General features: G+C 39.7%; 55 protein-coding genes, 1 other RNA gene and 1 pseudogene (2 of these 57 cut by a window edge). 38 read left to right on the top strand and 19 right to left on the bottom strand.

The genetic code is table 11. The features are described 5' to 3' along the window. On the bottom strand, positions 1–1,126 hold the 5' portion of the coding sequence (gene argE / locus L2737_RS17215; RefSeq protein ID WP_248956564.1) for an acetylornithine deacetylase. The gene continues 26 nt to the left of window position 1, outside the view; the window shows 1,126 of its 1,152 coding nt (coding positions 1–1,126); the start codon lies at positions 1,124–1,126; the stop codon falls past the left edge of the window. Between the two features lie 261 nt (positions 1,127–1,387). On the opposite strand from argE, the gene argC reads away from it, so the two are divergent. From argC to argH, 5 genes are all read left to right on the top strand, one after another. Further along, a complete protein-coding gene (gene argC, locus L2737_RS17210; RefSeq protein WP_248956556.1) occupies positions 1,388–2,368 on the top strand; it encodes an N-acetyl-gamma-glutamyl-phosphate reductase in 981 nt (326 codons plus the stop codon). Positions 2,369–2,382: 14 nt separating this feature from the next. Then, positions 2,383–3,165 carry an acetylglutamate kinase gene (gene argB, locus L2737_RS17205; RefSeq protein WP_229370933.1) on the top strand — a complete coding sequence of 261 codons (783 nt, stop codon included), beginning with the start codon at positions 2,383–2,385 and terminating at the stop codon, positions 3,163–3,165. Between the two features lie 13 nt (positions 3,166–3,178). Next, positions 3,179–4,084, top strand: a complete 906-nt coding sequence (locus L2737_RS17200) for an ornithine carbamoyltransferase (RefSeq protein ID WP_248956555.1) — start codon at positions 3,179–3,181, stop codon at positions 4,082–4,084. A 67-nt stretch (positions 4,085–4,151) separates the two neighbouring features. Beyond that, on the top strand, positions 4,152–5,372 hold the full coding sequence (locus tag L2737_RS17195; protein WP_229370928.1) for an argininosuccinate synthase: 1,221 nt from the start codon (positions 4,152–4,154) through the stop codon (positions 5,370–5,372). Positions 5,373–5,467: 95 nt separating this feature from the next. Further along, positions 5,468–6,835: an argininosuccinate lyase gene (gene argH, locus L2737_RS17190; RefSeq protein WP_102527705.1), complete on the top strand. Its 1,368-nt coding sequence runs from the start codon at positions 5,468–5,470 to the stop codon at positions 6,833–6,835. A 104-nt stretch (positions 6,836–6,939) separates the two neighbouring features. Here argH and L2737_RS17185 read toward each other — a convergent pair whose 3' ends face one another. Beyond that, positions 6,940–9,531 (bottom strand): penicillin-binding protein 1A, encoded by a 2,592-nt coding sequence (locus L2737_RS17185; RefSeq protein ID WP_248956554.1) that lies wholly within the window; start codon positions 9,529–9,531, stop codon positions 6,940–6,942. Between the two features lie 188 nt (positions 9,532–9,719). Between L2737_RS17185 and L2737_RS17180 the strand changes: the two genes are divergently transcribed. From L2737_RS17180 to L2737_RS17140, 9 genes are all read left to right on the top strand, one after another. Further along, positions 9,720–10,799, top strand: coding sequence for a pilus assembly protein PilM (locus L2737_RS17180; RefSeq protein ID WP_102527703.1), 1,080 nt, complete (start codon positions 9,720–9,722; stop codon positions 10,797–10,799). Then, positions 10,787–11,365 carry a PilN domain-containing protein gene (locus L2737_RS17175; protein ID WP_102527702.1) on the top strand — a complete coding sequence of 193 codons (579 nt, stop codon included), beginning with the start codon at positions 10,787–10,789 and terminating at the stop codon, positions 11,363–11,365. The genes L2737_RS17180 and L2737_RS17175 overlap by 13 nt, the downstream gene beginning before the upstream one ends. After that, on the top strand, positions 11,362–11,979 hold the full coding sequence (locus tag L2737_RS17170) for a type IV pilus inner membrane component PilO (RefSeq protein ID WP_102527701.1): 618 nt from the start codon (positions 11,362–11,364) through the stop codon (positions 11,977–11,979). Before L2737_RS17175 ends, L2737_RS17170 begins: the two co-directional genes overlap by 4 nt. After that, positions 11,979–12,494 carry a pilus assembly protein PilP gene (locus L2737_RS17165; protein ID WP_248956553.1) on the top strand — a complete coding sequence of 172 codons (516 nt, stop codon included), beginning with the start codon at positions 11,979–11,981 and terminating at the stop codon, positions 12,492–12,494. Before L2737_RS17170 ends, L2737_RS17165 begins: the two co-directional genes overlap by 1 nt. Before the next feature lie 21 nt (positions 12,495–12,515). After that, on the top strand, positions 12,516–14,564 hold the full coding sequence (locus L2737_RS17160) for a type IV pilus secretin PilQ (RefSeq protein ID WP_248956552.1): 2,049 nt from the start codon (positions 12,516–12,518) through the stop codon (positions 14,562–14,564). A gap of 298 nt (positions 14,565–14,862) precedes the next feature. Next, on the top strand, positions 14,863–15,378 hold the full coding sequence (aroK, locus tag L2737_RS17155) for a shikimate kinase AroK (protein ID WP_102527698.1): 516 nt from the start codon (positions 14,863–14,865) through the stop codon (positions 15,376–15,378). Between the two features lie 8 nt (positions 15,379–15,386). Next, positions 15,387–16,463 (top strand): 3-dehydroquinate synthase, encoded by a 1,077-nt coding sequence (gene aroB / locus L2737_RS17150; protein ID WP_102527697.1) that lies wholly within the window; start codon positions 15,387–15,389, stop codon positions 16,461–16,463. A gap of 45 nt (positions 16,464–16,508) precedes the next feature. Further along, the gene (locus L2737_RS17145; protein ID WP_248956551.1) at positions 16,509–17,981 is read left to right on the top strand and encodes an AAA family ATPase; all 1,473 of its coding nucleotides are present in this window, start codon (positions 16,509–16,511) and stop codon (positions 17,979–17,981) included. A 98-nt stretch (positions 17,982–18,079) separates the two neighbouring features. Further along, entirely contained in the window at positions 18,080–18,919 is an 840-nt protein-coding gene (locus L2737_RS17140) for a Dam family site-specific DNA-(adenine-N6)-methyltransferase (protein WP_248956550.1), read from the top strand. Positions 18,920–18,997: 78 nt separating this feature from the next. Here the strand turns inward: L2737_RS17140 and L2737_RS17135 are convergent, their stop codons facing one another. After that, the gene (locus L2737_RS17135; RefSeq protein ID WP_102527694.1) at positions 18,998–19,180 is read right to left on the bottom strand and encodes a DUF2970 domain-containing protein; all 183 of its coding nucleotides are present in this window, start codon (positions 19,178–19,180) and stop codon (positions 18,998–19,000) included. After that, the gene (locus L2737_RS17130) at positions 19,180–19,548 is read right to left on the bottom strand and encodes a hypothetical protein (RefSeq protein ID WP_248956549.1); all 369 of its coding nucleotides are present in this window, start codon (positions 19,546–19,548) and stop codon (positions 19,180–19,182) included. Before L2737_RS17130 ends, L2737_RS17135 begins: the two co-directional genes overlap by 1 nt. 308 nt (positions 19,549–19,856) lie before the next feature. Between L2737_RS17130 and rpe the strand changes: the two genes are divergently transcribed. Genes rpe through trpS form a run of 3 tightly spaced genes read left to right on the top strand, consistent with a single transcriptional unit; the run spans position 19,857 to position 22,298 of the window. Then, positions 19,857–20,531, top strand: a complete 675-nt coding sequence (gene rpe / locus L2737_RS17125) for a ribulose-phosphate 3-epimerase (RefSeq protein WP_102527692.1) — start codon at positions 19,857–19,859, stop codon at positions 20,529–20,531. A 2-nt stretch (positions 20,532–20,533) separates the two neighbouring features. Continuing rightward, positions 20,534–21,262 (top strand): phosphoglycolate phosphatase, encoded by a 729-nt coding sequence (locus tag L2737_RS17120; RefSeq protein ID WP_248956548.1) that lies wholly within the window; start codon positions 20,534–20,536, stop codon positions 21,260–21,262. 34 nt (positions 21,263–21,296) lie between these two features. Continuing rightward, positions 21,297–22,298 (top strand): tryptophan--tRNA ligase, encoded by a 1,002-nt coding sequence (gene trpS, locus L2737_RS17115; protein WP_248956547.1) that lies wholly within the window; start codon positions 21,297–21,299, stop codon positions 22,296–22,298. A 283-nt stretch (positions 22,299–22,581) separates the two neighbouring features. On the opposite strand, the gene L2737_RS17110 is transcribed toward trpS, so the two are convergent. From L2737_RS17110 to L2737_RS17095, 4 genes are all read right to left on the bottom strand, one after another. Continuing rightward, positions 22,582–23,154 (bottom strand): BON domain-containing protein, encoded by a 573-nt coding sequence (locus L2737_RS17110; RefSeq protein ID WP_102527689.1) that lies wholly within the window; start codon positions 23,152–23,154, stop codon positions 22,582–22,584. Further along, positions 23,151–23,744: a phosphoheptose isomerase gene (locus L2737_RS17105; protein ID WP_248956546.1), complete on the bottom strand. Its 594-nt coding sequence runs from the start codon at positions 23,742–23,744 to the stop codon at positions 23,151–23,153. Before L2737_RS17105 ends, L2737_RS17110 begins: the two co-directional genes overlap by 4 nt. Before the next feature lie 79 nt (positions 23,745–23,823). Beyond that, complete coding sequence (locus L2737_RS17100; protein ID WP_102527687.1) at positions 23,824–24,159, bottom strand: YraN family protein; 336 nt, start codon at positions 24,157–24,159, stop codon at positions 23,824–23,826. 38 nt (positions 24,160–24,197) lie between these two features. Continuing rightward, positions 24,198–26,021, bottom strand: a complete 1,824-nt coding sequence (locus L2737_RS17095; RefSeq protein ID WP_248956545.1) for a penicillin-binding protein activator — start codon at positions 26,019–26,021, stop codon at positions 24,198–24,200. 89 nt (positions 26,022–26,110) lie between these two features. Between L2737_RS17095 and rsmI the strand changes: the two genes are divergently transcribed. The 7 genes and pseudogenes from rsmI to L2737_RS17065 all read left to right on the top strand — a co-directional run bounded on the left by rsmI (position 26,111) and on the right by L2737_RS17065 (position 31,983). After that, positions 26,111–26,953, top strand: a complete 843-nt coding sequence (gene rsmI, locus L2737_RS17090; RefSeq protein WP_102527685.1) for a 16S rRNA (cytidine(1402)-2'-O)-methyltransferase — start codon at positions 26,111–26,113, stop codon at positions 26,951–26,953. A 74-nt stretch (positions 26,954–27,027) separates the two neighbouring features. Beyond that, an RNA gene (gene rnpB, locus L2737_RS17085) (RNase P RNA component class A) lies at positions 27,028–27,371 on the top strand. A 38-nt stretch (positions 27,372–27,409) separates the two neighbouring features. Further along, positions 27,410–27,613: pseudogene (locus L2737_RS22535) on the top strand (DUF6538 domain-containing protein); the annotation flags it as partial. Positions 27,614–27,640: 27 nt separating this feature from the next. Next, complete coding sequence (locus L2737_RS17080; protein WP_248956544.1) at positions 27,641–28,858, top strand: tyrosine-type recombinase/integrase; 1,218 nt, start codon at positions 27,641–27,643, stop codon at positions 28,856–28,858. A 322-nt stretch (positions 28,859–29,180) separates the two neighbouring features. Further along, on the top strand, positions 29,181–29,657 hold the full coding sequence (locus L2737_RS17075; protein WP_248956543.1) for a DUF6932 family protein: 477 nt from the start codon (positions 29,181–29,183) through the stop codon (positions 29,655–29,657). Then, the gene (locus L2737_RS17070; RefSeq protein WP_248956542.1) at positions 29,654–30,901 is read left to right on the top strand and encodes an ImmA/IrrE family metallo-endopeptidase; all 1,248 of its coding nucleotides are present in this window, start codon (positions 29,654–29,656) and stop codon (positions 30,899–30,901) included. Before L2737_RS17075 ends, L2737_RS17070 begins: the two co-directional genes overlap by 4 nt. Continuing rightward, the gene (locus tag L2737_RS17065) at positions 30,901–31,983 is read left to right on the top strand and encodes a beta family protein (RefSeq protein ID WP_248956541.1); all 1,083 of its coding nucleotides are present in this window, start codon (positions 30,901–30,903) and stop codon (positions 31,981–31,983) included. The genes L2737_RS17070 and L2737_RS17065 overlap by 1 nt, the downstream gene beginning before the upstream one ends. Here the strand turns inward: L2737_RS17065 and L2737_RS17060 are convergent. Both L2737_RS17060 and L2737_RS17055 read right to left on the bottom strand, forming a co-directional pair. Next, positions 31,928–32,533, bottom strand: coding sequence for a sce7726 family protein (locus tag L2737_RS17060; protein ID WP_248956540.1), 606 nt, complete (start codon positions 32,531–32,533; stop codon positions 31,928–31,930). The genes L2737_RS17065 and L2737_RS17060 overlap by 56 nt on opposite strands. A gap of 159 nt (positions 32,534–32,692) precedes the next feature. Further along, entirely contained in the window at positions 32,693–33,253 is a 561-nt protein-coding gene (locus L2737_RS17055) for a recombinase family protein (RefSeq protein ID WP_248956539.1), read from the bottom strand. A gap of 351 nt (positions 33,254–33,604) precedes the next feature. Here L2737_RS17055 and L2737_RS17050 point away from each other — a divergent pair, with 351 nt between their 5' ends. The 5 genes from L2737_RS17050 to L2737_RS17030 are packed head-to-tail and all read left to right on the top strand — an operon-like array spanning position 33,605 to position 35,970. Then, complete coding sequence (locus L2737_RS17050; protein ID WP_248956538.1) at positions 33,605–33,898, top strand: hypothetical protein; 294 nt, start codon at positions 33,605–33,607, stop codon at positions 33,896–33,898. A gap of 2 nt (positions 33,899–33,900) precedes the next feature. Next, positions 33,901–34,236 carry a hypothetical protein gene (locus L2737_RS17045; RefSeq protein WP_248956537.1) on the top strand — a complete coding sequence of 112 codons (336 nt, stop codon included), beginning with the start codon at positions 33,901–33,903 and terminating at the stop codon, positions 34,234–34,236. A gap of 1 nt (position 34,237) precedes the next feature. Continuing rightward, positions 34,238–34,408 carry a hypothetical protein gene (locus L2737_RS17040; RefSeq protein WP_248956536.1) on the top strand — a complete coding sequence of 57 codons (171 nt, stop codon included), beginning with the start codon at positions 34,238–34,240 and terminating at the stop codon, positions 34,406–34,408. After that, on the top strand, positions 34,398–34,916 hold the full coding sequence (locus tag L2737_RS17035; protein WP_248956535.1) for a helix-turn-helix domain-containing protein: 519 nt from the start codon (positions 34,398–34,400) through the stop codon (positions 34,914–34,916). The genes L2737_RS17040 and L2737_RS17035 overlap by 11 nt, the downstream gene beginning before the upstream one ends. Further along, complete coding sequence (locus L2737_RS17030; protein WP_248956534.1) at positions 34,885–35,970, top strand: hypothetical protein; 1,086 nt, start codon at positions 34,885–34,887, stop codon at positions 35,968–35,970. Before L2737_RS17035 ends, L2737_RS17030 begins: the two co-directional genes overlap by 32 nt. Positions 35,971–36,069: 99 nt before the next feature. Here the strand turns inward: L2737_RS17030 and L2737_RS17025 are convergent, their stop codons facing one another. Then, on the bottom strand, positions 36,070–36,402 hold the full coding sequence (locus L2737_RS17025) for a hypothetical protein (protein ID WP_248956533.1): 333 nt from the start codon (positions 36,400–36,402) through the stop codon (positions 36,070–36,072). Positions 36,403–36,913: 511 nt separating this feature from the next. On the opposite strand from L2737_RS17025, the gene L2737_RS22530 reads away from it, so the two are divergent. From L2737_RS22530 to L2737_RS17005, 5 genes are all read left to right on the top strand, one after another. Beyond that, entirely contained in the window at positions 36,914–37,411 is a 498-nt protein-coding gene (locus tag L2737_RS22530) for a DUF6538 domain-containing protein (RefSeq protein ID WP_428848399.1), read from the top strand. Positions 37,412–37,723: 312 nt separating this feature from the next. After that, on the top strand, positions 37,724–38,179 hold the full coding sequence (locus tag L2737_RS17020) for a hypothetical protein (RefSeq protein ID WP_248956532.1): 456 nt from the start codon (positions 37,724–37,726) through the stop codon (positions 38,177–38,179). A 43-nt stretch (positions 38,180–38,222) separates the two neighbouring features. Continuing rightward, a complete protein-coding gene (locus L2737_RS17015; RefSeq protein ID WP_248956531.1) occupies positions 38,223–38,891 on the top strand; it encodes a metallophosphoesterase family protein in 669 nt (222 codons plus the stop codon). A gap of 2 nt (positions 38,892–38,893) precedes the next feature. Then, positions 38,894–39,814 (top strand): hypothetical protein, encoded by a 921-nt coding sequence (locus L2737_RS17010; protein ID WP_248956530.1) that lies wholly within the window; start codon positions 38,894–38,896, stop codon positions 39,812–39,814. Further along, positions 39,814–41,103 carry an MBL fold metallo-hydrolase gene (locus L2737_RS17005; RefSeq protein ID WP_248956529.1) on the top strand — a complete coding sequence of 430 codons (1,290 nt, stop codon included), beginning with the start codon at positions 39,814–39,816 and terminating at the stop codon, positions 41,101–41,103. The genes L2737_RS17010 and L2737_RS17005 overlap by 1 nt, the downstream gene beginning before the upstream one ends. Before the next feature lie 138 nt (positions 41,104–41,241). Here L2737_RS17005 and L2737_RS17000 read toward each other — a convergent pair whose 3' ends face one another. From L2737_RS17000 to L2737_RS16990, 3 genes are all read right to left on the bottom strand, one after another. Next, the gene (locus tag L2737_RS17000) at positions 41,242–42,528 is read right to left on the bottom strand and encodes a carbohydrate porin (RefSeq protein ID WP_248956528.1); all 1,287 of its coding nucleotides are present in this window, start codon (positions 42,526–42,528) and stop codon (positions 41,242–41,244) included. 316 nt (positions 42,529–42,844) lie between these two features. Continuing rightward, positions 42,845–43,102, bottom strand: a complete 258-nt coding sequence (locus L2737_RS16995) for an HP1242/YdcH family protein (protein ID WP_102527681.1) — start codon at positions 43,100–43,102, stop codon at positions 42,845–42,847. A gap of 235 nt (positions 43,103–43,337) precedes the next feature. Continuing rightward, positions 43,338–43,670, bottom strand: a complete 333-nt coding sequence (locus L2737_RS16990) for a TM2 domain-containing protein (RefSeq protein WP_102527680.1) — start codon at positions 43,668–43,670, stop codon at positions 43,338–43,340. 576 nt (positions 43,671–44,246) lie between these two features. On the opposite strand from L2737_RS16990, the gene L2737_RS16985 reads away from it, so the two are divergent. The 3 genes from L2737_RS16985 (at position 44,247) to L2737_RS16975 (ending at position 50,525) form a co-directional block, all read left to right on the top strand. After that, on the top strand, positions 44,247–46,700 hold the full coding sequence (locus L2737_RS16985; protein ID WP_248956527.1) for a patatin-like phospholipase family protein: 2,454 nt from the start codon (positions 44,247–44,249) through the stop codon (positions 46,698–46,700). 178 nt (positions 46,701–46,878) lie between these two features. Further along, positions 46,879–47,178: a DUF3144 domain-containing protein gene (locus tag L2737_RS16980; protein WP_229370896.1), complete on the top strand. Its 300-nt coding sequence runs from the start codon at positions 46,879–46,881 to the stop codon at positions 47,176–47,178. A gap of 1,217 nt (positions 47,179–48,395) precedes the next feature. Next, positions 48,396–50,525, top strand: a complete 2,130-nt coding sequence (locus L2737_RS16975) for a bifunctional 2',3'-cyclic-nucleotide 2'-phosphodiesterase/3'-nucleotidase (RefSeq protein ID WP_248956526.1) — start codon at positions 48,396–48,398, stop codon at positions 50,523–50,525. Between the two features lie 170 nt (positions 50,526–50,695). On the opposite strand, the gene L2737_RS16970 is transcribed toward L2737_RS16975, so the two are convergent. The 5 genes from L2737_RS16970 to L2737_RS16950 form a co-directional block, all read right to left on the bottom strand. Then, complete coding sequence (locus L2737_RS16970) at positions 50,696–53,797, bottom strand: DUF3857 domain-containing transglutaminase family protein (protein ID WP_248956525.1); 3,102 nt, start codon at positions 53,795–53,797, stop codon at positions 50,696–50,698. A gap of 225 nt (positions 53,798–54,022) precedes the next feature. Beyond that, positions 54,023–54,658 carry a hypothetical protein gene (locus tag L2737_RS16965; protein ID WP_248956524.1) on the bottom strand — a complete coding sequence of 212 codons (636 nt, stop codon included), beginning with the start codon at positions 54,656–54,658 and terminating at the stop codon, positions 54,023–54,025. Between the two features lie 70 nt (positions 54,659–54,728). Continuing rightward, positions 54,729–55,370 carry a HupE/UreJ family protein gene (locus L2737_RS16960; protein WP_248956563.1) on the bottom strand — a complete coding sequence of 214 codons (642 nt, stop codon included), beginning with the start codon at positions 55,368–55,370 and terminating at the stop codon, positions 54,729–54,731. Between the two features lie 283 nt (positions 55,371–55,653). Further along, positions 55,654–56,091 (bottom strand): hypothetical protein, encoded by a 438-nt coding sequence (locus L2737_RS16955; protein ID WP_248956523.1) that lies wholly within the window; start codon positions 56,089–56,091, stop codon positions 55,654–55,656. A gap of 165 nt (positions 56,092–56,256) precedes the next feature. Next, positions 56,257–57,201, bottom strand: coding sequence for a LysR family transcriptional regulator (locus L2737_RS16950; RefSeq protein WP_248956522.1), 945 nt, complete (start codon positions 57,199–57,201; stop codon positions 56,257–56,259). 217 nt (positions 57,202–57,418) lie between these two features. Here L2737_RS16950 and L2737_RS16945 point away from each other — a divergent pair, with 217 nt between their 5' ends. Continuing rightward, a protein-coding gene (locus L2737_RS16945) for an efflux RND transporter periplasmic adaptor subunit (protein ID WP_248956521.1) crosses the window boundary here: on the top strand, positions 57,419–57,671 show its 5' end (the start). It continues 830 nt past the right edge of the window; 253 of the gene's 1,083 nt are visible here — the first part of the coding sequence; its start codon is at positions 57,419–57,421; its stop codon lies beyond the right edge, outside the window.

Here is a 57,671-nt window from a genome sequence, read left to right as displayed (position 1 = left end):
GCTTTTTCATTAACTCAACAGTTGGCGTTAAATACTCTAAGCCAATGTATTCATCTGGCTGGTGGGCTTGATTAATACTGCCTGGTCCCATCACCAAAGTTTGACAGCCAAGCTGTTTAATATAGGGTGCTTCGGTGGCATAATTGACGACTTCAGCTTGAGTGTTAGATATTTCAGCGACTAACTCTGTCCAGTAGCTATCAACTTTGCCAGCGAATGACTCAGAACCAGGATATAAAGTCGATATTTCGATACTGCCTGGATACTGCTTATTAATTTCAGATAAATAGTTAATCACCATTAATTCTAAATCGGCTAATTCCATCCCAGGAAGAGGGCGAATATCTAAGTGTAAATCGCAGCAACCACATATACGGTTGGCGGCATCACCACCATGTATATGACCAAAATTCATGGTTGGATAAGGCACACTAAAAGCATCTTCGCGATAATTCTCACTTAAATGCTGTTTAAGCTTCATTAGTTGGCCAACCACTTGATGCATGATTTCGATGGCGTTTAAACCACGAGCAGGATCAGAAGAATGGCCGCTGCGGCCAATCACTCGGATCCCTTGAGCTAAATGCCCTTTATGCATATATACCGGTTTTAAACTGGTGGGCTCCCCAATGATGGCGTAGTCAGGCGCAATACTTTTAGCATCCGCAAATGCTTTAGCACCATTCATCGTTGTTTCTTCATCGGCGCTTGCAAAAATATGTAGCGGACGTTTTAACTCATGCAAAGGTATGCTTTTGAGTGCTTCCATAATGAGTGCAAAAAAACCTTTCATATCGCAGGTACCTAATCCATACCAGCGATTATCTTTTTCGGTTAGCTCAAATGGGCTTTGACTCCAGCGGCCTTCATCGAAAGGCACAGTATCAGTGTGTCCAGCCAGCAATAACCCACCTTTACCAGAACCAATGGTCGCGACCAAATTTTGCTTACCACGACTGTCAGCAACAGTATGTACCGTGCAGTCAAAACCCATCTCTGAAAACCAAGTTTGCAGAAGTTCAATAACTGCATGGTTACTCATATCCTGTTCTGCTTCTAATGCACTAATAGATGGTAGTGCAATCAGCTGTTTAAAAGCATCTTTTAGTTCTGGCAATGAATTCATAGGAACCTTTTTAGCTATCGCAATAAAATATGTATTCATTATTATTGCATAAGTAATAATTTGTGTTAGTCTAGCAAACAGCTAAGGTATTCACCATAACTTGATAACGATTTAAGAATTATAGATATGTATTTAATTGCGATTCAACTCACTGTAACAGATCCCAAGGTAAACTATCTTCGACGATAGTTTTATTCTCGAGCGCCCTGCTCACGTATTGATTCATCTTCAACATTTTACTTACTTAAAGACGACAAAATAATGAAAAATATCGCAATTATTGGTGCAAGTGGTTATACCGGCGCACAAATCACCGCTCTTATTGATGCTGACGCGTCATTATCAATTCAAGGCTTGTACGTGTCAGAGAACAGTCTTGATAAAGGTCGTTTACTTGCGGACTTGTATCCGACTTATCAACATATTCAAATTCCTTTGTCTCCATTATCTGCTGCTGCAAAACAGACCATTGTCGAGCAAGCTGATGCAGTGGTACTTGCCACTGAACATTCTGTTAGCTTAGAACTTGCTGCTTTCTTTTATCAACAGGGCTTAGCGGTATTTGATTTAAGTGGTGCGTATCGTTTTGCTGATGTTGAGCAGTACCCCAAATGGTATGGTTTTGAGCACACACAAGCAGCAGTACTCGCTGATGCGGTTTACGGTTTAGCTGAATGGAATCATGAGCAAATTGCACAAAGTAAAATGATTGCGGTTCCTGGCTGTTATCCAACAGCATCATTAACGGCGCTTAAACCTTTAAAACCAATGTTAACTGACGCATATCCAGTGATTAATGCCGTCAGTGGTGTGACTGGCGCGGGCAGAAAAGCACAGTTGCATACCAGTTTTTGTGAGGTGAGCTTAACGCCATATGGCGTTTTAGGTCATAGGCATCAACCTGAAATTGCCACGCAATTAGGGCAAGAAGTTATTTTTACGCCGCATTTAGGTAATTTTAAACGTGGGATTTTAGCTACGATTACTGTGCAATTAGCCAAAGGGACAACCGAAGCTGATATTGCTGCAGCATATCAAATCTATGACGATTGCCCGTTAGTCAGTGTGAAGCATAATCAATTTCCTAAAGTTGATGATGTCGTTAACACACCCAATTGTATCGTCGGTTGGAAATATGATCCGCAAAGCAATTACCTTGTGGTTGCCAGTGCAATCGATAACTTAATGAAAGGTGCTGCTAGCCAAGGCTTACAGTGCATTAAAATTCACTTTGGTCTTTAACAGGAAGTAACAATATGTCAAATAACAAGCCTGTTATTGTGCTTAAAGTGGGCGGCGCATTATTACAATCAGCTTCAGGCATGGCAGAGTTAATGTCTGTTGTCGCAGAAATGATGTCACAGAAGCAAAAGGTTATTTTTGTTCATGGTGGTGGTTGCTTGGTGGATGAGCAATTAACTGCAAACGGAAAAGAAACGATTAAGCTTGATGGCTTACGGGTAACACCTGCCGATCAAATCCCAATTGTTGTTGGTGCACTAGCTGGAACAGCTAACAAGTTATTACAAGCTGCAGCCATTGAGGCTGGCATTGTTTCAGTGGGTATGAGTCTAGCGGACGGTAATACTGTTCATGCATCAATAAAAAATGAAAACCTAGGCTTAGTAGGTGAAGTCTCTCCGAACGACCCTAGTTATTTAAATTATTTACTATCACAGGGCTGGCTGCCTATTTGTAGCTCGATTGCTGTCTCTTCGCAAGGTGAAATGCTCAATGTCAATGCAGATCAAGCTGCGACAGCACTTGCCAAATTAGTTGAAGGTCAATTAGTGCTGTTATCTGATGTTCCAGGTGTATTAGATGGCAATAAAGAGTTAATTACTGAGCTAAATCAACAACAGATTTCAGATTTAGTTCAGCAAGGCGTGATAGAAAAAGGAATGAAGGTCAAAGTAGAAGCGGCATTAGAAGTTGCTCAGTGGATGGGTAAACCAGTGCAAGTTGCATCTTGGAAACAACCTCAACAATTAATTGCCTTAACGAACGGACAGTCCGTAGGCACCCAAATTAAGCCATAGGAGTACAACACTCATGGAACATTTACTATCAATAAAAGATCTGTCGCAAACTGAACTGCTCGACTTATTAGCGTTAGCGAAAAATATCAAAGCTAATCCAGCAGATTATAACCAAGCATTAGCAGGCAAAAGTGTCGTAATGCTGTTTGAAAAACCTTCGCTGCGAACCCGCGTGAGCTTTGACATTGGTATTAATAAACTCGGTGGCCATGCTGTTTATCTTGATCAGCAAAATGGCGCATTAGGTAAACGTGAGCCTGTTTCAGATTTTGCGACTAATATTTCTTGTTGGGCAGACGCGATAGTCGCGAGAACCTTTTCGCATACTACCATTGCGGGCTTAGCCGAACATGCTTCAGTTCCTGTTATTAATGCCTTATGTAACTTATATCACCCGTGCCAAGGTTTAGCTGACTTCCTAACATTGTCTGAAAAATTTGATGATGTCAGTAAAGTGAAATTAGCTTACTTAGGTGATGGTAATAATGTCACTCACTCTTTGATGTATGGCGCAGCGATTCTGGGCGCGACGATGACAGTCGTGTGTCCTCCAGGGCATTTCCCTGATGGCCAAGTAGTTTGTGAAGTTCAAGCATTAGCGGCTAAACATGGCGGTCAGCTTATTTTGACCTCAGACGTTAATGAAATGGGGCCGCAAGATGCGATTTATACTGATACTTGGATCTCTATGGGTGATGACACTTCAATGGCAGAAATTGAAGCTAAATTTAAACCATACCAAGTAAACATTGAGCTGATGACAAAAGTGGGCGCTAACTTCTTTATGCATTGTTTACCAGCATACAGAGAAGTAGAAGCAACTGCGGAAGTGGTTGATGGTGAAGGCTCACTCATTCTGCAACAAGCTGAAAATAGAATGCATGCGCAAAATGCAGTGCTAGTAACCTTGTTGGGTTAATTGAAAATTTCGTTGGTTGGCTAAAAGCGAACCTACTTTACACAGTTTATGTTAGGAAAAATTAAAGATGTCTATTGAAACACAAACCAGTATTAAGAAAGTTGTATTAGCGTATTCAGGTGGTTTAGACACCTCAGCCATTATCCCATGGTTGAAGGAGACCTACGATAACTGCGAAATTATCGCATTTTGTGCTGATGTCGGTCAGGGGGCAGAAGAGCTTGAAGGTTTGCATGAAAAAGCTATCGAGTCTGGTGCTTCTGAATGTTATATCGTCGACTTAAAAGAAGAGCTGGTGGCTGATTACATCTACCCAACGATTGCAACGGGCGCAATTTACGAAGGGACTTATTTACTAGGAACGTCAATGGCGCGTCCTATTATTGCTAAAGCACAAGTCGAAGTGGCTCGTAAAGTGGGTGCTGATGCAGTTTGTCATGGTTGTACTGGTAAAGGTAATGACCAAGTTCGTTTTGAAGGTTGTTTTGCTGCGCTTGCTCCAGATTTAAAAGTCATTGCACCTTGGCGTGAGTGGTCAATGGTGAGCCGTGAAGATTTATTAGATTACTTAGCTGAGAGAAACATTGAAACCACAGCTTCGGCGACCAAAATCTATAGTCGTGATGCTAATGCTTGGCATATCTCGCATGAAGGTGGCGAGCTAGAGGACCCATGGAACGAGCCAAGCAAAGAAGTGTGGACCATGACGGTTGCGCCGGAAGATGCACCGAATACGCCAGAGTATGTTGCGTTAAACATTGAAAATGGCCGTGTGACTCATGTTGACGGTGTGGCTTTATCTCCATACGCAGCATTAATGCAGTTAAACGAACTTGCTGCCGCACATGGTGTAGGCCGTATCGACATTACTGAGAACCGTTTGGTTGGCATGAAGTCTCGTGGTTGTTATGAAACGCCAGGCGGCACTGTGATGTTTGCTGGCCTTCGTGCCATTGAAGAGTTAGTACTTGATAAAACAAGTCGTGAGTGGCGTGAACAGGTTGGCGCTCAAATGGCTCATTTGGTCTATGACGGTCGTTGGTTTACACCGCTGTGTAATTCATTGATTGCTGCATCAGAAGCATTAGCTGGGCTGGTTAACGGTGAAGTTGTGGTTAAGCTATACAAAGGTCAAGCAAGTGTTGTTAAAAAGCGTTCTCCAAATAGCTTATATTCAGAAGAGTTTGCGACGTTTGGTGACGATAATGTTTACGACCAAAAAGATGCTGAAGGCTTTATTCGCCTTTATTCTTTATCAAGCCGTATCAGAGCACTTAACAGCAAATAAGCTCAGCTGTTAAGAGTAAGTAAACGGGGCTGATATAAGCCCCGTTTTTGTCAGATTAATGTAATTGAAATAAAGAATTTAAAGAGGGTATCGACATGGCGTTATGGGGCGGAAGATTCAGTCAAGAAAGCAGCGCATTATTTAAGTTATTTAATGACTCACTGCCAGTAGATTATCGTTTAATTGAAGAAGATATTGTCGGCTCGATTGCTTGGGCTACGGCGATTACTTCAGTGGGTATTTTAACCCAACAGGAATGTGAGCAATTACATGCAGCATTAAACGAGCTACTTGCTGAAGTTGCTGATAAGCCAGAAGCCATTATTGCGTCTGGTGCTGAAGATATTCATAGTTTTGTGGAACAATCTTTGATTGCTAAAGTGGGCGATTTAGGTAAAAAACTGCACACTGGACGCTCTCGTAATGACCAAGTGGCGACAGATTTAAAGCTATGGTGTAGAAAAGAGGGTGAGCAATCACTTGCGCTGCTGCAAAAGCTTAGAGGTGCATTAATTGACCTTGCTGCACGTGAAATAGATGCTGTTATGCCAGGTTACACCCATTTGCAAAGAGCTCAGCCAGTATTATTTGGTCACTGGTGTTTAGCTTATGTTGAAATGTTTGAACGTGATATTAGTCGTTTAGAAGATGCATTAAAGCGTGCTGACACGTGTCCTTTAGGTTCAGGCGCATTAGCTGGTACGGCTTATCCAATGGATAGACATGCCATTGCTGAATCTCTCGGGTTTGCGGCGCCAACATTAAATAGCCTTGATACCGTATCAGATCGCGACCATGTGATTGAGTTATGTAGTGATGCATCAATCAGCATGATGCACTTAAGCCGTATGGCTGAAGATTTAATTTTCTTTAACAGCGGTGAAGCTGGCTTCATTGATTTAGATGATGAAGTGACATCTGGTTCATCATTAATGCCACAAAAGAAAAACCCTGATGCACTCGAGCTTATTAGAGGTAAAACTGGTCGTGTTTATGGCAGCTTAATGGGGATTTTAACCACCATGAAAGCATTGCCATTGGCTTACAATAAAGACATGCAGGAAGATAAAGAAGGCTTATTCGATGTGATGGATAGCTGGTCTATCTGTCTTGAGATGGCTGCACTTGTGTTAAGCGGCCTACAAGTTAATCGTGAAAGAACCTTAGCTGCAGCGCAACAGGGTTACGCTAACTCTACAGAATTAGCTGATTATCTTGTTGCTAAAGGAATGCCATTCAGAGAAGCGCATCATGTTGTCGGCGAGGTGGTAGTGGTTGCTATTGGTAAGCAAACACCGTTAGAAGAATTACCACTTGCTGAATTAAAGCAATTTAGCGACGTCATTGAAGATGATGTATATGCCTGTTTAACTATTGAATCTTGTTTGGAAAAACGTGAAGCATTAGGTGGTACATCTATTCTTCAAGTGAAACAAGCATTGGCAGTTAAACAAGGCCAGTAATCACCAGCGTTAGCTGAATGGTATTATAAAAATTAAAAAAGCCCTGAGTTAATCATTAACTCAGGGCTTTTTGTTATGTCAGATTAACTTTTAGAATAAAGCGATTACTGAAATAAATCATCTGTTGGGTTTTCGATGAAAATATTTTCATCTGTTATCTCTTCTTTTGCGTATTCTTTTGGCTCAGTACCCTCAACAAAATACTCAAAAGAGGTGGTATGATCCGTCTTACGGGTCAGTAGACCCGTTGCCAAATCGATACGTGCGGAGATAATGCCTTTAGGCGGAATCGTTGTCTTTTCCTCAGTGCCTTTGAGCGCCTGATTCATAAAGTCATTCCAACCCGGCCCTGCGGTTTTCGCACCCGCTTCAGCACCTGATATTTGGTTTTCTGGCCCATCAGCTACCCAACTTGTGCGACCGAGTCTGCGGCTATGATCATCAAATCCAACCCAGAACGTAGAGGTTAATGTTGGATTAAATCCACTAAACCAAGTGTCACGAGATTCATTGGTTGTGCCAGTTTTACCCGCAATATCACGGCGCTTTATCAAGCGAGATGCACGCCATGCGGTACCATTCCAGCCTGTACCTTTACTCCAGTCGCCACCACCCCAAATTACACTTTTAAGAGCTTCAGTCACTAAGAACGCAGTTTGCTCAGTAATAATTCTTGGGGCAAAGCGGCTATTTTCATCACCACACAGTGGTAATGCGTTGTTGCTACTTTCAGTCTCAATGCTCTCCTCAAGTTCAGCGCCTTGAGAGCGTGCAAATTCAGCCGCCATAGCCGCAAAAGGGTCATTCTCATCACTTGCTACTTCAGCCATTTTATCAAGGACAGCAGGCGTGCAAGCTAATAGTGGATTGGCTTCCTCGATGACATTATCAAATGAATCGGTTACTTGTGTAATGAAATATGGCTCAACTAAGTAGCCGCCATTAGTAAATACATTGAATGCAGTAACCACTTGCAAAGGTGTAACCGAAGGTGAACCTAGCGCGACAGATTCATTACGAGGTAAGTCGTCAGGATCAAAACCAAACTCAACTAACTTGGCTATGGTGTTATCTAAACCAATATGTCTCATTGTACGTACAGACATGACATTAACTGACTGGGCCAGACCTACACGTAAACGAGTTGGGCCGCCATAAATATCCGGCGAGTTTTTAGGACGCCAAGCTGTACCTTGTCGAGTATCTGGTTTATTGATTGGCGCATTATTAATTAATGTTGCCAAAGTATAGTCGTCTTCAAGTGCAGCAGAGTATATGAAAGGTTTAATATTAGAACCTAACTGACGTTTGGCTTGAGTGACACGGTTATACTGACTTTGGGTAAAGCTAAAACCGCCGACAAGAGTTTTAATCGCACCATCGCTAGGTTCAAGTGAAACTGTGGCACTAGAGACTTGAGGAATTTGAGAGAGTTGCCAATATTCGCCATTATTTCTAATCCACACTTTTTGACCAACAGCTAAAATATCTTCCGCTTTCTTTGGTGGTTTTCCTTGGCGTCTATCTGATATAAATTTACGAGCCCACTTTAAGCCATTCCATTCCAACAGAATTTCTTCGCCTGCGGCATTCAATACAGTTGCTTGTTGCTCATTTATCGCAATAACAGCAGCCGGCATAATGCCTTGCATAGGGCGCGTTTTCTTCAAATTAGCGATAATATCGCTGGTGGCCATACTTTCAACTGTAGGTTCTGAAGGCCATAATTCGGCGATAGGCCCTCGGTAACCGTGACGCTGATCGTAAGCAAATACATTATCTCGTAATGCACTTTGGGCTTTTAATTGTAAATCAGAAGATATGGTGGTGTAGACGTTATAGCCATTGGTATAGGCTTCTTCTTCACCGTATTGACTTACCATATACTCACGAGCCATTTCAGAAATATAGGGTGCATATAAATCAATTTCAGCACCGTGATATTTTGCTGTGATCGGTGAATTAATGGCTTCTTGATATTGCGACTCAGTGATATTGCGTTTTTCAAGCATTCTACTGAGTACCCAATTACGACGTGTTTTAGCTCGCTCTGGGTTACGAATAGGGTTGGCTGCAGAAGGCGCTTGAGGTAAGCCTGCAATCATTGCCATTTCTGGTAATGTCAGTTGAGTTAAATCTTTACCGTAATAAACTTGAGCAGCAGCACCGACACCATATGCGCGGTTACCTAAGAATGAACGATTCAAATAGAGTGTTAAGATTTCTTCTTTAGTAAGTGCTTTTTCAATTTTTAATGCTAAGAAAATTTCTTTGGTTTTTCGAATATAGGTTTTTTCGCGTGATAAAAAGAACCCTCGGGCTACCTGTTGAGTAATCGTACTCGCACCTTGGCTTTTTTTACCCGTGGTAATTAAAATGACCGCAGCACGAACAATACCGATAGGATCGATGCCTTTATGTTCAAAAAAGCGAGCATCTTCGGTATCCAAAACAGCATTTATTAATTGCTCAGGCACATCCTGATATTCAATTGGGATTCTTCTTTTTTCACCAAACTGAGAAATAAGTAGCCCGTCACTGCTGTATATTCTTAATGGTGTCTGTAATTTTACCGTTTTGAGTGTATTTACATCCGGTAATTCAGGCAAAAGATAATAATAAGCTGCGACAATAGTGCCGACGCCTAATAAAGTTAAGCTAAATATAGCAATAAGTATTCGTTTTAACCACTTCACCGAAATATTCCAAAAATCATAAATATGCTCGCTAGTATATAAGCGGGAGGGTTTTTGGTGAAGTAAAAACATGAAAACAAAAAAAAACAAGTTGTAAAATTTAGAAACATTTAATACAAATACTTATAACGAGTTGATTTTGTGCTAATCTATTTTAAAATATAAAAAAATAAATGCGATGACGGAATATGCTTTCTAAATTTTGGAAGCGTCAGGCTCCGCAAATGGTTGGAATCGATATTGGTTCTCATGAAGTAAAAGCCATTTTGCTTAGCAAGACCGCTGATGGATATAAAATTCTAAACTATATATCTGCTCCTTTGAGAAAAGGTGCAGTTGTCGATCATGAGATCCGTGATGCTGAAGCGGTAATTGAATCATTAAGGCATATAAGGCGTGGACTGCCAAAAGGAATTAAGTCTGCTGCTGTTGCGGTCTCTGGCTCTGCTGTAATGACGAAAGTGATTTACATGGACGCTTCATTAAATGAAGAAGAAATGGAAGCACAGATTGAAATTGAAGCAGATAACCTTATCCCTTATTCACTCGATGAAGTGAGTATCGATTTTGAAACACTCAATGCCAACACAACTGACCCGACGAAAGTTGATGTGCTATTAAGTGCTTGTCGTACCGATAATATTGATTCCAGAATGGATTCTTTGGATGCAATTGAACTTGATACTAAGGTTGTCGATGTTGAAGCTTATGCTTTAGGTCGGTCATCTGAGTTGATTCTTGCTCAGCTACCTGAAGGTGCTAACGAAAAATCTGTGGTTTTGGTGGATATTGGTGCCAATATGACTACCTTTGCAGTGGTTGAGCATGGCGAAACAACTTTTATTCGCGAGCAAGCATTTGGTGGTGAACTATTTACTCAATCAATTTTATCGTTTTACGGCATGTCTTATGATGAAGCTGAAAATGCCAAAATAACCGGTGAGTTACCACGCAATTATATGTTTGAGGTGTTATCACCTTTCCAAACACAGTTATTGCAGCAAATTAAACGAACGCTTCAAATTTATTGTACAGCCAGTGGTAAAGATAAAGTTGATTATATTGTCTTAAGTGGCGGAACGGCAAAACTTGAAGGCATGACAGCATTATTAACTAATGAATTAGGGGTGCATTCAATTGTTGCAGACCCATTCCAAGGTTGTTTACATGCTGATGTTGATATTAAAAACCAGCTAGAGCCTAGTATTAGTAAATATATGGTTGCCTGTGGTTTAGCGCTTAGGAGTTACGCTCAATGGCGAACATAAACTTACTTCCATGGCGTGAAGAGGCCAGAGAAAAACAAAAACGAGATTATATAGGTATATTAGCGTTAGTTTTCTTAGTGACGTGTTTAATTGTATTTTTAGCATTAAGCTTTATTGAGGTTGTGACTGATGATCAACGTCAACGAAATGCATATCTTCAGACTGAAATATCTTTTCTTGATAGCCAAATCGCAGAAATAAGAAAAATTACTGCACGCAAGAAAGATATTGAAAGACGTACTAAGATTATATTAAACCTACAGCAATCTCGTAATTTGCCGACACATGTTTTAGATGAACTCGTGCGTATCGTTCCACCAGGAATATATCTTTCAAGTATTGAAAAGAAAGGTAGCTTACTTTGGATTGAAGGTCGCAGTGAATCAAATAACAACGTTGCGAATATGATGAGAAAAGTCAAAACATCGCAATATTTAAATGATCCAAGCATGCAGTCGATCATTAGTCAAAACGAAAATTTAAGACAATTACAGAAGTTCAGATTAAGAGTGACCATTTTTGATGACACTCTACCAATGGATTCAACTGAAGGAGGTCGAAAATGAATCTCGACTTAGAGCAGTTTAATGATATTGATTTTGAAAACATTGGTGGTTGGCCTACTTTAGTCAAAGTTGTTTTTGCCGTTTTTCTTTCATTGACAGTGATGGGAGCGAGTTATTACTTGTTCGTATCTGATGCATTAGATGTACTCGATACAGAAGAAAGAAAAGAAATTACCTTAAGGGAAGACTTTCAAAGTAAATATCGTCTAGCTGCAAATTTGAAATTATATCGTGAGCAGTTAGTGGTAATGGAAGCGCAATTTGCAGAATTGCTAAAAATGCTACCTTCTGAAAATGAAATGCCAGGCCTATTGGATGACACCACCTTTGTTGCGACCGATGCTGGTTTACGTATTAACAGTCTGGATTGGGATACTGAAATCGAACGCGACTTCTATTTGGAGTTCCCAATTAAGCTGGCCGTAGTCGGTGATTATCACCAACTAGGTAATATGGTCAGCGGTGTAGCAAAATTACCTCGTATCGTTAGCTTGCATGACTTTGTTATCAAGCGTGATGAAAGTGGAAGTTTATCGATGGATATTCTCGCGAAAACCTATCGATTTAAAGAGGGTGCACAATTACCAGCAGATCAAAATAAGGGGAAGAAATAATGAAATTCTTGCCTTTGATGTTGGTGGTATTGATGTTAACTGGCTGTATTGGTGATCGCAGTGATTTAGAGTTGTTTGTGACAACAACTAAAGCGCAGCATATTGCTCGTATTCCTCCGTTAAAAGAAACACCTAAGTTTGAACACTTTGCCTATCAAGCAGAGTTAATGCGCAGTCCTTTTGTACCACCTTCACGAGAGCTTACCGAAGAAGTGGTGGATACCAGTAGAAATTGTCTACAACCTGATTTGAAACGCCGTAAAGGGCGCTTAGAAACATATGCGATAGACAATTTAAGAATGCGCGGTACGTTAAGTGAAGATGGCACGACTTGGGCTTTAGTAGAGTCATCTGATGCAAACGTATATCGCTTAGGGGTCGGTGAGTATCTCGGACTTTATCATGGGAAAATCGATAAAGTGACACCGCAATATATTGAAATTATAGAATTAATTCCTGATGGTTCTGGTTGCTGGGCTGAAAGAGCAAGTAACTTAGAATTATCAGGCAAATAATGTGCGAAGGATGAGGGAATAATGAAATCTTCTGCCGCGATGCAAACATCGACAAAAAAAGTCTCACTATTTAAAGCAGTACTAAGTGTTGTTTTAATGATGGGCGCACTTCCAAGTGCAATAGCCGCCAATAAGTTAGTGGATGTAAAATACCATTCTGTTGTCGATCACCAATTAGAATTAGAGCTTGTATTCGAGTCAGCGCTCGATAAACCTGAGGTTGATTTATCAGGATCACCAGCACAAATCATTTTAAGTTTTGAAGACAGTATTTCAAACCTTGAAAAAGATGACATCACTATTGATAGAGTCGGTGTTGAGGGGTTAAAAACAACTCAAGTTGATGGGTCTTTAAATGTTGTTGTCGATTTAACAGAAGTGAAACCCTATCAAGGGAAAGTGGTTGGCAATACCTACCGCTTAACTGTCAATGATACGGCTTCAGGCCCTGATAATGCTGATAACCCTTTTGTTAATGGCATTGATACTATTGATTTTCGCCGTAACAAAGCGGGTGGTGGAGACTTACTGATACATTTGAACAATCGCTCTGTTGCAGCCAATGTTGCCCAGGTGGGGTCGAAGTTAGAGGTGAAGCTTTATAATACTGATATTAAAAATGAACATCTGTATGTCATGGATGTACAAGATTTTAATACTCCAGTGACCAGTTTCGAAACTTTTAAAGATGATTTAACTTCTCGTATTATGGTTGATGTCGATGGCAACTACGATTACAACTACAAACAAGAAGGCAATGTTTTTAAAGTTAGTATTAATAAAGTTGAGCGCGCGACAGTAGCTAAAGAAGATAAAAAATATAATGGCCGCTCTTTATCGCTGAACTTTCAAAATATCTCAGTGAGAACTGTCTTACAGATTATTGCTGATTATAATGATTTTAACTTAGTTACAAGTGACACAGTTGAGGGCAACATTACCCTTCGTTTAGATGATGTACCTTGGGATCAGGCGCTAGACTTAATTTTACAAACAAAAGGTCTTGATAAGCGTATTGAAGGTAATATCTTGATGGTTGCGCCAAGTGAAGAGTTGGCAATACGAGAAAGACAAGATTTAGCAAATCAACAAGAAGTTAAAGAGTTAGCTCCGCTTTATTCTGAATACATTCAAGTAAACTATGCAAAAGCAGTTGATATTGCTGAATTGATGAAGAGTGCAGATTCAAGCTTGTTATCAAGTCGAGGCAGCGTTGCTGTTGATGAGCGAACTAACACATTATTAGTTAAGGATACTGCTGATTCATTAGAGACAATCCACCGTTTAGTTGAAGTTCTTGATATACCGATTAAACAAGTATTGATTGAAGCTCGTATGGTGACTGTTAAAGATAACGTTTCAGAAGATTTAGGAATTCGCTGGGGCATCACAGATCAACAAGGTGATAAAGGGACTTCAGGTTCACTTGAAGGCGCAAATGATATTGTATCAGGTGTTATTCCTGCATTGAGTGATCGCTTAAATGTGAATTTACCTTCTTCTGCGAACAATGCGGCGAGTATTGCATTTAGTGTTGCTAAAATGGCAGATGGTACAGTACTTGATTTAGAGTTAAGTGCATTAGAGCAAGAAAACAAAGGCGAAATTATTGCTAGCCCGCGTATTACGACGTCAAACCAAAAAGCTGCCTACATAGAACAAGGTGTTGAGATTCCATATGTTGAGTCCGCATCTAGTGGTGCCACGACGGTATCATTCAAAAAAGCAGTATTATCATTACGTGTAACACCTCAAATAACCCCTGATGATCGTGTCATTCTTGATTTAGAGATTACTCAAGATACCCGAGGCGAAACTGTTCAGACTGGTACAGGTGAAGCCGTATCAATCGATACTCAACGCATCGGAACACAGGTATTAGTTGATAATGGGGAAACGATTGTACTTGGTGGTATTTATCAGCAAAACCTAATTAGTCGTGTCAGTAAAGTCCCAGTTTTGGGTGACATACCTTTGGTTGGTTTCTTGTTCAGGAATACGTCAGATACTAATGAGCGTCAAGAACTACTTATTTTTGTGACACCAAAAATTGTAACTGAAAAGCTTTAAAATTAGTTTGATTAAAATACCAGCGTTTGCTGGTATTTTTTTGTCTGCTATTTAGGTAGCTGATTAATTTTATTAGTAAAAGCTTAACCTTCTTATTCTGTGCTGTAGAGGGTTTGAAGTTGTATGATGGATTTATTTTGAAGAATCTGTGTTTAATTCATCAACATGACTTGCAACAATAGCCCTATAACTGAGATAATCCGTCGTCAAGTCTCATTAGAGCAAGGTTAAATTATAGGTCGGCTTGAGTTTAAGTCGATAAGGCATACATTTCATATAAGATTCAGACGTATATATAATGGCTGAAAAACGCAATATTTTTCTGGTAGGCCCAATGGGCGCAGGCAAAAGCACAATTGGTCGCCATTTGGCCCAAATGCTGCATTTAGATTTCCACGATTCAGATCACGAGATTGAGCAACGCACAGGTGCAGATATTGCCTGGGTGTTTGACGTAGAAGGCGAAGAAGGCTTTCGTGTACGTGAAGCTCAAGTCATCGCCGACCTGTCGGAAAAGCAGGGCATTGTCCTAGCTACTGGCGGCGGATCTGTACAAAGTAAAGACATTCGTAATCATTTGTCGGCTCGAGGTATTGTTGTATACCTAGAGACTACAATCGATAAGCAAGTGGCTCGTACTCAACGTGATAAACGTCGACCGTTACTACAGGTTGATGATCCACGCGAAGTGCTTGAAAATCTTGCTGATGTTCGTAATCCTTTATATGAAGAGATTGCAGACGTTATCGTTAAGACAGATGAGCAAAGTGCGAAAATAGTCGCAAATCAAATCATTGAGCAACTCGGTTTTTAGGTAGGTTTATGCAACAAGTTCAGGTTGAATTAGGTATAAGAAGTTATCCCATTTTTATTGGCCAGAATTTATTGCAGCAAAATACTTATCTCTCCGATTACCTTTCTGGTAAAAAAGCACTCATAGTCACCAATGACACTATAGCTCCGTTGTACTTAGAACAAGTCCAACAAGCTATGGTCAGTTGTGGTGAACTGGGTGTTGTTGTGCTTCCAGATGGTGAGAAATATAAAGATCTCACGCATTTGGATTTAATATTTTCTGCGTTACTAGAAAATAATTTTGCACGTGATTGTGTGATAGTTGCATTAGGTGGCGGTGTCGTTGGTGACATGGCTGGCTTTGCTGCATCTTGCTATCAGCGAGGTGTGGAGTTTATACAGCTTCCCACAACACTGCTGTCCCAGGTTGACTCTTCTGTTGGCGGTAAAACCGCTGTGAATCATCCTTTGGGGAAAAATATGATTGGGGCATTTTATCAACCTCAATCAGTACTAATTGACACCAATTGTTTATCAACTTTACCTGCAAAAGAGTTTGCTGCGGGAATGGCTGAAGTCATTAAGTACGGTATCATTTGGGATGCTGACTTTTTTAGCTGGCTAGAGCAAAATGTTGAGCCGCTTAAGACGCTTGATAAAGATGCGTTAACCTATGCCATTGCTAGATGTTGTCAAATTAAAGCGGATGTCGTTGCTGAAGATGAAACTGAACGTGGTGTTAGAGCGTTATTGAACCTCGGGCATACATTTGGTCATGCGATTGAAGCTGAAATGGGCTATGGCGTATGGTTGCATGGTGAAGCTGTGGCAACGGGCACGATTATGGCCGCTTTAACATCATTAAAGTTAGGCTTAATTCAGCAAACCGACTTTGATAGAGTCACTCGCATAATGCAAGCGTTTGACTTACCAATAACTTCGCCTGAAAACATGACATTTGATAGTTATATCAAACACATGCGACGAGATAAAAAAGTGTTAGCGGGCCAAATTCGTTTGGTGTTACCGACTTCAATAGGCACTGCTGAAGTATTCTCTGATGTAAAAGAGTCACTGCTCGCAGAAGTCATCAGTCAAGTTTAAGTTGTAGCGCAGTTTAAACGTTAGTGTAAGTCTAATGGTGGGCTTGTGGATATCCAACAAACGCTTTTGTTACCTTCGCAAGAATCGTTAGTTCAGCGACTAGAGCATATCGCGAGTTATAGCGAGCAACTTGTGCTTGTTTCAGGGGTAAGAGGTTCAGGTAAAACAACCTTAGTGACAGCCCTCGCAAGTGAGCTTGATAACTATAATTCAGCATTAGTTATTTGTCCTATGCATGCTGAAAGTGCTGAAATTCGTCGAAAAATCCTCATTCAATTGATCTCATCGCCCATTTTCGATGACGCATTACCCTTGGCAGACACTTTGTTGAGGATCCAGTCGAGTTTAACTAAGCCGTTACACATTATTATTGACGATGCGCAATATATGCCGCGAGAGTTATGGGCAGAATGTTTAGTGCTAACGCAATTGAAATGTGCGGGTAAACCTATTTCAATTACTTTTACGATTGAGCCAGATTCTTTAACTGAACTCAATCTTGAGCTCACAGAGTCAATGCAATCATTGCTATTGAATGTAGAAGTGGAACCATTATCGCTTGCAGAACGTGAAGGGCTTTATCGGACATTATTAATTAGAAGTCATAAAACCCCCTTTATTCCTCGTGAAATAATACAAGCACAAATTGAAAAGCAACATGGCACACCTGCAGAAGTTCTCGATTTACTTAAAAAAGCTTTGGAAGATAAGCCCGAAGAAATAAAGTCATGGCCCAAATACTTGCATTGGTTAGTCTCACTATTTGTATTTATGGCAATGGCAGGAATAGGCATTGCCATCTATTTAACTCAAAGCAAACAACAAGCTGAAAATGAGCCAGAAATCGTATTTGCAGAGTATCAGCTACCAACGAGCCGTGCTCAATGGTTCATACACCATTATGGCAAGTCATTAGTATCTGCTGCTATTAAGATCCAGCCTGAAGAAATACCATCCAAGCAAGGCTTTAATTTAGTGGGTGATAAAGTTATTGAATCAATGCTTCCTATTTATCCCTCGCGGGATGATGAGGGGAGTGAGCCTGTTAACAAAATGGGTTTATCTTCACAAGAGGATAGCGCGAGCAATAACATGCATCTCTCAATGAGTGATGCTGACGTGGACAGTAACGTAAATCATGATGTTCAAGTTGCTGATGTTGATGAAGATATCACTATTGTTGAACGAGATAAGCTTGAAGTCAGTAGCATTGATGTGGCAGTACAACAAGATTCAGCTTTATTAACTGACAGAGCAGGATATACCTTACAAATTGCCAGTGTGCGTGATGACAAATCGTTAAAAGCTATCGTGTCAAAACTAAGCCAGATACAGCAAAACGAACTTCAATTAGTACAAGCAAACTTCAAGCAGCGCCATATTGTCCTGTTTGGTCAATTTGATAGTGTTATAGAGGCTCAAAAACAATCTGACAACTTACAACAGGATCTGGGTTTGAGTGCACCATGGATAAGGAAGTGGAGCGATCTTAAGGGATATGAAATCAAATCGAATTAATCGCTTAAAAAGCCATTCGTTTCTATGATTCAAACAATGATTATTCTTATTAAAAAGAGTACAATCATCAGCTTTAATTTTGCTAGTAACTGGTATTCATGACTAAAAAGCATAGAGCCTTTCTTAAGTGGGCGGGTGGGAAATTTAAACTCGTTGACGAGCTAGCAAAACACTTGCCGCAAGGTAAGAGGTTAATAGAGCCCTTTGTTGGTGCAGGATCTGTATTTTTAAATACGGAATATGAAGAGTATCTGCTGTGCGATATTAATCATGACCTGATTAATCTTTATAATATTGTCAAAAATGAACCGGAAACCTACATTGCAGCAGCGAAAGCGATGTTTGTACCGGAAATGAATGACAAAGAGCAATATTACCGCATTCGAACTGAGTTTAATCAAACCAAAGATCCCTTTAAGCGTTCAGTTTACTTTCTTTATATGAACCGACATGGTTTTAATGGCTTATGCCGCTATAACAGAAAAGGCGGTTTTAATGTTCCTTTTGGTTCTTATAAAAAACCGTATTTCCCAGAAGATGAACTTCGCTACTTTTCCATTAAAGCGCAAAAGGCAACATTTCACTGTGTGAGTTATGAACAAGCATTTGAGATGTCTACAACAGGTGATGTGATTTATTGCGACCCGCCATATGCGCCTTTATCAACAACTGCTAGCTTTACAACATACGTAGGGCCAGGCTTTAGTCTTGATGACCAAGCGCTTTTAGCGAGACAATCTCGTCATACAGCTCTTGAACGTGATATTCCTGTGTTGATCAGTAATCATGACATTCCGCTTACTCGCGAGCTTTATCGCGGCGCAAAGTTAGCCTCGATTGCAGTGCAGCGTAATATCAGTCAAAAAGGCAGTTCGCGTAAGAAAGTCGATGAAATCATGGCGCTATATGATCATCACTATCAAGAAGTGATAGATTAATCTCGTTCAAGCTTTGAGAATAATGAATGGTCAATTTTGGCTTACTTTCTTTGGCTTACTTTCTTTGGCTTATGGTCTTTAGCTTAATACTTGATTGACGATAAAGATTAACGACAAAATCATCAGTGCGGCTAAAGCTATTCCCATAAAGATAAAAGGCAGTGGCGAATTATTTTTCTGAAAATCACGCTGGCGATTATCTTCAGTTTGCACCCCAAAAAATGCGGCTACAGTGCTGGTAAATACTCGCCAAATAGACATTAAATGGTGTTTGGATTATTTGCAGGCATATCACTGATAGGTTTGCTTTTTTCGCTACCATGTAGGAGTTCGAGCAAGTCTAAAAAATGGAATTGACTTGAGCGGCTATTACCTGTCACCCAGCTTCCCCAGCTGACATTATCAGATTGAGTTGCACAACGGTTGTTTGGGTGGCTGCTCGGTAGACTTGAGTTGTAGGTTGCAGTGTCTGAACATGCGCAGTTTTCAGCTAGCAGTTGGTCGCGACTATCTGATGCTGCAAAGTATGCAACAAACATTAATGCACTAGCAGAAAAAATACTTAACACAGGCTTTAACGTCACCTTACCAGTTTGGTGGGTGTTCATTTTTCGCTGACTGCACATCATAAGGGCTATCCTTGTCTCATACTTTCAGAATCAATAAATAAACATGTCTCGAATAACGGTATACGATCCAACAAGATGTAGAGATCAGAAACTATATATTCATAAAAGACACAGTGACGTAAGTCGCATTATAGCAAATTTGTCTAGTTAATGAACATCCATTGAGTGTGATCTAGATCAATTTAATACTTACAGATTATTAATATTTACATTTATTTGACTTAGCAAAGTTTTATTACTGTTTGTGACTAGAGCGTTTTCTCTGCAGAGGGTAAAATAATGCCACTTTTAATCGCTTCGAGAAGACTATGCGTCCATTTCTGATTGCCCCATCTATTTTATCAGCCGATTTCGCCCGTTTAGGTGATGATGTTCAAGCCGTATTAGATGCAGGGGCTGACGTTGTTCACTTTGATGTTATGGATAACCATTATGTGCCTAACTTAACGATTGGTCCTATGGTTTGTCAGGCGCTACGTGATTTCGGCATAACTGCTGATATTGATGTGCATTTAATGGTGAAGCCAGTTGATCGTATTATTCCTGATTTTGCCAAAGCCGGCGCTTCTATCATCACTTTCCATCCTGAAGCATCAGAGCATGTAGACCGCAGTCTACAACTTATTAAAGAATCAGGTTGTAAAGCTGGTTTAGTATTTAACCCAGGTACACCACTGCATTATCTTGACCATGTCATGGACAAACTAGATGTCATCCTATTGATGTCAGTTAATCCAGGTTTTGGCGGACAATCATTTATTCCATCAACGCTAGATAAGCTTAAACAAGTTCGCGCCAAAATCGATGCGAGTGGTTTTGATATTCGTCTTGAAGTTGATGGCGGTGTTAAAGTTGATAATATTGCAGAAATCGCAGCTGCAGGTGCAGATATGTTTGTAGCAGGTTCGGCTATTTTCAATCAACCAGATTATAAAACTGTGGTTGATGAAATGCGCAGTGAACTGGCTAAAGTTGACGCGTAATTATGGCTGACTTCTCTAAAATTAAAGCCATCGCTTTTGATTTAGACGGCACGCTTATCGATAGCGTGCCAGATTTGGCTGCGGCAACGCAGGCCACATTGGCCGAGCTCAACCTTTCCACTTGTACTGAACAACAAGTTAGAAACTGGGTTGGCAATGGCGCTCGGGTATTAATGCTGCGTGCATTACATCATGCTTATACAGCAGGTGAGATACTATCGCCTTCTGTTGCAGAGTCTACATCAGTTTCTGAAGACGCGCTTGATGCTGCAATGCCTGTTTTTATGAAGCATTACCAGCTGCACTTGCAAAAGCATAGTCAGCTTTATGTGGGTGTACTAGAGACATTAAATACCCTTAAAGTTTCAGGTTACCCGCTAGCAATCGTGACCAATAAGCCTTATCGATTTACCGTTCCGCTATTAACGGCGTTTGAAATAGATAAATTATTTAGTTTGGTTTTGGGAGGGGATTCGCTGGATAAAATGAAACCAGACCCTCTGCCATTAACGCATATTTTAAATGAATGGCAACTTGAACCCGAACAACTATTAATGGTTGGGGATTCAAAAAATGACATATTTGCGGCAAAAGCAGCCGGAGTAAGCTCAATAGGCTTGACCTATGGGTACAACTACGGTGAAGATATTGGGCTGAGCGGCCCAACTGCGGTATGCGAACAATTTAATCAGATTTTAGCCTTATTACCTTCAGTTAACACTAACGGCTAAAACAAACTGCTAGATCAATGGAGCAATAAAACAAATGACTGCAAAACCTATCGTGTTTAGTGGTGCTCAACCATCAGGTGAGCTAAGTATCGGAAACTACATGGGCGCGCTTCGTCAGTGGGTTAACATGCAAGATAGCCACGATTGTATTTATTGTGTAGTTGATTTACATGCAATTACTGTACGACAAGATCCTGAAAACCTGCGTGCAGCTTGTTATGACACGTTAGCAGTTTATCTTGCTTGTGGCATCGACCCTGACAAAAGTACTGTGTTCCTACAGTCACAAGTGCCGCAGCACACGCAATTAAGCTGGGCGTTAAATTGTTACACCCAAATGGGTGAACTGAACCGCATGACGCAGTTTAAAGACAAGTCGCAAAAACATGCCAATAACATCAATGTGGGTTTATTTGATTACCCTGTATTGATGGCAGCTGATATTTTGCTTTATCAAGCAAATGAAGTGCCTGTTGGCCAAGATCAGAAACAGCATTTAGAACTGACTCGTGATATCGCTACACGTTTTAATAATGCTTATGGTGATACGTTTGCAGTACCTGAGCCATTTATTCCAGAAACGGGCGCTAAGGTGATGTCACTGCAAGAGCCGACCAAAAAAATGTCTAAGTCAGATGATAACCGTAATAACGTTATTGGTTTACTTGATGATCCTAAAGCGATTATGAAGAAAGTTAAAAAAGCGATGACAGACAGCGAAGAGCCACCTGTTGTTCGTTTCGATGTTGACGAAAAACCGGGTGTATCAAACTTATTGAGCCTAATGTCAGGTTGTAACGGTCAGTCAATTGAGTCTATTGAGAAAGACTTTGAAGGCAAAATGTATGGCCATTTAAAAGTGGCAACGGGTGAAGCGGTTGTTGAAATGCTTGAACCACTGCAGGAGCGTTTCCGTCAGTTTAGAGCGGATGAAGAGTACCTTGATGCGGTATTTAAAGCTGGTGCTGAAAAAGCGCAAGCTCGTGCAGAAGAAACGATTAAAAAAGTGTACGAAAAAATCGGTATGATCGTCTAACGATTAGCTAAGTATTTTAATTGTAAAAACAAGCCAGCATAAATGCTGGCTTTTTTGTCTCTGATTTTTTGCTGCGACTTTATCAAGCCTTCAGACTTTTTGAGATTGCATTTTAAGCCGTTAATAAAGCACGCTATTGCAAGTTCATTTTAGCGATGTTGCTGACAACTAAAGTTAAACCCGATTAAAATCTCAGGAAAATTAAATGTGGCTAATCGGCCTGACTCAATATCATGTTTAACCATGAAGTTAGAAGCGAGTGCTATATCTTGATTAACAACGCTTAATCAGCGTCTATATATTCAAATACTTTAATCACTTTTCTCACACCAGAGGTGTTACGAGTCACCTCAACTGCAAGATCTGCTTGATCGCGAGCAATTATGCCAAGCAGAAACACTTCACCATTTTCGGTGACCACTTTTACCCGAGTGACATCTAACTCTGTTTCATTCAACATGCGGGTTTTAACTTTAGTGGTGATCCACGTATCGTTACTGCGTGTAGTAAATGAAGTGGGGTTACCAATACGAATTTGGTTATGCAGCTTACCGCCAATTTCTAACTCTTGTACTACTCTTACGGCTTTGTCGCGGAGCATAGAATTAGGAGACTGGCCAATCATCAACACATTACTGTTTAACACCACACCAGTAATGTTGGTCTGGCTATTAATATCTTGATGTTTTGATAGTGCACTGGTGATATTAAAGTCGGCATTAGTATCACTGATTTGCGTAGACATACTACGCTCATCATTGGCCATTTTTGCACCGCCAACAGCACCAACCATTACAACACCTGCACAGCCCTGAAGCAGGAACAGTATTGCAATGGCAAGAACTGCTTTTATCATGCTTGCTCGTCCTGAGGGAACAGAGTGCGGTCAATATTGTCACATAAACAGTGAATGACTAATAAGTGAACTTCCTGAATACGTGCAGTCACGTTAGAAGGTACGCGAACTTCAACATCGCCTTCACTCATAAATCCTGCCATTGCGCCGCCATCTTTACCGGTTAACGCAACAATAGTCATATCGCGACCTAAAGCTGCTTCCATCGCTTTAATTACGTTACCAGAGTTACCACTGGTTGAAATCGCCAATAAAATATCACCAGGTTGTCCTAGTGCCATGATTTGCTTTGAGTAAATTTCATCGTAGCTATAATCGTTGGCGATAGCAGTAATCGTTGAGGTATCACAGCTTAAAGCAATGGCTGGTAACGGTGGGCGTTCAATTTCGTAACGGTTAAGTAATTCTGCTGAGAAATGCTGTGCATCGCCAGCGCTACCGCCATTACCACATGCAAGAATCTTGTTACCGCCTAACAGGCATTGAACCATCATTTCAGCCGCTTTTTCAATCGACTCTGGTAATGCTTCAGCAGCGTCAATTTTAGTTTGAATTGACTCTGTGAAGCTGTCTTTAATACGTTCTAACATGGTTAAATCCTTACTCAGTAAAGTGTTGCTATCATGCTTAAATCACTATCTAGGCAGCATTATAGCTAAAATTGTCTATTTAAAAACACCCTTGTAACCATTGTATGTCTTGGCCATTAATGGCAATGACATCAAAGCGGCATGGGGCATTGATTTTATGAGTTTGTAAATATTGCTCAGCAGCTTTTCTAATACGAGATATTTGGCCTGCCGATAATGCATTTAACGCACCACCAAATTGAGTTGAAGAGCGAAATTTAACTTCAATAAAAACCCAATATTGCTTATCCCGCATGATTAAATCTATTTCACCAAAACGATAACGCTGGTTCTGAGTCACAAACTGTAGACCTTGTTGTTCAAGGTAAGTTCGAGCTAATGATTCAGCTTGTTGCCCAGCGTTAGTTTGGCTCATTTGTATTTAACGGATATCCATCTAAATTCAGTTGCTTGTTATAGCGAACGAAGTTGTCCACGCTGGTATTTACCCCAGCTCAATGTTCGCTCAATAACACCATTTTGATCAACAGAAAGCGCGCCACTGCGGCCATTAAATTGATAACCTGGGAAAGCACGCATCTGCGCTAAACGGCTAACTAGCTCTAGTGAATCATAGCCCATGATATACAAACGCTTTTGACCATTATTCCAATTGCTCCATAGTTGATTCACCATGGTGGTTTCGGTGTTGGCGCCCATTAACCAAGGGATATCACTGATCATCAGGTTATTGAGTTCTTGTGCCGATTGCGTTGAGTTACCACTGAGTCGACTGCGGCTGGTGGTATAAAGTGCAACAGGATCAGCAAAAACGCTAAAATTAACATCTAAGAAAGGCTTAAGCAGCACCAGGTCTTTTGCGGCAGAAATCATATAAATGGCATCGATATCGCGACGTGAACGAAAATCTGCTTCGATATTATTCCCTATCAATTCTTTCATTCGTGCAATGCGCGCTTGGCTGTCTTTAACGCCTAGGGCTTCTTGCACGGTTAACTTCATTTGATCGCCGCCATCGTAATAATGGATTTCAGCATTTTCTTCGGTTAACTCAAGCCATTTACTGTTAAAGCTTTCAGCCATGCGTTTACCGGTTGAGTCATTACTGACTAATAACAGTGGCAAACTAATGCCATCGTTATACAGCTTTTGCGCAGCATCACTGGCTTCTTGAGCTGGTGATAGAGCGAAATAAAACTGATCACTATTGGGAGTGAAATTTTCAGTTTGATTCAAATAAAGTTGCGGAACCGTCATAAGCTCTTGCTCGTTTAGTGCTTGCATTTCTTCAACGGCATTAGGTAAAAGCGGGCCAATGACAAATTCAGCGCCAGCGGCTAAAGCATCTTGATAAGCGGTTTCAACGCCAAGGTTAGTATCAAAAAAGTTAAGTTCAATTTGATCATCAAATGCAGCCATATAGCTGGCTAAAATGCCTTGCCTAATTGGCTCTGCCACAGCTGCTCGTCTACCTGTTAATGGCAAAAGCACAGCAATATTTTGCGGCTTATACGGTTTAGCATTTAAGGCTTTTTCTAAATCAGACGGTAATTTCATCGCACCGGGGTGATTAGGATTGGCTTGTTGCCATTCACCTAAATATCGGACTAATTGTGATGGGTCTACTGCATAGTGTTTGGCTATGTAAGCTAACTGCAACCAACCTGAAAAGGTCGGGTTACTGTTATCACGCATAAAGCTTTTAATGGTTTCTTCGTGCAATGGCTGTAACGTACGCCAAATGGTGTCGTTGACTTCAAACGACTGCTCTTTTGGCAAGTACAAGCTCAGTGAACTAAGTTGTCTTAATTCATCAATCGGTTGCTTAGTTTGATTAAACAAACGTGCTTTATATTGATGGTAAGTCACACGTTGCCAATCTGGCAGCTTCCAGGTATTAGGATAATTAAGAATTGATAGGGCGTCAGCGTCAGAGCGAGTTTGCTCAGCCACGCGTGCAGAAAGGTACAACCATTCTGCTTGCAGTGTTGGCTCAGGCTGTAATTGAGGCTTCATCGAGACAAGTAACTTATCTGCAGCACTCACATTGGCTTCATTAATGTAAGCATGTGCGGCTAATAACAGATATTTGTCACGCTCTTGTGGCTGTTTAGCGTTACTGGCTGCAGATAAATAGACATTGGCCGATTGCGTCACGGATGCCAATGAACTATCAATAGCCTGTTTATTTTCAGTAGTTTGAGTTGCACAACCCACTAATACTGTCGATAAAATAGCTGCGAAAACGAATTTTGTTGTAATCAGTCTTTTTAACACAGGGCTTCACTCTGGTAAGATGCTGTCTCTAGTTTAACCTGCTCTTTCACTTGGCGAAAGTCTTGATGATACTCAATACAGAGGTAGTTATGGACCTATCGGTCGCACTTTATATCGTTCCCACCCCAATTGGTAACTTAGGGGATATCAGCAGCCGTGCAATAGAGGTACTTAATAACGTTAAACTCATTGCCTGTGAAGACACTCGCCACAGTGGAAAATTATTAAGCCACTTTGGTATCGAGACCCGTAAAACAGCACTGCATGATCATAACGAACGTGACAGAGCGCAGTGGATTATTCAAAAACTAAGTAACGGTGAAGCGGTTGCATTGATTTCAGATGCGGGCACACCTTTAATTTCAGATCCTGGATATCACTTAGTTAAACAAGTGCGTGAAGCAGGGTACAACGTGGTGCCATTGCCTGGCCCTTGTGCTGCCATCACCGCATTAAGCGCATCAGGTTTGCCGTCTGATCGTTTTTCATTTGAAGGATTTTTACCGTCAAAAGAAAAAGGACGGTTAGATAAACTTGCGGCGTTAAAAGAAGATCCGCGTACGTTGATTTTTTACGAATCTCCGCATCGTATTGTCCATAGCCTTGAATCCATCGTGACAGCGTTAGGTGACGATCGTGAAATAGTTATGGCTCGTGAAGTCACTAAAACCTTTGAAACTTTTTTATCTGGTTCAGTGGCAGAGGTATTACAAACAGTAAAAGATGACCCGAACCAGCAAAAAGGTGAAATCGTCATCATGATCCATGGGCATCGCATCGACACTGAATCAGAAATTCCAACTGTTGTGATTAATACTCTAAAGCTGTTATGCCAAGAGTTACCGCTTAAAAAAGCTTCAGCGTTAACGGGTGAAATATACGGGCTTAAAAAGAATGCACTTTATAAATACGGTTTAGAAATCGGACTGTAATTAAAATGCGAATGGTTTAGCCCAAAGCTATTTTTTAGATGGTGTGTTGCAGTCGCTTACGCTATAATCCGCGCCGAGTTGGCCAGACAGTTGCTGCGTTCGCAAGAACGGGGAGGAAAGTCCGGGCTTCAAAGAGCAGGATACCAGGTAACGCCTGGGCGGTGTAAACCGACGACAAGTGCAGCAGAGAGGAGACCGCCAACTTCGGTTGGTAAGGGTGAAAGGGTGCGGTAAGAGCGCACCGGGCCACTGGTAACAGTTGGTTGCAAGGTAAACTCTATCCGAAGCAAGACCAAATAGGGTCCCGTATGGCGCTGCTCGCGTTGGGACCGGGTAGGTCGCTTGAGCCTGTGAGCGATTGCAGGCCTAGATGAATAACTGTCCACGACAGGACCCGGCTTATCGGCCAACTCAAACCTTTCTATTAGAAGGCCTCACAGCAATGTGAGGCCTTTTATGTTTCTGCCTGTGCTACAAAGTGGGTCACAACCTGTGACACACAAAATCCCCTATACCTTTCAGCGTAACGGGGTCTATTACTTGAGGGTTCGCATACCCAAAATCATCCAAGAGAACACCAACCTTCCGCCTATCATGCGGCAAAGCCTACAGACGAAGTCCTCAAGAATAGCTATTACGCTGGTTAACCAAGTAATAAGCCAATTAAATGATTTAAGGAGTTCTCTTATGGCTAAGAGTATCCAAATGGGGTTTACAGAAGTACTGACTTTTGGTGATAACGGTAAGCTTAAAACCTCGATAAAATACGATTCTGGTAATGATGAAACAGATAGAACTAGTGCTCTAAAGCACTCATTAGAGCTTGAGAAGCTGAATGTTCAACAACGTGCAACGAATGAGTCAGTAGAGCTTGAAGAGGTCGGTATGAAGCTCTCTGAGGCTATTGAGGCTTATAAAAAATGGCGAGAAAAAATAAAGCCTGTAGGCAGTAAAATTAGAGGTATTACTAACAAAGTAGCCCAATCTAGGTATTCGAACTTCAATATATTATTGTTAGTGATCGGAGATAAAGATGTTAATACCGTTTCTAAATCAGACATAAAAAAAACAATGACAGTAATTGAGAATATGCCGAGAAGGAATATAAAACCTTACTGTCAGAACAAGGATTTATCGGTATGGGTCGAAGCTGCCAGCAATCGCCAAATACCTGATGAAGACTTAATTTCATCAAAATCAGTAAAAGAGGCATTTAAGGACTATCAATCGCTGTTTTCTACGTTTTTAGTTAATAGTGAGTTCATCCTCGATACGTCTCCAACTTCTGGGCTGAAAGTTACTTCACAGAGTATGTCGTATGCCACTTTTTCATCTAAGCAGATGAATTCGATTGTTCATTATTGGGAGGAGCAACAAGACTCTGACTATAAATGGATTACCTTGTTGGCTGTTTATACAGGGGCAAGGCGAGGTGATATCTTTAACTTAAAACTATCTTCAATTAAGTTTGACGGTAGCTGTAACAGATATTATCTATTCATTGAAGAAGGCAAGACAGATGCTGCTCGTAGGAAGATTCCTATACATCAAAAATTAATCAACATGGGTTTTCTGGAATATGTTGAACAAAAATCTGATGGGGTTCCGTTAGAATCTAAGCTGTTTAGAGCATTCAAGACTGATTGCTATATAACTACTCGATTTGCTGCTAGTTTGGAAAGCCTGTCAATTGATAAGCTTAGTGATGAAAAAAGACGACGTTCATTTCATAGCCTAAGACATGCGATGATTACAGAGTCCTTGAAGTATAACGAAATGCACTTAGTGCAAAGAGTTGTCGGACATGAGCTATCTGAGGCAGGTATTACCAGAAAGTATACTGGTGAATTTGAGCTAAAAAATTATTTAGGTGTAATTGATTGTTTGGATTGGTTAGATAATTAGATCTTGTTGTTAACTGACAAAGGGCTTCATAGTGCTTTGTCAGGTTTCGGCATTCTATGGACAAACTAGGGTTTTGAGCTCTAGTTTCATTTTGATGTTGTCTAAATACACAGATTTTATGTTAGTTTTCAGACTATGAGAATAGTTAAGACTCATCATATTATGGATTAAATTTGGAAAATTGGAGTGATAGATAGAGCCAAAAGATGACAAGCAATTTTAAAATGTGACCATTATATAGGTATAGAGCTAAGTGTATGGTATTAATAGTGTTTAAGATGCTAATCTAATTTCATATGGACTTGAGGATACTTAGTAAGACATGGATAATTTTGTAAGTTATGAAAATGCCCCTTTTGATGTTTTAGAAGAAGGTGTCCATGATTTATCTTTACCTGAATTTAGGCGGTTATTTGTCTATAACCCATTAAGGGAAAAGCAGTTCTTAGGGCTTGTTGAGGCAATGAAAAACCTAAGAGATGCAGGGTGTTCTACAATCTATATAGATGGAAGCTATGTAACCCAAAAGGCCCATCCTGGCGATTTTGATGCATGTGTAGATTATTCAGGCGTTGACCTACAGGTCTTGGACCCTGTATTTCGGAATTTTGATAATCAGCGACAAGCTCAGAAAGACAAATATGAAGGTGAGTTTTTCCCTCACTTAGGAAAAGCGGACTCTGTTGGTACATTATTTTTAGATTTTTTTCAGAATGAAAAGCACTCAGGAAAACGAAAAGGCATAGTAAAGCTTGATTTAAATAGCATGGAGCTAAGGGCCTTGGGAGAGGAAAAATGATTCTTACCAATGAACAGCTAGAGCTAACACAAGAAACTTTGTTACGTTTTGAGGTTACTTTTGGTGAGTTGTCTAGCTCCACTGACTTACTTAAAGTAATGGAAAGAGATGCTCTTCTAAGCACTATCAACGCGCTAAAAGAAGAAATAAATGAATACTTTTCGATTATCAATGGGCAAATCACAATAAAAAATTCTCTAATGCTGTGTGAGCTAAGACAGCAATTAGTCGTGCATCGTATAGCAAACGGTTTGTCACAAAGTTGTATGGCGAAAGCTATGGGTATTTCAAAAGGCTTATTAATTCGTTTTGAAGCTACAGAGTATGAAAATGTTGGCCTTCAGCTCCTTCTTAAGGCATCAGAAATTTTAGGTAACTCGATAGCTGAAGTGTTTGATAGCGTCGACGATAGAGTAATAGAAATTTACAACAACCAACGTGCTTTAGATATTCCTTTTTGGGAGCTTTTGCCCATAAAAGAATTAATTAAAAGAAATTGGATCACGGCTAAAAATGCAACTTCAGAGTTAAAAGAAGTAATCTACGGAAGTGGCTCACTAACTAACTTTGCTTATCACAAAAAAACCAAATTTGGTGAGAGAACAGCAAAAGAAGCTGCTTTGTTTGCGTGGGAAAGCAGAATTCTATCTGAAGCCAGAAAGATAATTAACCATACAGAATTAGAGTATGTGGAACATAACCCTATATGGCTTCATGAGCTAGTAGCTTTGAGCACTGACCCTAACGGTCCTCTTCTGGCAAAGGAGTTGTTATTAAGCAAAGGTATTATCTTAGTTATTGAAAGACATTTAGATCAAACCTATCTTGATGGCGCAGCTCTTTTGAGTGATGAAGGTTTTCCTGTAATAGGTATGACATTACGTCAAGACCGCATTGATAATTTTTGGTTTGTTCTCTTTCATGAGCTAGCTCATGTGTATCTTCACTTACTTTCGAATAAATTCCCTGTTTTTCTTGATGAAAAAATAGGAGATAAAAATTTGGACCCTTTAGAGCAGGAAGCTAATGAGTTTGCTCGTAATACTTTAATTACTCCTGAACAGTGGGCTAGTTGCGTTTCTCCAGTCATGATAAACGAGAACGCGGTTAATATAGATGCTAAAAATTTAGACATTCACCCTGCAATTATAGCGGGACGAATTCAATTTGAAAAAGACGACTACTCTATTTTGAGAGGCGTTGTTAATCATGGAAAAATTAGAGCTTTATTTGGAGTGAAGTAATGGACTATAAACCCTATTTACCTGTTTTGAAGTGGCGCCAAGGCGAGTATCAGGCATTAATGAGGCTTAAAAGTTCTGTGAAAAGTTCTATACGCCCATTGTTTGTCATCCCTCCTATTGAGTTTGATTTTGAAACTCAAATGCCCAAAAAAACGGCTCAAGCACACATTGAACCTCTAGTTAAAAGACTTGAAGATAAATGGGGAGACGGTATTGCTTCTATGGATCTTCATGTGAGTTTACATACAAGCACAATGCAAAGTGGTGAGCTCGTACCTGAGTATGTTTACAGACTCCTCAAGCAAAGTAAAACGAACATAAAACCTGTGATCACATTACATGATGAGCCTGAATATATCAGAATTATTATGGATTATTGTAGAGCTAAGGCATGTGGGTTAGATATACGGATTAAGTTTGAAGAATTAGCTGATGCCGAGAATATGGCTCTCCTTCCAAAGCTGATAATTGAAAATAATTTAAATATGGCGGGAATTGAAATCATTATAGATTTTGGTTCGAAATCTGAATATGAACCTTTTGAGCGAATTGGCACTTTACTTGCTGTACTCATCTCGAAAATTGATTCATTTAGCTCATATAAGTCGATATACCTAGTGGGGACCGCATTAGATTTTTCTTCAGTACCAACAAATTCGTTAGTAACCCAACCAAGAGCTGATTGGAAGTTTTATAGGCGTTTTTACAAAGAAAATTTTGAGCGAATATCAAATTTAGGTTTTGGAGATTTTAGTATAGAGCCTCCAGAGTTTGCTCCAGCCTTGGATATGCGAGTAATAAAACCTGCTGCAAGAATTATTTATTCTACTGAAGAGCTTTGGGTAATTAATAAAGGTTCAGCATTTAGAGATAACCCTAAGCAAATGCATAGCATGTGTCATGATTTTGTTTGTAAGTCAGGGTTTTATGTTGGGAGTTCCCTTTCGGAAGGAGATTTGAAAATTCATGAATGTGCGTATTATCTATGCAGTAATGGCAGTTTAACAACATGGAAGGAGGTTGGAACTAGTCACCATATTTCATTTGTAGTTCATCAGCTCGCCAGTCTGCACGGGCAATAAATGCTTCCTTAATCGAGGAAACGATCTCGTTTGTTTCTAGATGCTTACAGATGAGAGCATAAAGCTCTTTTCTGTTTAAGTTTACATCTTTGGTACTAAGGCCTTTTGCTTTTAAGATAGATTGAGCTTCATTTTTCCAAAGCAAGTGAGAAACACTAAAAGGGTCAAATTCAGGGTTTATTTTTGGATGTCGTAATGTTTTGAAAGTTATAGCACCTTTGCTTCCTTTGTTGGCAATTATTACGCCACTCCAACAAGGTATGTTATCCATTAACTCCTCAAAGTGATTGGGGGCAACTACAAACGTTAGCTTTTGCAATACAGCTGTATAAGCTTTCAACTGACCATTTAATCTTTTAAGTGTATCTTTTGAGCTTTTAATTTCATATCCATGGATATTTCCATTGATAACAGCGACATCAATTCTATTTGAGCCATGTAGCAGCCCTAGCTCATCAAGCACAAGAGTTTCAGAAGTACTTTGGTGGTACTTCCTGAGCTTCTTTTTATGAAGCGCTTCTCGTATTTCATGATCGTAACTATCAAACATTCTATGGCTCATATATGACTTTTAAAATTGATTAAAGCTATTCTAGCAATGAATCAGTTTGAAATAGAAATACTAATTTGGACTATTGAGTTGTCAGCAAGCATTCCGTGATAGTTTTCATCATCTTTGGCTTAAAGTCCAGATAACAATGGGTGTAGCTCACTTATTTGCTTTGATCTTGTAAACAGTAGAAGTCCCGATCTTTAACTGTTCGGCTACAGCTTTAACGTTCAAGCCTTGTGCGAGTAATTCTTCTATCTGTTCTTTGCTGACTTTTATGCTCGGTCTGCCCATGTGCTTACCTTTAGCTTTAGCCGCTGCGATACCTTCAGCTTGTCGCTCTTTGATTAAACCTCGTTCCATTTCAGCCACACTTGCCAGAATAGACAATACGCCTTTCTGAGCGGCTGTCATTGAACCGTAGAAGCTCATTCCTTCTTTATGGAACTGTATGCCGACCCCTTTAGAGCTTAGATGCTCTACAAGCTTTACTGCGTCTCCTGCCCCAGAGCGACATACACGGTCTAAAGAGTGAATATGCAATATGTCACCCTCTCTAAGGTAGTTGATGCATTCATCTAATACTGGGCGCTTGATATTGCTTGCAGATGCCTTTTCTTCAAACACCTTGTCAATTTCAACATTTGGGAATGTTTGACGGTCAGTGTTTTGCTCAATGGTTGAAACTCGAATATAGGCAATGTTTGACGACTTTGGCATGTTTGGTATCCATAAAGGTCTAAGAGGATTCGATAATACCGTCTATAAAGTAACAATTCAACCTTTATAGAGTATCGGGGGCGATATCTATAAAGGTATGCTTTTGAGAATTAATGATAGGTTTACCGTAAGTTTACGAAAGACAGCATTATCTACTCTACAGAAAGCAAAAAATATTGAAAAGTTTGTCTTTTTAGATCACTGGGTTAGCTATTTGGAGTTATTTTCTTATCCAAATTTGTGACATTTTATGTCGCTTTTTACTCAATTTTATATATAGTCGTTGTTAGCCAAGCGACTGAAACTATTCAGTTAAATGCTTTTTTTGTACATGTATAAGGCAAATTTTATATGAAAAACAGCGCTTTCAATAGGACTGATGTACTCAATGAATTACATTCCAAAGGTTTACCTAGGCATATAGCTGAGCGTTACTGCGACAAAACATTATCTGAGATTCTAAATAATGGTTGTATCACAACGGAAACGGCTAAAAGAAAAGCGATTGAATCACCTGTATCGACTAATCGGGATGAAAGAAAAAGAGCAGAAACAGCTGAAGTGTATAAGCAGTTAACTATCAGTAATGCTCATCTGGGTGGTATGCATCGTATTGCAGCATCTTTAATTAAATTAGAGGATTAATAATGTTAGAGCGTATGTACTTTTGTTCAAATCTAATCGACTCAGTAGAGCACGCTATTGATGAGGGAAATACCGAACAGGCTACCGCCAATTTACAGGCCTTACGAAATCTGATTAATGGCCTTAAATTTGGTGATGCATCAACACTTAAAGTAATAAAAAAAGTGGCTGAAGCAACAGGAGTTGAAGATATTCAAACATTAGAACGTTTAGTCCTAGCTGGATGTACAGTTGCAGCTAGGGGACATGGTACGAGCAAACAAACTTTTGCAGAGCTTCTTAAGCGAGAGGCTGGGATAGCAAGACAAATTACTTTGCCGATGTTAGGAGTCAGATAACATGTCAAAACAGATTCGAGTACCTAAAAGTCTTGTTCCAACAATAGAAGGTATCGCTAGAGAGGCTGGCATGGAGTATCGACATGTAGTGCAATACTTAATTGCTGAAGGGTTAGAAACTTTAAAGCTTAGAGCAAATGCTGTTTCGTCCAAAGGAGTTGATGTTGGGTAAGCGTACAGACCCTAAGACTCAGTCTGAGATCTTAGCCATGATAGCGGCAGGCTACACGCTTGCTGCAATTTCTAAGCAGTTTGGATTGAAGTACCACACAGTAAGGGATATTCAAAAACGACACTGTGTGAAGTCTGGCTCGTTGAAAACTGAGCTTGTTGCGCAATACCAAGAGGCACTTAAGCAATCGTTAACCAGTGAATCAATAAAAGCTCAAGCCTCTTCACTTCTAGTTGACGATCTCGCTCTAGCAACAAAGCTGAGAGGGAAGTTACACGCTTTAATGGATGAGATATCAGATAAACCATCAGACACTAAAGAAGCGGTACAGGTGGCGAGAGCATTAACGGCTATAGCGTCGAGTCTTAAGCTATCAAATGACACGTTAAGAGCGAGCTTTAAGCTCGGAGAACAACCAGAGGAGTCGGACGATTTACCAGAGCTTGTTGTGCGAGAAATGTTAGAAGTGGAAGTACTTGAAGTTAAAACAGCCACACTGGAGCCTTAAAACAAAAAGCACCTCTGCGAAAGGTGCTTTGGACTTACTATATATGAATTCAAATTATACCAAAAATCAGGATCTAGGGCTAGAAAGACAGTATGTAAACAGCTTAGAAAATGAACTGTTAATAGACAAAAGAATGTGCGCAAAAAAAGCTAGTTTAAACCTCGGATTTATTGAAGGCTTGAAAACCCCTAGCCCATTGCTATCAAGGGCTTTCGCTTATAGGGAATCTACTGGAATTGGCTGCTTACCAGTAGATAGTAACAACCCCATGCATAAACCATTATATACAGACCCAAAGAGAGGAAAAGTTAAGCATAGGGAGCCTATTTGTGACAGTGTGGGTAAACCTATTGGTAATCGATATTTCTCAAGAGATTTAGATATAGCTTTTCTTGCTATCGAGCGTCTAAATCAACAGCTTTATAAAGGCTTGATAGTATTTGCTACGGTTGATTTTTCAGAGCAAGGAGAAATTAAATTCAAAAAAGCCTCGCACTTCACTAAATATTTAAGGGAGCAAGGCTGGAAAGTTCCAACTATGGTAGTACTTGAGTCAGGGGCGGTAAAAGGGGGAGGTATCACCCATGCCCACATAGTTACCATAAACACCTCAAATAATGAAAGTAGCCGCAAGCGTCTCAAAGATATTTTGAATAAGCATGCTACAACCGCTTCAAACGCAGTACAGATAAAAGACAGTTACGTAGTTGAGCGCAAATATACAGCGTTAACTTTGACCGAGGAAATTGAATTTGGGACTATGCCGACGACAAAGGATAGTGAGGATTCTTATTGGTTAAACACTTGGAGAGTACGAATTGGTTATAGCGATTGGCTAGATGCTTTGAGGGGTAAAAATAATTATTACTACAAGGTGAAATTACCTGTAAACGGTGGGATAGCGAATTACCTTTCAAAAGAAATTAAAACTGGAAGAAGACTTAGCGAGAGGTTTGCTGTAGTTCATTTAGGTGATACTCGGGGGATCATAAAAAAAGAACTTTTGATGAAGGCTAATGCCTACCGAAAGAGTTATATGTCCACTAGCAGTTAAAGTCCTAGAAAAATGTGACTTCCCATAATCGAACTGTGAGGTTGTTTTAAAGGCATTTTTTGAAAATCACCCCAAACAACCCCCAAATTTTATTCGATATTAGATTCCTAATGTACAGCTATTTGAATGCGGAATGATCTTATTAGACATTGCCTGCTCTATTTCATATCTCTTTGCTAGAACAACAAATTCAGCCCAAATATCGTATGTAAGGCAGAGCTTCCTGTTAAATTGCTTGGTATCTGAGCTATTTCTCAAGGCTAGAATAGCAGCATGCAAGCGTAAGTACTCATCACTAGAAGGATTCTTGCGCCTACTTAAAATTTCACCATCCATTGTCCCTTTTAACCACCAACAAAGACGGTTCTTCTTCTCCATGCAATACACTGATATTACGGTGTAATCTTGGTTTACTTTTATGGCTATATACATTGTCACACTCCAAATTAATTGGCGGTAATTTACCAATTAATATAGGGGAGTCAATAATAGAATTCTCAAAGTGAGATCTGCGTAAGGTGTTGAAATGTATGGAGATAAGTAAGTGTTTACTGAACGTGAAGTTTAATATTCGATTATTCGATTATTTGATAATTTGATAATGAACATGGAAGGAATATTAATAAATCCATACGTTAGCATTGTGATGAGTTGGGTATTATTAATATTGAATGAAAGCCGTTTGTTTAATGCTAATGTTAGGGTAAGTTTACAATAGTCTTTATATCCTTGGCTTATTGGAATATGCTCATTAAAGAGTGAGTACCAAACTGTGCTACAAAATGGGATACAAATGGTTCTAAATCGCCCGTATCCATTGTTATAACTGAACTGAATTCGCTGTGAGGGTTGGCTTATCGGCCAGCTCAACCATTCTGTAAGTGGATGTATTGCATGGTGTTTCTTGATTTTATACCTTAAATGGTATAAGGTTTGGTACATTATGCAGTACATCCATCTTCGAAATAAAACCTATCATTTTTGCTTTGTTGTTCCTCAGCGATTTAGACACTTATATCCCCATAAAGAAATCAAACGTTCACTGCGCACCGATTCATACAGTATTGCTGTGTCCCGTTTAGCAAATCATTTCCCTGTAATACATCAAATCAACCAATTAATAGCCCCGTGTGATCATGTGACGCAATTAATTAATCAGCTAAGGCAATGCGAACTGAACTCAGTTATAACGTCTAATAGCGCTGTATATGAGCTTACAGCTAGCCTTCAGAGGTCGTTACCTATACCACCAGCAATAACACCGAAACCTTACTTACTTGAGGATGCTTGGGCTGACTTTGTTGAGTGGAAATCGTGGAGTGTCAAAGTTGAGAGTGGTGCTAAAAGGTACTTTGAATTTATAAAGTGTTGTTTGGGCAAAGCCAATTTCTACCTCTTATATGTCGATGCTATTAGCCTAGCTCCTCGGTTCAACTTTTAATTCAGGAAATATTGGTATCAGATATTTTCGGAATCTCTCTACATACTCCATCACCTTCTCAATGTACAGGTCAAAAAAGTCATAAAACTATCTTTAACTGTTGACAACATGTTTTAGTTGTCCTACCTTAAATGTCATCAGTAGTTGTTATGAGTTTTTTGACTTAAAGGTGCCAATATGACCGTATATCACATAAGACCAAAACCACATGGAATTTATAGAGAGTCTGACTTTCTTAAGGGAAGGGTATCAATTGGATGGCCGTGTGGTCAGGATCTAAGAGGCTTGAGTAGGAAGGAATTACAGCAAGCAATGCCAGATCTCAATGCTCATAACCTTTCTCAAGTGGAACAGTTTCTACATATCGAGGTGGGCTCAATAGTGTTGAGTCCATCAGAAAGTAATGCTGAAAGTATGCATCTGTTTCGTACCGTCGAATCCGTACAATATGATATGAATCGAGATAACTCAAAAGAAGGGAATCCCCACGGTGTATCCGTTGAGCATGTCATGACAGTAAAAAAGTCACTCCTTCCACCGGGTGTTTTGAGGTCATTGAAAGGCGCACGCAAAACGGTATGTAATTTTTCCAAGCATGCGGCAGCAATGGAGGAGTTCCTTAAAGTTGCTGAGCACATATCCGAAGAGCCCGTTACTACAGAATTCGAGTTACAAAATAAAGTGCGTAATACGCTAATTCAGGCACTGGATAGTGAAAATGAGATTGTACGGGTTCAAGCTGCTGCTGCTCTGTATAAATCCGCCTGATTCTGTTTTCCTACGACTATTGATTTATACGGAGGAGCTTTAAATGACTCATGGCATTAAGTCAGTTCTTGGCTGTTCGGTGAAGTTACTGCACGTATCTGATCTGCATTTCAACCAAGCTCAATTTGAATGGATAACAGAGCAGTTGTGCAATTATGATGTGTTGTGTATAAGTGGTGATCTGCTTGATGATTCCTTGAATCAGACTTTAAGCAGTGAGGAGCAAATTGAGTGGATTAAACAATGGACACTAACACTCACTGTTCCTACATTTATCTGCTCTGGTAATCATGATCAGGTAGAGGTTGAAAATGATGAACTGCCATCAGCACGGTGGCTTAACAAATTGAAAAAAGATCATCTTTACCTTGATGGAAATATTGTTGAGGTAGGCGGCTTTCGTTTTGGCTGTATGCCATATGAAAATCCTAACTTTAATCAGTTTAGAGACTGTGACGTATTACTACACCACGTACCTCCATCTAAACTCAAAGTTGCTAAAGAGGCTGGAGAAGACTGGGGTTGTCCAGATATCCTTGCCGCCATCAAGCTTGGTGAGTTACAGGCAAAATATATTCTATGTGGTCATGTCCATCAGCCCCATGCACGTTTTAGTAGATTTAAAAAAAGAATTATCTCCAATCCAGGAAGTACCCATAGTGCTGACAAGCCGAACTTTAACGCTATAACTCTAACCGACAGTGAGAAATAGTCATGACAAAACCCTTCGCTCGGAAATTTAATCTTAAGCAGTTACCTGCAGAAAAACCTCAATGGTGGGCAGACCTTCTACAGCAACTAAAGCCAGCAGGTGAAGAATTAGATAGTGATGGCCTTCGCCTAGCCGTACGTGAAAATTACCTCAATTTTTACCATCGGGGGCAAGCTATTGCGAAGGTTGGTTTTAACCAGAAAAAAGAGTTGTACTCAGAGCTACATATTAAATATGTCTTTCCAGATGCCAAGTCGCAGAAATATGTCAGATTAACTGGGAATGAGTCAAATATTATCAACCCTGAGAATGAAAAAAAATATGTAACATACCAAGAAAGCAGCACGCTAGTAGAGTGGATTAAACACGTTACGGTTACAAAAATAAAAGAAGATGATGAAAAAAGCTTTGTAGAAAACGTTGTTGCGGCTAATGGTAATGTTATCGATATGGAGATGGGGCTACCGGGTAGTGGTTACCGAATTGACCTCGTTTCACTAGAGCGACAAGGCGATGTAGCACATGTTGTTTTTTGGGAGGCTAAGCTCACGACTGACTCGCGTTGTCGTACCAATAGTAAAAGCCCCGAGGTAATTGAACAGTTGGGACGTTATAGAAAGTTTCTAAAAGACAAACATCACCAACAGCAATTAAAAGAAGCCTACCTCAATGCTTGTAAAACGCTGGTCAAAATCACGGAGCTGGAAAAGCAATCAGTGGCTAAAATAATCAAAGACGTTGCAGAGGGTAAATTAACATTAGCCATTGATATAGAACCTAGGTTACTTATGTATTACAACAAAGACTTGGATAAACGAAATAGTTGGTTATCTCATGAAGGCAAGCTACGTGAAAATAAAGTAACCATGCAGGTGATGACTGAAGGCGGCTGTTACAAACTTCAGAGTAAGGAACAGTTTTAATGCCTCAGACCTCAGTAACCATATTACGTGGAGCAGATACCATTGGCGGTAGTTGCATAAAAATAAACCATGGTGAAGATAGCATTGTATTAGATTACGGTGCTCCTCTCATGGATAGTACTGGAGCATCGATTGATGCGGACTTGGCTTCAAGTCCATCAATAGAAAATGGTATTTTGCTTGATATTCAACAGCAAGATACTAGGCCTCCTTTAGCTTATATATTATCCCACGCACATCCAGATCATTATGGTCTATTGAGGTCATTACCTAAAAGCTCAAACATATACGTGTCAGATAGTAGTTACTCTATGATGACCATTGGTAACTTATTTTACCCTGATGCATTGCGATTTAGTCCACTGGATCAGTGTCGACAGTTCTCTCCTGGAAAACCATTTCAAGTTGGTCCATTTACAGTGACGGCATTTTTAATGGATCATTCAGCTTTTGGGGCATGTAGCCTGCTAATAGAGGTTGATGGTAAGCAGGTTTATTACACTGGGGATTTTCGTGGGCATGGGCGAAAGTCACAGGTTAGCGATTATATCTATGCTAATGTGAAGCAGCCTGATCTTATGTTGCTCGAAGGGACAACTCTTGATGGTGGGCACTCACAACAATTCCCTACCGAATTCTCGGTTGAAGAGGCTATGGTCACAAGTCTTAATGAGAGTGATAGACCTGCATTTGTTTCAGCCTCAGGTGGCAATATTGATCGTATTGTAAGTCTCTATAACGCAACTAAACGCACAGGAAAAGAGCTAGTTATCGATCTTTACCAACTTTACTTGCTTGAGGCGCTAAAGAAGTACTCCCCAGGTTTACCACCACATAAAAATGACCATTTAAAGGTGATATTTCCTAAGTCACAATTGGCTATCATTAAAGCTGAATTCGGTGAAGACTTCCTGCGGTACGGCAACCGCCATGTGAATCCAAATAAGCTCAAAGGTACTAATTATGTATTTCGAGTATCTCCCTATGCTATGACACCATACCTTGATTCATTTAAGGAAAAGGGGGTAAAGCCTAAACTTATCTACTCTATGTGGTTAGGCTATCAAAGTAAGCAACCTAAGTTTGCAGAGATAGCCAATGAATATCAGGAGTCATGGCAATACATTCATACGAGTGGTCATGCTTACTTAGAGCACTTACAGAGGTTTACTCGTAATATATCGCCTAAGGTTTTAGTACCAATTCATACTCTCAATAGTGACAAGTTTTCAAGCTACTTTGATAACGTTCAGATAGTAGAAAATGGAGAGTCGATAATTTGTGAATGATATGCTTTGAGCTATAAAAGTTAACTTATCGGCCAGCTCACCTAATAGATTAAAAGCCCGTTTATCGAAAGATAAGCGGGCTTTTTGTTTAAAAATAAATGCAATCAGAAGCTAATGAGTTTTAGCTAGATAACTAGCCTAAAAATAGTAACCAAAGTTAATATTGAATCGTTTATTGGTGTCACCATCACCGACCATTGTGCCGCCGATGAATGGTTGGTTCTCAGCTACTACATAGTCGAAGTAGGTGTATAAACCGCCGGCTGAAACCGCCATACCGGTGACATTCATAAAGGTGTCTTCAAGTGAGGCAGACTTACCCGTCACTAAAGAATAATCATTGTAGAAGGTGAGGTTAGATACTGGGCCAAAATCGACTGGTAAGCTGTAAGCCACATTAGCGATGTAAGTGGTCGCTTCTGCTGGGATTGAGTCATAAAAGTGGTAAGCGGCAACCACAATACGGTCGACATCCATGCCATCAACATCGTATTCGTAATCTGTTACTTGTAATTTCACGTTCCATCGATCGTAATCGATAATACCGTGAATAGCTGCTGCAAAGTTGTCTCCATCGGTGCCGTTGGCTATTTCCAACTGGCCTGCTTGTACAGAACCACCGAGCTCAACACCCAGTTTATCGAAGGTAAAGTTGTGTGCATAACGCAGGTTAAAGGTATTCACCTCACCTGCTTCATAACCTGCCGTTGGTGCATCGTAAGCATCTTCACCGTCTAGACGAATACCCACAACATCGTAGGCGTAACGGTCTGTGCGATCTGACACATATCCGTCTATACCACCTTGTTCATCGTTTTTGTAAAAGGCAATGTCAAAACGGTTAGCGTCGCTTTTATAGGTGTAGTTCAAACCCATATCGTGGTCATCTTCAAGGCCAAGATAAAAGTTAGAGCTGAAAAAGTAGTTGTTTGATGCGTAAGTTAGCATGCCGAATGGTACTTGAGTGACACCGATTTTACCTTGTTGGTGTTCATCAAAGTTATAACCAATCCAAGCGTGTTGCACTACATTCATGTACTCAAACCAGCGGTACTGAGCTGAATAAATTAAGTCACCGTAACTGCCGGAAACATCGATACGGAATAGGTCAAAGTCAAAGTCGCCACCGCGATCGGCGTTGGCATCATTAAAATCTTCATAGGAATAATTAACACGGACAGCGCCGCCAAAATTAACTTTGGCCTCTGTTGTTTTGCTGACCTCAACTTCTTCGACGACTTCGTTAACAACTGCAACTTCCACTTCTTCAATAACCTGTGGTTGTTCGGCTGCTTTTTTCTGTTGAGCTTCTAATTGCTCAATGCGCTCTTTTAATGCTTTCAGTTCTTCTTCAACAGTGGTTGCATTGGCACTAGTTGATAATGCTAAAGCGATACAAGTCGCGGCAAGGGTATAAAGAGTCATCATTTTTCCTTTGGGGGGAAGTTAAGGAATGTGTAATGTATGTTAGCAGAAATGGAGTTTTGCTAATAGGATGTTTGCTTGATGCTGTTGTCTGTTATTGAGTGCGATGGTTGATGTAGGTCACACTTATGGCATAAAACCGTGTTTAGACGAGGGGCTGTATTCTAATTATGATGGCATTAATAGGATTAGATAAATGACGACTCATGGTTCAGAGCTAGATACATTGTTAGGACAAAGGTGTCGTTTGAGAAAGAGAGCTTATTAATGCTGCAAAGGGGATTCAATGTATCCCCTTTTATTCAAACTTGAGGAGTTAGGACGCGTCTTGGTCGTGATGTTGCTTTAATTTTTGGAACAATACATCTTTTAAATTAGCACGCTGTACTTTTAACTGATGCATATGCTCATCATCAGTTGGGCTTCCTTCAACTTCTAACTCGCGTATCTCGTAATCTAATAAGTGATATTGCTTGGATAAGGTTTCGAACGCTTCGTCTTTGTGATTCAAATAAACAATGTCTTTCTTAAACTCAGGAAAGTCGAAAATAAGTGCATGATTCTCATTTAACATAGGCAACCCTTGAAATGGTGAATTGAAATTCTTTATTTTGAAACTGAATTTACTATAGCACTATGAGGTTTAGGAAAGGGAGAAGTTTGAACGGTTTAGCGATCTGGCTAGCAAAAATAATAGCCATGAATATGCAAGGAAGAGTCGTCAGTGGAAGAATGTAAAACGCCTTATTAAATGCTTAATAAGGCGTGGAATACAGCAAATAACACATTATATAATCGGCATTTTCGTGCTAAATCGCACGTTTACTGTATTGCTGCTCGAAATTAAATGAACTCATTTTCATGGTGCGGATAGAGTCAATCCAGCCAACAACAAACGGCACCAAAGTCCAGCTGAATACTAAGTAAAGACTGCCTTTTAGGTATTGACCTAAATAGAATTTATGTAGCCCTAAGCCGCCAAATAAGAACCCAAACCATATTGCCCATTTCTGATTTTTAATACGGATATTCGGATCGATCCCAGCAAGTGCGTCTAATCCTTGAGTTGCCTGACATTGAGGGCAGCTGATTAAGTTCGCGTCGATTGTCTGGCTGCATTGTGTGCAGGTTATTTGAGGCATTACAAACTCCAATGGTCAATATTGCTAATGAGGCATTATGAGTACAAGTGTGCGCTCAGTTCTAGTGTTCTAGATCTCACTATTAAAATAAAAAATTGAGCTAACAATATAAAAGGGAGCTTATGGTGCTGGTGGCTAACTTGGGTTTAATTTAATTAGCTTAGGTTAATGTGTTTTATCATTTTAAGTCATTGTAATTTAATGGTTTGATTTTATTTTGACATCAGGGTTAGGCTACGAACATTTTGATGATTTATTACCTTATGTTAATTCGTTCATGCCGATGTCGCTTTCACTTTTTTATGTAAAAAAATACACTTGTTAATTTTGTTGGGGGCGGTTGTGTATGTTGTTGCGGTGGTTTTGTAAACAATTAGTCAATTAGCGTAATTTGAGTGAACGACGGAAAATCATTAAGTCATTTTTGCTGATAGAGTCAATCAATCATGGATCTATTCAGTATTGAAATGACCTTATTGTACTGCTATTTGAGACAATTAAACTCACGAATGCCCCTTATTTTCTTACCTTGTTCTCTCGTAAGATAGCGCCCTATTTTTTAAGGGGCTCATTCAGGTGAAACATAACATTTGGTTGCTACAGACTTGGTTGCTACAGATCTGGCCGCAAAAAGTTTGGAAGCAAAAAGCTAAGGCGCAAAAGTTAATGGTGCGGTTTACAATATGTTTAATCACGCTGTGTGGTTTTTCCCCCACCCTGGTTTACGCACAAAGCGATGTACTCGCCTCAAAGAGCGAGTTAACAAATGTCGCTCCTCAATGGGTCGAAGCGCCATTATTAGAAACGGCTATACCTCAAAAAGACGTTGATAGCAGTCATATTGAAGTCGATAAATCACCACGTTTAAAAGTTGGGTTAGCGCTGAGCGGCGGCGGAGCTAAAGGTGCAGCCCATGTTGGGGTGTTGCGCTATCTTGAAGAAAATCAGATTGCGGTAGATTATATTGCTGGCACCAGTATTGGTGCTTATGTTGGTGGACTTTATGCGTTGGGCTATAGTGCTGATGATATTGAAGAAATCATGCTAAACCTAGATTGGACCAGTGGTTTTGATGATGCCGTGCCGCGTAAAGCATTAAATTATCATGATAAACAAGATTTTGATCGATTTAATCTTCCTTTTGAATTTGGCTCGCTTGATGGTGAGATTCTTATGCCTCAGGGCGTACTTCGTGGCCAGACAATGGGTAATCTATATATTCGCTCAGCAGGCTTGGTGCCTAAGCAAGACTCGTTTGACAACCTTGCAATTCCGTTTAAAGCGATAGCCACTGATATCAGTAGCGGTAATGCCGTGGTACTTGAATCTGGTAACTTGTTAAAGGCATTGCAGGCGTCTGCTTCTGTTCCTGGCATATTACAACCTGTAGAAATAGCGGGGATGTATTTAGTTGATGGTGGGATGGTGAGTAACATGCCTGCGGATACCGTTAGAAAAATGGGCGCAGATGTCGTTATTGCGATTGATATTGGCGCAGAACTAGCGCCTAAAACTGAGCTAAAAGATAGCTTCTCCATATTAGGCCAGCTTTCTACCATCATGACTCGCGCGAATGCGGTTCAACAAATCGAAAATTTACAACCACAAGATATTCTTATTCGACCAGACATTAGCCTGCTAGATACGACAGACTTTAGCAGCATGCCACTGGGTTTTAGTAATGGTGAGCAGGCGGCGATTGAGCATCAGCAACAATTATTATCACTGCAAGCAACGCCGGAATACTATCAGCAGTATCAATCTCAACGCCTAGCTTATAAGCAATCATTACTTTCTTTCCAGCAGCAGTCTATCCACCAGATAACAATGGTCAATAACAGTATGGTGGATAACAAGCAGATTGAATCGGCTTTTGCAGTCAAAGAGGGTGATAGACCTGAGGCTGAAGATATCGTTGCAGCAATAGATAGAGTGTACGCATTAAATGAATTTGAGCGAGTAGAAGTCGAAACTGTCCGTGACGACGATAATAATAAACAACTGGTACTCAACGCGCAGCAAAAAAGTTGGGGGCCTAATTTTTTTGATATTGGCTTTTCATGGGAAGAAGACTTTGGTGAAGTGTCTGATTTGAAGCTTGATTTGATGTATACGATGAATAATGTGGCCGACACTCGTGCTCAATTGCGTTTCGAACTCACCTCTGGGCGAGAAAAGTTACTGGCCGCTGAATACCGCTTACCTTTAGATGCACTCGATACTTATTACTGGAAAACGCGATATCAATTCTCTCAAGAGGAGCAATTGTATTACTGGGATAACGAACGTGGTCTCAGTACAGATAATAGTGCTCACCATGTCAGCACAGCGATTGGCATTAATTTGATTAACGACATGATTTTTGAGTTAGGTTTTTCGGCTGAAAAGGGCAATATTGAAACCGATTCAGTGTTTAACTTAGATATTGATTATGACACTTATTCTAGTTTTGCATTGCTAAGCTATGACTCATTAGACAGTTATAGTTTCCCCCGTGAAGGCACCTTGCTTTATCTTAGAGGCGCCTATAACAAAGATAACTTAGCACCTGTTGTCGTACCTATTCTAGGCGAGATGCTTGATGATACTGAACTGTTTAATTATGAGTTTGTTTTCAAACATGCTCAAAGTTACAGGCAACATACATTAATCAGTAAAGTTAATCTTAGTGGTACTGACAGCAACCAAGTAAGTTTAATTCATACCCATAAATTGGGTGGTTTTCTCAACTTATCCGGCTTACATAAAGATGCCTTAGTCGGCTCACAGTTAGCTTATGGGTCTTTAGTGTACCAATATCGTATTGATTGGCATGGGTTCGGAGGTAAAGCCATTCCTGTATATCTCGGTGTCTCAGCTGAGATGGGCAATGTTTGGCAGTATAAGAGTGAACGCGATTTAGGCGATCTCATTTATGCGTCGAGCATTTTTGTCGGTACTGAAACTGAGTTCGGGCCTGCTGTTTTAGGGGTAGGTATAAATGACTTGCGTCATAAAACGGTATACTTGACCCTAGGGAAGATCTTTTAAATCAGCTTAAGTTGGTTTTACTTACCTGCAAAATGATGCGGGTCACAGTTATCAAAACTCACCATTGTAGAGTGTGAACAACATTACAGTATAGAGACGTGAAAGCACGTTAATCTGAATATAGATAAGGTTTGCCGCAAAGTCGGCACACTAATGGCTCATTATTAAGGACCTAAGCATGTCAGATTCAGCTCCAAATAAAGCATTTTACGATCGTGCAAACCAGTTTATTAACGTGGCTAATGAGCACAACCAAGACCCAGAAATTAAAACTGGTGAAATTAGCGCTTCTTTTATGTATTCACTATCGCGCTATAACGCTTGGTTCGGTTCTACAGGTTTTGAGAGTGCAGAACAAATGCAGCAGAAAAAAGCGGATATGATGGAGTATTACGTCGAAGAGTATCGCAAGATGCTTGAAGGTAACATGGACGACTATATCGCTAATTTCGATCAATACCGTAAAACGCAAAAGTAGCACCAACTTTCGCGATTCAAGACTTCACTCAGCCACTATTCATACCTTTGATAGTGGTTGTGTATTGTTCCCGTGATAAAGGGCTAACAATGTAGAGTTTGCCATTATCAATATTCCCGCCTTTCATTATTCATTTCATTATTCGTTTCATTATTATCGAACTTAAATTATTTCAATTCACACTTCATTCCTATGTAAGTCAATATATGCATATTTAAAACTCTTTTACAGTGGCTTTATAAAAAACAATTGTTTTGAAAATAGGATTTTAAATTTTAATCCGCAACTAATAATGTGGCTTGTAATTAATCGGGCAATATTTCAGTTGTGCGTTAATTATTAGACTAAGTTTTTATTATGTTGAAATTTATTTTTGGTTTTACCCTTTAATTAATCAGGGGTTGTTATTGTGTTTATGTTTCTTGGTTAAATATTTGTTTGCGCCTGTGTTTATCGCTGTTACAGACAGGTGTGAAAAATAATTTATTTTCTGTTGTTTCTAATGCAGTCTAAGTTTTAATTAACAATGGAGGTGGATATTGGTTTTCTGGTTTTGATCAAAATTGAAATTCATAGATCATTTCTAATATTTAAAATATCCGTAACAGGTTGTTTTTAATCTAAATATTATATTTTTATTGATTTATAAAAATATAATTACATTAATTATTTCTTTTACAACATGATTTGCGCAATAGTTTTTTGTTAGGTTGTTGTTTGTTGGGGTTTTTGTTTTAAGTTCTGTGTCTGTGTTCATAATGGTGAACGTTGTTTTGCTTGTCGTTCAATACTGAACCCACTCTCCTAGCCACATTTTTATCGCAATTTATGGTTAGGGGATGATGATAAGTTTCACTGAGATTTGCTTGTGAATGCTATTAGTAAGCTAAATAGTAGGATTGTAATAATGGTGTCATTTTATCATGGTTTATTATAGGGCGTTTTTTGAACTTAGATTGTAACTTTTATTACTATATTTTTAGTTTATTACTTTGCGCCTAACCTTTTACGTGTCTGTCGTTTGATTTTTAATTGTTAAATATTTCTATTTGGTAATATTTTCTTTCTTTACTTGTTTATTAAACTTATTTAATTTATCGCCGTCTTTACCGATGTTAGAACACATTAATTAAATATTACTGCTTTATTGAATGAGTAAACTTCAATAAGCGGTAATGGCTTGAGTGAAAGAAATAAATTAATTCTTTGGAGTAATCATGAAATTTAATGCTAAGAAGCTTCTTCTTGTTTCAAGTATCGCTGCTGCACTAGCGGGTTGTAATTCATCTGATGATAAAAAAGATTCGATTAGTATCGATCTTCGTTTAATGGAAACGACTGATATCCATACTAACGTTATGCCTTACAACTACTTTGTAAGCCAAGAAGATAACGAAACAAACTTGCCTGAATGGGGCTTAGCACGTACTTCTTTAGTGATTGCAGAAACCCGCAAAGAAGTATCAAACAGCATGTTATTTGACAACGGTGACTTAATCCAAGGTAGCCCAATGGGCGACTACATGGCAGCTTTAGGTACTGAGCACTTACAAGGTGAAATGCACCCTGTTTATAAGGCGATGAACTACCTAGAGTATGACGCTGCTAACTTAGGTAACCATGAGTTTAACTATGGTCTTGATTATCTTGATGAAGCGCTAAAAGGTTCTGAGTTCCCATATGTTGCTGCTAACGTTTGGAAAGCTGATGATTCACTTGAAAAGGTGAGTAATGCAACTGAAGAATGTGAAGTTCGCATTACTGAAGACTTCTATGACACCGCTGAGCATATGTATAACCCATATGTGATTTTAGATCGTGAATTTATCGCTGATGATGGTAAAGCACATACTGTAAAAGTAGGTGTTATTGGTTTCACTCCGCCAGATATCATGGGTTGGGATGCATCTCATTTAGTCTGTAATGTGGTTGTTTCTGATATTAAGAAAACGGCTGAACATTATGTGCCAATTATGAAAGCAGAAGGTGCTGACGTAATTGTTGCTATTCCGCATTCTGGTTTGAACAACAATGATGACGAGTTTGCTGAAAATGCATCACTTCACTTAGGTTATGTTGATGATATCGATGCCATCATGTTCGGACATGATCATCGTGATTTCCCTAACTCAACTGATGAGTACGGTGATATCCCAGATGTTGACGCTGAAAAAGGCCTAATCAATGGTATTCCAGCTGTAATGCCTGGTTACTGGGGCGCGAAATTAGGTGTGATTGACTTAAAACTTAATTCTAATGACGGCGGTGAAACTTGGTCTGTCGATCATAACCATTCAACGGCTGAGCTTCGCTCTTTAGTTGAAGGTTCAGATGGTGCCGTTGAAGATTTAGTCGTTACTGAACATGAAGGCACTGTTGAATACATGGCTGAAACGATTGCTGAAATCGACGTCAACATGAACAGCTTCTTCCCACAAGTAGTACCTGATTTATCTATTCAAGTAGTGAATGAAGCTCAGCTTCATCAACTACACAAGTGGAAAGCTGAAGGTGAGTTTGCTGATGCATCTGAAGATGCTTTATTCCTATCAGTATCAGCGCCATTTAAGTCTGGTCGTAACGGCGGAGCTGATTACACCAACATTCAAGAAGGCGAGCTAACTAACGCATCTGTTGCTGACATTTATGTATTCGACAACAACACGCCAGCCGTTTTAAAAATGACTGGTGCTGATATGAAGCGTTGGATTGAGTGGATTAATTCTAATGCTTACCGCAGCCTACCATTGGCAGAGGGTGAAACCTTCCTAGTAGAAGAATTCCCTGGTTACAACTTTGATGCGTTCTTCGGTGGTTTTAGTGATTCAGGTGAGGGGCTACTTAAATACACTGTTAACGTTGAAAATGGATCTCGCTTTACTGAGATTGATGGCTTCAACTACACAGAAACTGAAAATGAGCAGCTTACAAGCCTGACGTATTACGGTACCGAAATTGCTGATGATGCTGAAATTTATGTCATCACGAACAACTACCGTGCGTCTAACTCGGGTATGCCTGGTGTTGATAATGCAGTTGTTGTAAAAGAAGAAGCTGCGTTCGTTAACCGTGAATTAGTTCAGTTCTACTTAGCTGATCGCTTAGAGATGCAAGAAGGAAATGAGCTTGAATTCCCTAACGCTAAAGTATTCCAGTTAGAAGCGCCAAATACTACTAGCGTGTCATTTGCTTCTGCAAAGCTAGAAGAAGCCTTCCGTTGTGCGACCAATGAAATTACTGGTCTTTCAACTGAGCAGGAAGATGGAACTAAAGAAGGTACTGAAGGTTTCACTATCTACAACTTCAACTTTGACTACAACGGCGAATTCAACTGTGCTGCTAAGTAATTAGCATAGTTAATTGCGTCATTTACCTATGATGAAGCAACCATAACGTTGACTGATTTCATAATAAAACCCTGCTTAAGACCTAAGCAGGGTTTTTTATTGGCAATTTGAAAAGTGTCTATGCGCTTATCAAATGTTGTATTCAACACTGAATAAAATAAGGTGTAATTTTAAAGTTGAGCGGTAATCTGATTAGCTTTCCATTGGCGCAATAACTCTTCGACAAATGTTTTATCTTGTCCTGATACTGCAGTGACAAAAAGAAGAAACTCTTCGTCATCATTTAATATGACGGTTATCTCAGTATCTTCAGTCTCGGAGTTACTGTACTCAACTGTAATATCTTTAACCAAAGAGAGCTTTGCTGTCATCCATTGCAATTGTTGCTCTTCAGTCCAATAGCTAAAGACTTCTTGATGAGTAAAGCCATTACCTGCGGTTTGTTGGTTGAAAAATGATTCGCTGTAAAAATATATTGGAATAGAATCTTGTTGGATCATCTTATGTTGCTGCATAAAGTGGATATCATGACCCCATAATTTTTTTCCTTCAATAACATCATCGGAAGCAATTAAATTAACCTCCTGTGCAATCATCATTATGATTAATGGACTTGCAAAAGTGATGAATATCCAATTTCGAATGAAAATTTTTGAATTATTGAGGTAAGCAAGCGAATCCTTACCATTAACCTTGTTGGCATATTTCACTAATGGTAGAAATAACGCTATCGGAATGATAAAAGTGATGAATGCGAGGTCTAAACGATTATTCAATCCGTTGTAAATTAATAAACTGAAAAAGCAAAATCCTGCAGCCCATGTCGGAATTAGCCATGAACGTTTATCTCTTTGCTCACTATCAACTTCCATCCACATGAATAATGCATAAAACCAGAAAGGATTAAACAGCGCTCTTGCAATGGGCCAGATATCAGGTCGTTTAACTTCTTTAATGTACTGCCAGTTTTTATAAGACCAATAAGGTATATATAAACCGAAGGAGAAAAGGCTAAGTAAGATAAATTTTTTGATGGAAATAGGATAGAAATTTGTATTGCCTTGCTTACTCTGTTCATTCAATAAGCTGGCAATGGTAAACAACCCTCCAATAGCGAATAAAGCGCTGGCAATAAACCAATAAATTAAGCCACCCAACTCAGCAATTGATTGAGATAAATCAGAAGAGGTTTCTTCGGGTTTTACGGGAGCAGGATTATTAAAATCTACAATGCCATATGAATCAAGGCTAGCCAATTTAGCCAAAGCCTCTGTATATTCATCTAATTGAACGGAAGTTACTCGATCAGTTTTTGACTCGTATTGGTACTTAAGCGTTAATTCATTAGTGTTACTATCAAATGACACGTTAAATGAAAAGTTAAAAAATGAGTTATTTTCTTTTATCGTTTCAGGGTCAAATTCCCAATTTTGAGGCCTTAGTTTGGCTGTTATTACACCTTCAATGAGTAGAGGGTGTGATAGTGATATATCTCGCGTTCCAAATCCCTCAGGCATACTAATGTAAGGGGATATTTGGCTTTCATAAAAATAAATACTGTAACCGTCATCATCGCCTAAACTCCAAGGAGAACGAAGAGAGTAATGCTCGGTAATTGTTGTGATGCCATTGTTTGGTGAATGATTTACAGTAAGTGGCTGAGATATTTCTACCCCATTGAAAATATTGTTGTAGTAACTAGCGTAGCTCTCAGATAACTCTGTAATGCTATTTCTATCAAGTCTAGCGCGTAAACTTCTAGCTTTTTCCCCTTGTAAATCAATAGTCGATTTGAATGATGATGGGCCTTCAATTCCGTTACTTAAATCGTAATACTCTTCAAATTTAACAGTGCTTCCACTTTGTGAATTTCTAAGTGATTCAAGTTTATTTACGCCTTTTTTGACAACGAGGCCGAAACCATAATCAGGCTGGTAAAGCGTCTCCAGAGTAACACCTTGATTTAACAGTGTTGGGTCAAGCCAATACACTTTATTATCTAATTCAGCTTTGACTATGGCATGATTAAAAAGTTGTGCAGACGGTAATTTGATGTCTAATGCTTTACCGTTCTGCGAATTGACTAACACTGCATACGAATCAATATTGAGAGCTCTCAGTAATGCAATTAGGATGACAGATTTATCTTTGCAGTCGCCATATCGCTTATTGATAGTTTCACTTGCTTTGGCTGGAAAATGGCTATTGCTTCCAATTTCAATTCCCATATATCGAATATCATTCTGTACAAATTTTAATGCAAGAATAAGCTGTTGTTTGGGATCATTAGTTTGCTGTTTTATCTGATTAACTTTCTCAGCAATAGCAGCTGAAGTATCTATCTGATTTTCAAACAATGGTAATGCCCATTGTACGACGGATTCCCAGTTTGAGTAACTGCTGACTTCTACGGCAGAGTATGGTGAATACCAAGACGCAGCATCTGAACTAACACTTAATGGAGGGACATCTTGTTGTAAAACTTGATAGTCAGTTTCTTTACCTAGTTTTGTCACTGTAAATTGTTTTTCAGTGTTATGAAATTTATATTCAAGAGGCTCAGATTTAGCCCAAAGAATTCTTAAAAACTGCTGGTGGATGGGAATGCTCCACTGAAGAGAGCGTTGATATGAAAAGTTAGAGCGATAAACCGGGTTTCTTCCCTCTAGTGTATAGCTATATTCAATAACGTCTCCTAATCGTACATCATTTATGAGCCAAAACCCTGTCAATGTTCCGTCATATATGAGGTCATTTGCTGAGTCACTTTTATCTAAAGTGAACTGACTATCGAAGGTTTTGTCGATAACGTCTCCATTTCGATATAGCTTAATACCATGAAATAACACTTGTTGATATTGAGGGTCATAATCTATGGTAATTTGAGATATATACTGCAACCCTTTTGCTGAAACTGCTTTGGTTGCATAGCGGTTGAATTTAAATGTATTTGTGTCTGTAACTCTAATCTGGTTATCCAAGACTAAATGATAAATACCATCTGATAAATTGGCTAAATCAGGTACTGCAGGAAAGGGTAGCTCAACAGTTTTTACCCACTTAGGTAAAGGGGCTAGTTGTAATCCTTTCTCTTTATAAAGACCTGTTTGCCATTGAGAATCTAAATTGTGTCGTTTTAAGGAAGGTTGTAAGTCTTGGGCGTTGATATTGAAAGAAAGCAAGCATAGAAATAAAGGGGAAACTGCTAAGGTTAAAAAACGTGATATTTGAGTACAAAAAAAAGATTTTGATAGAGTAGAGCACCAAGTCATTAAGCCAATCCCTTGCTTTAAATTTTATAATTAAAAATAAAACTATGATAATTAATATTTTTACTAAATTTACTTCTTCTATGAAGCTATTTTGATACTAATATATAGGAACAAAAAGTTATACTTTTTTACTGGTTTATTTACAAAAAATCAACATTAAATGGTAGGTATGACAGAGGTGCTCATCATAGAACACAGCCCATATGGCTATGGGCTGTGTCTGGATTATTCTTTAACTAAATATTGTCCTTTGGTGGTTAGCTGAACTGTAATGTCGCGGCCTGAATTGTTTTTCCAATACCATCCGTGGGAGCCTGAAAATGGTGTGGTTAACGAGCCTTTGACCTGATTAGAGGTGCTGATGCTGTAGCTTTCGTAATAGCCAGTGGTGTCACCTTGCGGTTCACCATGGAAATCAAAATATAGCGCTGCACCATCGGTTTTCCACTGGTATTCAACGTGGCCATATTCATTTAGCAATAATTTATATTCCAAGCCTTTATTAGCAGGGATCACAATATCAATCACATCAGCTCGTACACCTTGCTGCTCCCGGGCCTGCTTAATCTCAACGACACTAGGCGCATCAATAATGATCATTTCGTCAAGGTTTGTCTGAACACTGATAACGTCTTTACTGCTGCTCGGTGCCTGCGCAGCTTGTGCTATTTGAGTGAGGCCTAGTGCACTCCCCATTCCTGTCGGATCGATGTTGTATTCAGCAGGTAATATGGCGACAACTAATACAATCAGTCCAACAATGGTGGCAATAACACTTGCCTTAATAAGTGTGGCTGTAGATTGCACTTGAACTGTGCTGTTTTGAGATGTGCTATTTTTAGTTTTTTCAGAGTGTTGCATGGTCAATCCTTTTAAATCAATTTATTAACTTTATGGATAAAGCGTGTGGATAATTAAGCTAATAGCGTCATTAACTGACGAAATACCCCGTTAGTTGAAAGCCCACGAGCATAACGCCAGCGCTCATTAGCCCAGTGTTAGTCGCGACTGAAAAACGCATAAAACTCGGACTTCGACGCCATGCACTCATTAGAATTAACACCAAGGCTAGGGCCATGAATTGACCTATTTCTACGCCAACATTAAACGCGATAATGTTGGTGACTAAACCATCTTGCGGTAAATTAAATTCTTGTATTTTGGTGGCTAAACCAAAGCCGTGAAACAGTCCAAAAATCATCACTGCAACTTTAGTATTGGGCTGAAACCCGAATAGGCGTTTAAAGCCTCCCAAGTTATCAAACCCTTTATAAATAATAGAAAACCCAATAATGGCATCGATTAAATAGGCATTGATATTGATGTCGTTAAATACGCCCCACAATAAAGTAACACTATGACCTAAGGTGAAAAGGCTGACATATAACAGGACATCCTTGGCACGATATAAAAAGAAAATCACTCCGACTAGAAACAGTAGGTGATCATATCCCGTCAGCATGTGTTTAGCGCCAATATAGATAAAAGGCAGAATCGAGACACCTTGATTCTGGGTTAAAAACTGTTGGGTGGTTTCATCCACTCCGTGGGCATAAATGGAGAAAGAGCACATGAGTGCTAAAAACGTCAATATTACTTTTAGGGAGCACGCTAACTGCCGGCTTCCTTTATCATTCCAAATCATTATTTTTATTCCAATAAGTCACAGTGTTTTCACGCCCAATAAGCAAGTAGCAGCTAAAATTGGCGCGATACACAAATGATGAGCGATGATGTTCATACTCACGTCGACATCATTTCACTCAACTTTTTACTTTAAGGCCTGTTGTTAAGACCCGTTGTTAAGGTCTGTTGTTAAGGTCTGTTATTAAGATCTAAGGCGAAAAAATAGCGATTTATTGGTATGGAGGGGGAATAGGCGGCGCGTATTGCAATGTTAAATAAGCGATATCATTATCGCTAAGGGTACTTGTGTGAGTAAATTCAGCGACAAACAACGACTCTACCGGTGGATGCGATGGTGAGTGAGAATGACTACCGTGTTCATGTTCTGACACCGCATTTGCCAGAGTGGATGATGGTACATTCGACTGAAGAATATCTTGCTGGGTTTCTGTGGCATTAAAACTGATATCACTCTGGTGAGAATGCTGATGCACTGAGGGTTTTGAAGGAGACGTTTCGTGTTCATTGCCTGTATGGAACAAGTGAATATGATGATGCTTAATCTGACTACCTGATGGGTGTTCATTATGAAGATATTGAACTGAAAATGCAGAGCTTATGCCTGCAAACTGACACAGCAATATCAATAACACGATTAACAATGTCATGGTGGGTTGGCTAGAGGGGCGTGTGAGTACCCCAAATGTCAGAGTGCGATTTTTCAGTGAAAATAACTCGTTATAATATAGTGAAACGATTTTAAGGCTGTAAGTACAGTTTAAGTATCAAGCGTGATTAAAGCAGATCGCAATCTAAACTGCTAGCAAACAATACTAGAGCATCGGTTTAATCGGGCCGCGAATTTTGGCTATCTGGTTACAGCTTGCTGTTTGCGAGCAGTCTTCAAGTACAACTAACATGTGGTCGATAAAACGTTGGCTGGCAAGGCTGATATAACGTCTCGATGGATAGACTAAATAACACTTTCCCTCATAAGGTGCGGTGTCTTTAAACAGCATTTCCAGTTGTCCAGAATCAACGTAATCTTGGCAAAAAGGCATTGGCATCATTGCGATGCCTTTACCTGCTAGCGTCGCTTCTAAGCAAACGGAAAGATTATTGACACATAAATTTCCTTTCACCTGTAATGTCATATCTTGGCCGAACGGGACTTCATTAAAAATGCGTCCATTGGGATATCGAAATAGTATCGAGTTGTGCTCGCTGACATCACAGGGGGTTTCTGGATAGCCGACTTTTTTTAAGTACTCTGGGCTGGCAAAAAAATGCACAGTTTCGCTGAGCACATGTCTTGCGACCATTTCATTTTCGTTAAATGAGTCTTCTAGCATGAAGGCTAAATCAATGTTGTTGCGGATCATATCTTGAGGTTCGGCGCTGACAATAATTTCGACCGTGATCGACGGGTTAAGATCCATAAACTGAAAAATGGCTTGGCTAATTTGCAGTAACTCAGGAATTGGGAAGATGAGAATACGTAAATGACCAGCAACTTCTGCTTTTTCATCAGTGATTTCAGACAAGGTTTGCTCAAGTTCTGACATCATTGAAGTGGTTTTATCGTAAAAATGGCTCCCCGATGCAGTCAATGTCATGGAGCGACTTTGACGATGAAATAGCTTTACCTCTAGTTCATCCTCAAGTGCTTGCAAACGGCGGCTGAGTGTTGATTTTGGCAGGTTTAATATATCCGCAGCTTCAACGAGGCTACCGGTTTCAACGATTCTATGGAACAGTGAAATATCTTCAGTTTTCATGTATACAACTCTTTTAAATTAGCCACTTACCAGCCAGTACCTACTCACCGACTTTTAGTATGCTCACATTAAAAAGTCGATAGCAAGTCATTATAGTCTCATTTTATGGAACTTGTAGTTCCAGATCATTCCGTTTTATTCAACTTAATTCATTGCTATTGTTGCGCCCTGTTTACATTCGTGTCACATGCTGTTGTTCCATTTAGGAAGCTCGATAATGAAATATCTTTTACTGCCATTTTCACTGTTATTATTTATATTAATGACATCGGGCTGCACAGCAGACTCGGTTGAAGTGGCGCCGCCTGTCATTCGTCCAGTGAAACTGCTTACGATTACTGATATTAACGCGGGCTCTATTCGCGCGTTTCCAGCAAAAGTGGCGGCCACGAAGCAAGCTAACTTAGCTTTTCGTGTCTCTGGTCATTTAGTTGAGTTGTCACTGGTTGAAGGCCAGCAAGTTAACAAAG

Source organism: Shewanella electrodiphila (assembly GCF_023283985.1).
GTDB lineage: Bacteria > Pseudomonadota > Gammaproteobacteria > Enterobacterales > Shewanellaceae > Shewanella > Shewanella electrodiphila.
Note: the sequence above shows the minus strand (reverse complement) of the source record. Positions and strands in the feature narration are given on the sequence as shown.

Coding starts and splice junctions, on each gene's coding strand:
- L2737_RS17060 (WP_248956540.1), bottom strand. CDS start 32,533: ATGTTTGATAGTTACGATCATGAAATACGAGAAGCGCTTCATAAAAAG.
- L2737_RS17045 (WP_248956537.1), top strand. CDS start 33,901: ATGTTAGAGCGTATGTACTTTTGTTCAAATCTAATCGACTCAGTAGAG.
- L2737_RS17135 (WP_102527694.1), bottom strand. CDS start 19,180: ATGTCTATTTGGCGAGTATTTACCAGCACTGTAGCCGCATTTTTTGGG.
- L2737_RS17065 (WP_248956541.1), top strand. CDS start 30,901: ATGGACTATAAACCCTATTTACCTGTTTTGAAGTGGCGCCAAGGCGAG.
- rsmI (WP_102527685.1), top strand. CDS start 26,111: ATGGACCTATCGGTCGCACTTTATATCGTTCCCACCCCAATTGGTAAC.
- L2737_RS22530 (WP_428848399.1), top strand. CDS start 36,914: ATGCAGTACATCCATCTTCGAAATAAAACCTATCATTTTTGCTTTGTT.
- argC (WP_248956556.1), top strand. CDS start 1,388: ATGAAAAATATCGCAATTATTGGTGCAAGTGGTTATACCGGCGCACAA.
- L2737_RS16970 (WP_248956525.1), bottom strand. CDS start 53,797: ATGACTTGGTGCTCTACTCTATCAAAATCTTTTTTTTGTACTCAAATA.
- L2737_RS17025 (WP_248956533.1), bottom strand. CDS start 36,402: ATGTATATAGCCATAAAAGTAAACCAAGATTACACCGTAATATCAGTG.
- L2737_RS16955 (WP_248956523.1), bottom strand. CDS start 56,091: ATGACATTGTTAATCGTGTTATTGATATTGCTGTGTCAGTTTGCAGGC.
- L2737_RS17100 (WP_102527687.1), bottom strand. CDS start 24,159: ATGAGCCAAACTAACGCTGGGCAACAAGCTGAATCATTAGCTCGAACT.
- L2737_RS17000 (WP_248956528.1), bottom strand. CDS start 42,528: ATGACTCTTTATACCCTTGCCGCGACTTGTATCGCTTTAGCATTATCA.
- L2737_RS17010 (WP_248956530.1), top strand. CDS start 38,894: ATGACAAAACCCTTCGCTCGGAAATTTAATCTTAAGCAGTTACCTGCA.
- L2737_RS17110 (WP_102527689.1), bottom strand. CDS start 23,154: ATGATAAAAGCAGTTCTTGCCATTGCAATACTGTTCCTGCTTCAGGGC.
- L2737_RS17175 (WP_102527702.1), top strand. CDS start 10,787: ATGGCGAACATAAACTTACTTCCATGGCGTGAAGAGGCCAGAGAAAAA.
- L2737_RS17130 (WP_248956549.1), bottom strand. CDS start 19,548: ATGATGTGCAGTCAGCGAAAAATGAACACCCACCAAACTGGTAAGGTG.
- L2737_RS17075 (WP_248956543.1), top strand. CDS start 29,181: ATGGATAATTTTGTAAGTTATGAAAATGCCCCTTTTGATGTTTTAGAA.
- L2737_RS16995 (WP_102527681.1), bottom strand. CDS start 43,102: ATGTTAAATGAGAATCATGCACTTATTTTCGACTTTCCTGAGTTTAAG.
- L2737_RS17170 (WP_102527701.1), top strand. CDS start 11,362: ATGAATCTCGACTTAGAGCAGTTTAATGATATTGATTTTGAAAACATT.
- L2737_RS17160 (WP_248956552.1), top strand. CDS start 12,516: ATGAAATCTTCTGCCGCGATGCAAACATCGACAAAAAAAGTCTCACTA.
- argB (WP_229370933.1), top strand. CDS start 2,383: ATGTCAAATAACAAGCCTGTTATTGTGCTTAAAGTGGGCGGCGCATTA.
- L2737_RS16950 (WP_248956522.1), bottom strand. CDS start 57,201: ATGAAAACTGAAGATATTTCACTGTTCCATAGAATCGTTGAAACCGGT.
- L2737_RS16975 (WP_248956526.1), top strand. CDS start 48,396: ATGAAATTTAATGCTAAGAAGCTTCTTCTTGTTTCAAGTATCGCTGCT.
- aroB (WP_102527697.1), top strand. CDS start 15,387: ATGCAACAAGTTCAGGTTGAATTAGGTATAAGAAGTTATCCCATTTTT.
- L2737_RS17140 (WP_248956550.1), top strand. CDS start 18,080: ATGACTAAAAAGCATAGAGCCTTTCTTAAGTGGGCGGGTGGGAAATTT.
- trpS (WP_248956547.1), top strand. CDS start 21,297: ATGACTGCAAAACCTATCGTGTTTAGTGGTGCTCAACCATCAGGTGAG.
- L2737_RS17105 (WP_248956546.1), bottom strand. CDS start 23,744: ATGTTAGAACGTATTAAAGACAGCTTCACAGAGTCAATTCAAACTAAA.
- L2737_RS17165 (WP_248956553.1), top strand. CDS start 11,979: ATGAAATTCTTGCCTTTGATGTTGGTGGTATTGATGTTAACTGGCTGT.
- argH (WP_102527705.1), top strand. CDS start 5,468: ATGGCGTTATGGGGCGGAAGATTCAGTCAAGAAAGCAGCGCATTATTT.
- L2737_RS16990 (WP_102527680.1), bottom strand. CDS start 43,670: ATGCCTCAAATAACCTGCACACAATGCAGCCAGACAATCGACGCGAAC.
- L2737_RS17070 (WP_248956542.1), top strand. CDS start 29,654: ATGATTCTTACCAATGAACAGCTAGAGCTAACACAAGAAACTTTGTTA.
- L2737_RS17015 (WP_248956531.1), top strand. CDS start 38,223: ATGACTCATGGCATTAAGTCAGTTCTTGGCTGTTCGGTGAAGTTACTG.
- L2737_RS17040 (WP_248956536.1), top strand. CDS start 34,238: ATGTCAAAACAGATTCGAGTACCTAAAAGTCTTGTTCCAACAATAGAA.
- L2737_RS16980 (WP_229370896.1), top strand. CDS start 46,879: ATGTCAGATTCAGCTCCAAATAAAGCATTTTACGATCGTGCAAACCAG.
- L2737_RS16965 (WP_248956524.1), bottom strand. CDS start 54,658: ATGCAACACTCTGAAAAAACTAAAAATAGCACATCTCAAAACAGCACA.
- L2737_RS17055 (WP_248956539.1), bottom strand. CDS start 33,253: ATGCCAAAGTCGTCAAACATTGCCTATATTCGAGTTTCAACCATTGAG.
- L2737_RS17035 (WP_248956535.1), top strand. CDS start 34,398: ATGTTGGGTAAGCGTACAGACCCTAAGACTCAGTCTGAGATCTTAGCC.
- L2737_RS17020 (WP_248956532.1), top strand. CDS start 37,724: ATGCCAGATCTCAATGCTCATAACCTTTCTCAAGTGGAACAGTTTCTA.
- L2737_RS17005 (WP_248956529.1), top strand. CDS start 39,814: ATGCCTCAGACCTCAGTAACCATATTACGTGGAGCAGATACCATTGGC.
- L2737_RS17180 (WP_102527703.1), top strand. CDS start 9,720: ATGCTTTCTAAATTTTGGAAGCGTCAGGCTCCGCAAATGGTTGGAATC.
- L2737_RS17080 (WP_248956544.1), top strand. CDS start 27,641: ATGGCTAAGAGTATCCAAATGGGGTTTACAGAAGTACTGACTTTTGGT.
- rpe (WP_102527692.1), top strand. CDS start 19,857: ATGCGTCCATTTCTGATTGCCCCATCTATTTTATCAGCCGATTTCGCC.
- L2737_RS17200 (WP_248956555.1), top strand. CDS start 3,179: ATGGAACATTTACTATCAATAAAAGATCTGTCGCAAACTGAACTGCTC.
- L2737_RS17195 (WP_229370928.1), top strand. CDS start 4,152: ATGTCTATTGAAACACAAACCAGTATTAAGAAAGTTGTATTAGCGTAT.
- L2737_RS17120 (WP_248956548.1), top strand. CDS start 20,534: ATGGCTGACTTCTCTAAAATTAAAGCCATCGCTTTTGATTTAGACGGC.
- aroK (WP_102527698.1), top strand. CDS start 14,863: ATGGCTGAAAAACGCAATATTTTTCTGGTAGGCCCAATGGGCGCAGGC.
- L2737_RS16960 (WP_248956563.1), bottom strand. CDS start 55,370: ATGTGCTCTTTCTCCATTTATGCCCACGGAGTGGATGAAACCACCCAA.
- L2737_RS17050 (WP_248956538.1), top strand. CDS start 33,605: ATGAAAAACAGCGCTTTCAATAGGACTGATGTACTCAATGAATTACAT.